Here is a 57,671-nt window from a genome sequence, read left to right on the forward strand (position 1 = left end):
GGAAGCGACGAGCACCGGCGCCCAGGACCAGGATACCGCCAACCGCGGCGGCCCGGAGCCGGCGGCGAGCTCGCCCGAGCCCGCGGCGGGGCCGCTTGAGCCGCTGCCGGAGGAATCCGCCACCATGCGCCGCCGGCGCCAGCCGCGTCGCGACGACGACGGCCTGACCGCGCCCGACCCCACCGACACCTCGCAGGTACCGGGCAAGACCGGTGGTCGCGGCAAGTCGGGCAAGCGCACCGCCAAAGCCGTCGAGGGCGAGACGAAGCCCAAGTCGAAAACGAAGAAATCGTCGACCGCGTCCCAGGCCGGCAAGACGCCGAGCCGCGGCGGCAAGAGCAAATCCAAAGATTGAGCGAAACGGGGCAAGACGCCCAAGGCATCAAGGACGAACGCAATGAACACGAGGGAAGGCGCGAAAGATAGCGAGCGAGCCGTGGCCACGGATGAGCAACCCGGTGTGATTCGCCGCTCCCGTATACGCGAAGGGTGGCCGTTTCCACTGGGCGCTACCTGGGATGGACTGGGCGTCAACTTTGCCCTGTTCTCGGCCCACGCCACCAAGGTCGAGCTATGCCTGTTCGATGAAAGCGGCACGCAGGAACTCGAGCACATCGAGCTGCCCGAGTACACCGACGAGGTGTGGCACGGTTATTTGCCGGACGCCCGCCCCGGTCAGCTCTATGCCTATCGTGTCCACGGCCCCTACGAGCCGCAAGCGGGCCATCGCTTCAACCCCAACAAGCTGCTGCTCGATCCCTATGCCAAACAGATCGTCGGCGAGCTTAGCTGGGACGAAGCCCTCTTCGGCTATACCATCGGCCACCCCGATGGCGATCTCAGCTTCGATGAACGCGACAGTGCGCCGTTCATGCCGCGCTGTCGCGTGATCGACCCCGCCTTCACCTGGGGCCGGGCGCGCAGCATCCAGCAGCCTTGGGACCGCACCGTGCTCTACGAGACCCACGTGCGCGGGTTCACCATGCGCCACCCCTCGGTTCCCGAGGCGCTGCGCGGCACCTTCTCCGGGCTGATGGTCAACGAGGTGGTGGACTACGTCCACTCGCTGGGCGTTTCGTCGGTAGAGCTGCTGCCGATCCACGCCTTCCTCGACGATCAGCGTCTACTGGAACAGGGACTGCGCAACTACTGGGGCTACAACACGCTGGGCTTCTTCGCCCCCCACTCGCGCTACCTCTCGGGCGATAACATCAACGAGTTCAAGCAGATGGTGGCCTGCTACCATGCCGCCGAACTCGAAGTGATCCTCGACGTGGTCTACAACCACACCGCGGAAGGCAATGAGCTCGGCCCCACCCTGTCGCTGAAGGGCATCGACAACGCCACTTACTACCGCCTGCTGCCCGATGAACCGCGCTACTACATCGACGACACCGGCACCGGCAACACGCTGAACCTGAGTCACCCCAGGGTGCTGCAGATGGTCACCGACTCGCTGCGCTACTGGGCCACCGAGATGCGCGTCGACGGCTTCCGCTTCGATCTGGCGACGATCCTCGGCCGCGAACCCCATGGCTTCGACGAGGGCGGCGGCTTCCTCGACTCCTGCCGCCAGGACCCGGTCCTGAGCCAGGTGAAGCTGATCGCCGAACCTTGGGACTGCGGTCCCGGCGGCTATCAGGTCGGCGGCTTTCCACCGGGCTGGGCGGAATGGAACGACCGTTTCCGCGACACCACGCGCGCCTTCTGGCGCGGCGATCAGGGCCAGTTGGCCGAATTCGCCTCGCGCCTGATGGGCTCGGCGGATCTGTTCGATCGCCGCGGCCGACGCCCCTTCGCCTCGGTGAATTTCGTCACCGCCCACGATGGCTTCACGCTGTACGACTTGGTGGCCTACAACGACAAGCACAACGATGCCAACGGCGAGAACAACCAGGACGGCCATGACCACAACCTGTCATGGAACCACGGTGAGGAAGGCCCCACCGACGACCCGGGCATCCAATCGCTGCGCCTGCGCCAGATCCGCAATTTCCTGGCGACCCTGCTGCTCTCGCAGGGCACGCCGATGCTGCTGGCTGGCGACGAGATGCTGCGCACCCAGCAAGGCAACAACAATGCCTACTGCCAGGACAACGAGATCAGTTGGCTCGACTGGAACCTCGAGGGTGACGCACACGCAATGATCGAGTACGTCCGGCATCTCATCACTCTGCGCCTGCACTATCCCATTCTGCGCCGCGGCCGTTTCCTGTCCGGCGAGTATAACGAGGAAATGGGACTGAGAGAGGTGACCTGGCTCGCCCCCGACGGCAGCGAGATGGACGTCGAGCGCTGGGAGGACCCCGAGGCGAGCAGTCTCGGGGTGCTGCTGGACGGGCGCGCACGCCCCTCGGGCATTCGGCGTGCCGGCGACGACCGCTCGCTGCTGATCCTGTTCAATGCCAGCCCCGATCCGAACGCGTTCCGCCTGCCCGAGGTGCCCCGCGGCATCGGCTGGGTGTGCCGGCTCGATACCGGCCGGCACCTCGACGACGAGTTCCAGCATTGCGACTTCGGAGAAGAATACGCGCTGGATGGGCGCTCGCTGGTCCTGTTCGAGCTGCTGCAGGAGACCGGTCCTGTGGATAGCGAGGCCTGAAATTCGTCAGAAGTTCATCTGCTGGTCGAGAGAGCTGCGACACAAGAGGAGCATGCGATGAGTTCAACTCCGTATACGGCGCCAGTCGGCAACCCAGCGCAGGAGCAGGAGCAGGAGCAGGAGCAGGAGCGGGATCGGAGCCAAGTCCTGGCGGCTGTTCATGCGCCTCGTATCGCTATCGAGTCGGTACAGCCGGCCCTGGACCATGGACGATTCGCGGCCAAGGCCATCGTCGACGAGCCGGTTTCCGTGACGGCGAGGATCTTCGCCGACGGCCACGACATACTGGCAGCCGCGGTGTGCTGGTATGACGCCGAAGGTCGTCAGCACCGCGAGCCCATGCATCCGACACAGCCGCCGGGCCTGGACATCTACGAAGGACGCTTCACGCCCCGGGATATCGGGCGGCATCGCTTTCTTGTCGAAGCCTGGTGGGATACGTACGCCACCTACCGCTACGAACTCTCCAAGAAACATCAGGCCGGCGTGCCGGTCAACCTCGAGCTCGAGGAGGGCAGACGGGAGGTCGTGCGGGCGATCGAGCGCAGCGAAGGCGAGCTCAGGGAGGCGCTCGAAGCCATCCACGAACGCTTCCAGCTGCTCGAGTCCGATGCCGAACGGGTCGCCCTGTTGCTGGATGGCGACACGGCGCAGCTGATGCACGAAGCGGACGCTCGACCGCACCTGACCCGCAGCGACGCTCTCTATCCGCTGGATGTGGAGCGGCTCAAGGCCCGTTTCTCGAGCTGGTACGAGCTGTTCCCCCGCTCGGAAACCGACGACCCCCTTCGCCACGGCACGTTCAACGACGTCCACCGGCGCCTGCCCATGATTCGCGACATGGGATTCGACGTGCTCTATTTCCCGCCCATTCATCCCATTGGGCGTACGCACCGCAAGGGGCCCAACAATACGCTCGAAGCGGGGCCGGACGACCCCGGCAGCCCCTATGCCATCGGCAGCGAGGAGGGAGGACATGAAGCGATTCATTCTGAACTGGGCACGCGAGAGGATTTTCGCGCTCTGGTACGCGCTGCAGCCGAACACGGCCTGGAGATCGCGCTGGATTTCGCCATTCAATGCTCACCGGACCACCCTTGGCTCAAGGAACATCCGGGCTGGTTCTCCTGGCGTCCCGACGGGTCTATCCGCTATGCGGAGAATCCGCCCAAGAAGTATCAGGACATCGTCAACGTCGATTTCTATGCCGAGGACGCGATTCCATCCCTCTGGATCGAGCTCCGCGACGTGGTGCAGGGCTGGGTCGACGAGGGCGTGAAGATCTTCCGCGTCGACAATCCCCACACCAAGCCGCTGCCCTTCTGGGAGTGGCTCATCGCCGATATTCGGGACCGCGACCCCTCGGTGATCTTTCTCTCCGAAGCCTTCACGCGACCGAACATGATGCTGCGCCTGGGCAAGCTGGGGTTTACCCAGAGCTACACCTACTTCACTTGGCGCAATACCAAGGCGGAGCTGACCGAGTACTTTACCCAGTTGAACGAGTCGCCGCTTCGCGAAGGATTCCGCCCCAATTTCTTCGTCAATACGCCGGACATTAATCCCTACTTCCTGCAGTCCTCGGGGCGTCCCGGTTTCCTCGCCCGGGCGGCGCTGGCCACCATGGGCTCAGGCGCCTGGGGCATGTACTCGGGTTTCGAGCTGTGCGAGGGCGAACCGGTGCCGGGCAAGGAGGAGTATTTCGATTCGGAGAAGTACGAGATCCGTCCGCGCGACTACACCGCGCCCGGCAACATCAATTACGAGATCGCCCAGCTCAACCGCATTCGCCGCGAGAATCCGGCGCTGCAGACCCACCTCGGGCTTGCCTTCTATCCGGTGCACAACGACCGATTGCTGTTCTTCGGCAAGCGTACCGAGACGCGGGATAACTTCATTCTCGTCGCCATCAACCTCGATCCGTTCGAGGCCCAGGAGGGCACCTTCGAGCTCCCTCTCTGGGAGTTCGGACTACCCGACGATGCGGCGCTACACGGGGAAGATCTCATGAGCGGACATCGCTGGACATGGCATGGCAAGTGGCAGTCGATGCGCCTCGATCCGGCGCATCTACCATACGCCATCTGGCGCATTCGCCCGGTCCGCTAGCCACTCGATGAATGCAGGGAGAGTACGCCAATGATGGATGCCAGCAGCGAGACCCATGCCGTCGAGACCATCGCGTTTCTCGACGACCCTCTCTGGTACAAGGACGCCGTGATCTACCAGGTTCACGTCAAGTCGTTCTTCGACGCCAACGACGACGGCATCGGCGACTTCGAAGGGCTGATCCAGAAGCTGGACTACATCGTCAGCCTGGGGGTGAACACGATCTGGGTACTGCCGTTCTACCCCTCGCCACGCCGCGACGACGGCTACGACATTGCCGAGTACACCGGCGTCAGCTCCGATTACGGCACCCTGTCGGATGCCCAGCGCTTCATCGAAGAAGCCCATCGGCGCGGCCTGCGCGTACTCACCGAACTGGTCATTAACCATACATCCGATCAGCATGAGTGGTTTCAGCGCGCCCGACGGGCGCCGCCGGGATCGCCGGAACGCGACTTCTACGTCTGGTCGGATACCGACCAGAAGTATCCGGGCACACGCATCATCTTCCTCGACACCGAGTCCTCGAACTGGACCTGGGATCCGGTGGCGGGCGCCTACTACTGGCATCGCTTCTATTCCCACCAGCCGGACCTCAATTTCGACAATCCCCAGGTGCTCGACGAGGTCCTCAAGGTAATGGAGTACTGGCTCGACATGGGGGTCGACGGGCTGCGCCTGGACGCCATCCCCTATCTCGTCGAGCGCGAGGGCACCAACAACGAGAACCTGCCCGAGACCCACGAGGTGCTCAAGAAGATCCGCGCGGTGATCGACGAGCGCTACCCCGACCGCATGCTGCTGGCCGAGGCCAACCAGTGGCCGGAGGATACCCGGCCCTACTTCGGCGACGGCGATGAGTGCCACATGGCGTTCCACTTCCCGCTGATGCCGCGCATGTACATGGCGCTGGCCCAGGAGGATCGCTTCCCGATCACCGATATCCTGCGGCAGACCCCAGAGATTCCCCCGGTCTCTCAGTGGGCGATCTTCCTGCGCAACCATGACGAGCTGACGCTGGAGATGGTGACCGACAAGGAGCGTGACTACCTCTGGAACCACTACGCCGCCGATCGTCGGGCGCGTATCAATCTGGGCATTCGCCGACGCCTGGCACCGCTGCTCGAGCGCGACCGCCGACGCATCGAGCTGCTCAACAGCCTGCTGCTGTCGATGCCGGGGACCCCGGTACTCTATTACGGCGACGAGATCGGCATGGGCGACAACATCTACCTGGGCGACCGGGACGGGGTCCGCACGCCCATGCAGTGGACGGTAGACCGCAACGGCGGCTTCTCCCGGGCCGACCCGGCCAGTCTGGTCCTGCCGCCGATCATGGACCCGCTCTACGGTTACCAGACCGTCAATGTCGAGGCCCAGGTACGCGACTCGCATTCGCTGCTCAACAACATGCGACGCATGCTGGCGGTGCGCACACAGCATCGCGCCTTCGGTCGCGGCACCATGCGTCTCTTGTATCCGGCCAACCGGCATGTGCTCGCCTACCTGCGCGAGATGACCTTGGACAACGGCGAGACGGAAACGCTGCTGTGCGTGGCCAACGTGGCGCGCACCGCCCAGGCGGTCGAACTCGACCTCTCCGCGTTCGCCGGCCAGGTGCCGGTGGAGATGGTGGGCGGCAGCGCCTTCCCGCCGATCGGACGGATGCCGTACCTGCTCACCCTGCCACCCTACGGTTTCTTCTGGTTCCTGCTGGCGCCGGAGACCGCCATGCCGGAGTGGCACGTGCCGGTACCCGAACCGATGCCTGAATATGTCACGCTGATCATCAAGAGGCGTCTCGAGGAGATCTTCCAGTCCACCTCGCGGCAGCTGCTGGAGCGCGAGACGCTGCCCAGCTATCTGCCCAAGCGACGCTGGTTCGCCGCCAAGCAGACGCGCATCGACCAGGTCCGCATGCTCTACCTGGCCCGCCTCGAGCACCAAGAACGCTCACTGCTGATCAGCGAACTGGAGGTGACGCACGCGCAGGGCAGCGAGCGCTATCAGCTGCCGCTGGCGTTTCTCGGTGAGGAAGAACAGACCAATGCCCTGCCTCAGCAGCTGGCCATCGCGCGGGTCCGGCGGTTTCACGAAGTCGGGCTGCTGACTGACGCCTTGACGCTGGATGCCTTCGCCCTGGCGGTGCTGGATGCCATGCGCCAGGGGGCCAGTCTCGCCTGCGATCTCGGCGAGATCCGCTTCCTGCCCACCTCGACCTTGGCCGAAGTGGCATTGCCGGAGCATCCCGACGTGGCGCAGCAGGCCGCGGAGCAGTCCAACAGCTCGGTAATCATCGGACATCAGCTCGTTCTCAAGGTGTTCCGCCGCCTGGAACCGGGTCTGCATCCCGAGGCGGAAATCGGCCGTTATCTTACCGAGCAGGGCTTCGAGCATATCGCACCGCTGCACGGCGAGGTGACCCGCTTCGATGAACACGGCACTCCCCAGACCCTCATGATTCTGCAGGGCTTCATCGACAACCAGGGCGATGCCTGGTCGTGGACCCGGAGCACCCTGGGCCGCGCGATTCGCGAGGCTGTCATCGACCGTGAACAAGGGCGCGACACTGGCCGCGAGGAAGCCGGCTACGGTGCCTTCGAGGAACTCGAGGAGTTCGCCGTGACTCTGGGAAGTCGGCTGGGCGAGCTGCACATGGCGCTGGCCGCGCCGAGCACCGATCCGGCCTTTGCTCCCGAGATCGCGGAGAAAGCGCATGTGGCGCACTGGAAACAACGCGTGCACGAACGCATCGAGGAGGCACTGGAACTGCTCGAACGTCGTGAGGCCACTGCCGGTGACGCCGAACGCCAGCTGGCCGACCATATCCTGGCCAAGCGTCACGCGCTGATGAATGCCATCGACGAAATGGCGGGACTGGCCGAAGGCAGCCTGATCACTCGTATTCACGGCGACCTGCACTTCGGCCAGGTGCTGGTGGCCCATGACGACGCCTATTTCATCGATTTCGAGGGCGAACCGGCCCGTCCACTCGAGGAGCGTCGCGCCAAGGACAGCCCGCTTCGGGATGTGGCGGGCATGCTGCGCTCCTTCGATTACGCCTACGCCAAGACGGAAGAAGTGCTACCGGGCAACGAAGGTGACGATACGCAGACCGACACCGGACACGAGGTGGCGGAGCAGTTCCTGCTACGAGGGCGCCAGGCATTCCTGAATGCTTATTGGCAGGCCACGCTCAACCTGCCGCATGAGTGGAAGCAACCGAGCGGGGCGGCGGCGGCGGTGGATCTGTTCGTGCTTGAAAAGACCGCTTACGAAATCGCCTACGAGGCCGCCAATCGTCCCACTTGGCTGGGTGTTCCGCTGCGTAGCCTGTCCGCCCTCGTCGATCAACTCAGCACGGGAGAACCCAATGAATGATATGACGGCCGGAACCACGCTGGATCGCGCTCTGTGGTTGTCGGAGGACGATGCCGAAGCGCTGGCACGCGGGACCCACCGCAACCCGTTCTCGGTGCTTGGAATCCATGAAACGGATGAGGGTAACGTTCTGCGCGTCTTCCTGCCCGGCGCCCTGGGCGTCGATGTCCTCGATCGTGAAGACGGAACCTTGCGCTGCAGCCTGACGGCCATTCAGATTCCCGGCCTCTTCGCCGCCCAACTGCCACATGCCGCCCCCTACACCCTGCGCATCCGCTGGCCTCGGGGCGAGCAGATCACCGAAGACCCCTATAGTTTCGGCCTGCTGCTGGGTGAAATGGACCTCTACCTGATCGGCGAGGGCAATCATCGCAACCTGGGGCACTGCCTGGGTGCCCAGCCCATGGAAGTGGATGGCGTGGAAGGTGTGCGCTTCGCCGTCTGGGCACCCAATGCCCGGCGGGTCTCGGTAGTGGGCAACTTCAACAGTTGGGACGGGCGCCGCCATGCCATGCGGCTGCGTCATCCCGCCGGGGTGTGGGAACTGTTCGTGCCGCGCCTCGGACCCGGCGAATCGTACAAGTACGAGATCCTCGATGCCCAGGGCGCCCTCGGCCTGCGTGCCGATCCCGTGGCGCTCGCCACCGAGACCCCGCCGAACACCGCCTCGGTGGTCGCCGATACCCGACCTTTCACCTGGCATGACGAGGAGTGGATCGCCCGGCGCGGCGAGAGGCACGAACCAAACCGGCCGATCAGCATCTATGAAGTGCATGCCGCATCCTGGCGCAAGCACGGTGGCGACCACGGCGAGCTCTACAGCTGGCGGGAGCTGGCCGAGCACCTGATTCCTTACGTAACGGAGATGGGCTTTACCCATGTCGAGCTGCTGCCGATCATGGAGCACCCGTTTGGCGGCTCCTGGGGATACCAGCCGCTGAGCCAGTTCGCGCCCAGCGGGCGCTTCGGCTCGCCCGCCGATTTTGCCCATTTCGTCGACGAGTGCCACCGCGCGGGGCTCGGTGTGATACTCGACTGGGTACCGGCCCACTTCCCCACCGATCCCCACGGCCTGGCGCGCTTCGACGGCACCGCTCTCTACGAGTACGAACATCCCTTCGAGGGCTTCCATCAGGATTGGGATACCTTCATCTACAACCTGGGGCGACGCGAGGTGCACGGCTTCATGCTGGCCTCGGCGTTGCACTGGCTGCGGCACTTTCATGTCGATGCCCTGCGCGTCGACGCCGTCGCCTCGATGCTCTACCGCAACTACTCGCGCAAGGAGGGCGAGTGGATCCCCAACAAGTACGGCGGCCATGAGAACCTGGAGGCGATCGACTTCCTGCGCCATCTCAACGAGGTCGTCGCCGAGGAGGTACCCGGGGCGGTGGTCATCGCCGAGGAGTCCACGGCCTGGCCCGGCGTTACCCAGCCGACCGCCGAGGGCGGGCTGGGATTCGCCTATAAATGGAACATGGGCTGGATGCACGACACCCTGGAGTACATTTCCAAGGATCCGGTGTATCGCTCCTATGCCCACCACGACATGACGTTTCCGATGGTCTACGCCTTTTCGGAACACTTTGTGCTACCGATTTCCCATGACGAGGTGGTGCACGGCAAGGGGTCACTGATCGGTAAGATGCCGGGAGACGAGTGGCAGAAGTTCGCCAATCTACGCGCCTACCTCTCCATCATGTGGTCCCAGCCCGGCAAGAAGCTGCTGTTCATGGGCTGCGAGATCGCCCAATGGCGCGAGTGGAGTCACGACCGGGAACTCGACTGGTCGCTGCTCAGCGAGCCCCGTCATGACGGCATTCGGCGGCTGCTCGCCGACCTCAACCGACTCTACGTCGATCAGCCCGCGCTGCACGAATGCGATAGCGAGCCGCGGGGCTTCACCTGGGTCGTGGGTAATGACAACACCAACAGCGTCTTTGCCTGGCTGCGGTGGAGCCTATCGGGCGAACCGCTGCTGGTGGTCGCCAACATGACACCGATTCCTCGCGAAGGCTACCGGCTGGGCGTGCCCCATACCGGTGAATGGGAAGAGATCTTCAACAGCGATGCCGAGTGCTACGGGGGATCGAACATGGGTAACATGGGCCGCGTCATGGCCGATGACACGCCTCTTCACGGACAGGGCGCAAGCCTGGAGCTGACGCTGCCACCCCTGGCGGCCATACTGCTGCGCCCTGTCGAAGCGACCTGAAACTCATTCGAAGCGAAGCGTTGACGCCAGCCGGGCCACGCCGCCACGCTGGCGTCAAGCAACATGAACGTGATCAGTGGTTTCGGCCTAGCCCAACCTCTCCGCCAGCTCTCCGAGCTCGGCCACGGTTAGATCGGGCTCGACGCCCCAGGGATCGAAGGGGGCATCCAGGCTGCGCCGCACCCAGGTGGCATGCAGGCCGGCGTGTCGCGCGCCGATCACGTCGAAAGGGTTGCTCGAGATCAGCCAGGTGTCGCCGGGCGCGACATCCAGACGATGGCGCAGATGCGCATAGACGGCCGGATCGGGCTTGAAGCGCTTCACCTCGTCGACGCTGATCACATCCTCGAACCGACCGCGAATCCCGGCCTGCCCGAGCAGGCCCTCGACCGCTTCCCGAGTGCCGTTGGAGAAGGCCACGCAGCGCATGCCGATGGCCTCCAGACGTTCCAGCGCGTCGGCCACTTCGGGGAATGCCGGCAGTCGGGAATAGACTGCCATCAAGTGTTGCTTGTCGACGTCCGAGAGCCGAGTCTGCAGAGCGCGGTCGGTGAATTCGAGTGCCTCTTGGGTGCATTGATCGAAAGGCACATAGGCGCCCATCAGGCCACGACGGAAACTGTACTCGAGCTGCCTGTCGCGCCACCGGCGCGAGAACTCCGGGGCCAGCGAGGCCTTGTCGGCCGTACCGAGCCGCTCCTCCAGTTCGGTGACCACGCCGTGGGTGTCGATCAGGGTGCCGTACACATCGAAGGCCAGAACCGTTGCCATCTGCAGTGCTCCTCGTTCGTTGACGTTAGGCAAGCATGGCGTCTGCCACGCCGCGCCTCAAGGCGATGCGTATCTCAGCCGCCCTGGGCGAGACGAGACAGCGCGAAGCTGGCGATGGCCGTATCCTGCACCCCCGTACCGGTCAGATCGCAAACGGTGATGGCCGCGTCCGAGACACGCAGGGTCTCGCCGCGCTCGATGACTCGGCCCAACTCGTGAACCTTGAACGGCGGCTCGCGATCCTGTCCGGCAAAGACCTTCAGCTCGCCGTTGTGCTCGCTCTGGGCGCGCGTATCGCAGACGAACGCATCGGCCCGGGTCAGCACCGACTCGTCCAGCTCGCGCTTGTCCGGACTGTCCGACCCCATGGCAGTGACATGAACGCCCTCCGGCAGGTCGCGGGCCTGCAGCAGCGGCTCACGCGACGGGGTGGCGGTGACGATGATATCGGCCTGCTCGCAGGCGGCGCGCACGCTATCGTGGAGGTGCACCTCCAGCCCCTGCCTGCGCATATCGTCGGCATATGCCTCGGCGCTCTCACGGCGCCGCGTCCAGACGTCGAGAATGTCGATATCACGCACCAGGCGCAGCGCCTCGACCTGGCGATGCGCCTGCTCGCCGGCACCGATCACCGCCACGCGGCGGCTGGTCCGGCGGGAGAGATGCTTGGCGGCGATGGCACCCGCCACGGCGGTGCGCACCATGGTCAAGTAGCCGTCATCGAACAGCACGGCTTCGACCCGCCCCGTCTCGGCGGAGAACAGCATCATCAGTCCGCTGAGGCTCGGCAGGCCGCGCTTGGGATTGTCGAAGGAGCCGGTACTGACCTTGATGGCAAAGCGCTCCCAGCCCTTGAGGTGGGCCGTCTTGACATCGACCTCGCTGTTGAACTCCTCCATCGACATTGACAGGATCGGCGGCTGTACGGCCTCGCCGCGGCCCAGTGCGGCGAAACCCGCCTCGACCTGACGCAGCGCTTCCTCGTCGATACCGACGGCTGCGGCTATCTCGTCACGCTGATAGAGCTTCATCTCGCTACCTCCCACTTGATACGAACGGGCTTTGCCGAAGGCAAGCGTAGCCAGCCTCCGAAAGCGCCTAGCGACCGATCATGGCCCGGGCCCGATCCAGCGTCTCCAGCGCCACACCGTTGCCGGAGAGAATCAGCGCCACCCGCTGGCCACGCACGTCGAGGCCGTGCTCGACCAGCGCGGCGAGACCCACCGCGGCGGCCCCCTCCACCAGCAGCTTCTCGTGCTCGAGAATGTCGACCATGGCATGGGCGATGGCCGTTTCCGATACCTGGACATGGTCGTCGAGCACCTCGCGCACCAGGGCGAAGGTGCAGCGGTTGTCGAGACCGATGCCGCCGCCGAGCGAGTCGGCCAGGCTCTCGACCTCTTCCACCTCGACGGGCCGGCCCACCTGCAGGCTCTCCCACATGGCTGCCCCGCGCGCAAGACTCACACCCGTGACGCGTGTCTCCGGGCGAATGGCCTTGACCGCCGCGCCGATGCCGCCGAGCAGCCCGCCGCCTGAGAGCCCGACGATGACCCGATCGAGATCCGGCATATCCTCCATCAGTTCCAGGCCAATGGTGCCCTGCCCGGCCGCGATAAGCGGATCGTCAAAGGGTGGAATCAGGGTCATGCCGCGCTCGCGCACCAGCCGCTCGACCTCGCCGAAGGCCTCGTCCTGGCTCCGGCCGATGCGCTTCACCTCGGCGCCCAGCACCTCGATGGCGGCGACCTTGTTGGACGGCACCAGGCGCGACAGGCAGATCGTCGCGGGCACGCCGAACCGGCCTGCGGCATAGGCCACCGCGCGGCCGTGATTGCCGGTGGAGGCCGTGGTCACCCCCGCTGCCAGGGCATCGCGGCCATGGCGCTCGATCAACGCAGCGATCATATTGGTGGCGCCGCGCAGCTTGAACGCGCCGGTGGGTTGAGACGTCTCGAGCTTGAGCCGGATATCGGCATCGAAACGCTCGGAGAGCGAACGTGAACGGATCAGCGGGGTGCGCTCCACCTGACCGCCGATGCGGTGGCGGGCCTGGTAGAGGGTGGCGAGGGAAACGCCATGCTGGGGTCGGGACATACGGAACTCGCTCGAAGGCTTTGTCCGAAGTGTGTCGACATACGTCTTGCAGAGTAGAAGAGATCGCAAGACAAGGACAATGAAGAGAAAGGCCGCGGGATCGTTTCCCGCGGCCTCGGACTCTGCTCAGCTCAGCTCAGCGACATGGAGGCCTTGACGGCACCCTCTCGGACCAGTTGGTCGGTCACCTTGTCGACCGCGCGCTTGGCCCGGGCGACGATCTCGTCAATCTCTTCGCGAGTGGCGATCAGCGGCGGCGCGAAGCCGAGGATGTCGCCCTGCGGCATGGCGCGAGCGATCAGGTTCTCGTCGAGCGCCGCCGCGGCGATGCGCGCGCCGACCTTGTGCGTGGCATCGAAGTGCTTGCGCTTGGCCGGGTCGACGGAGAACTCGAGCGCCGCCAGCATGCCCACGCCGCGCACGTTGCCGACGATGGGATGCTCGCCGAAGGCGGCCTGCATCCGCTGCTGCAGGTAGGCGCCGGTCTCGGCGGCGTTCCGGGTCAGCCCCTCGCGCTCGATGATCGCCAGGTTGGCCAGCGCCGCGGCGCAGCCCAGGGCGTGGCCGGAGTAGGTCCAGCCGTGACCGATGGGACCGTACTCGCCGGTGCCTTGCTCCAGTACCTGCCACACGCGGTCGCCGACGATCACACCGGAGAGCGGCTGGTAGGCACTGGTGAGCCCCTTGGCGACCGTGATCAGGTCGGGCTTGATGCCGTAGAAGTGGCTACCGAAGTCGGCGCCGATGCGGCCGAAGCCACACACCACTTCGTCGGCGATCAGCAGCACGTCGTACTTGGCCAGCACGCCCTGGATCGCTTCCCAGTAACCCTCGGGCGGCGGCACGATACCGCCAGTACCGAGTACCGGCTCGCCGATGAAGGCGGCCACGGTATCGGGGCCTTCGGCCAGGATCATTTCCTCGAGCTTATGCGCGCAATGCTGCGAGAACTCGCGCTCGGTCATGCCCTCCTGCTCGGCGGCACGGTGGTAGTAGTACGGCGCCTCGGTGTGCAGGATGCCGGCCAGCGGCAAGTCGAACTGATCGTGGAATGCCTTGAGGCCGGTCAGCGAGCCGGTGGCCAAGCCGGAGCCGTGGTAGCCGCGCTGGCGCGAGATCACCTTCTTCTTCTGCGGGCGACCGAGCACATTGTTGTAGTACCGCACGATCTTGAGCTGGGTCTCGTTGGCGTCGCTGCCGCCGAGGCCGTAGTAGACCTTGGACATGCCGGGGCCGGCGAGCTCGATGATCTTCTCGGACAGCGCAATCTGCGGCTCGTTGGAGTGGCCCACGTAGGTGTGGTAGTAGGAGAGCTCCAGCGCCTGCTGGTAGATCGCCTCGGCCACCTCGGTACGGCCGTAGCCGATATTGACGCAGTACAGGCCGGCGAAGCCGTCGATGAACTCGCGGCCGTCCTTGTCGACGATGTGGATGCCCTTGCCGCCGGTGATCACCCGACCCGGCGCGTCGCCGTGGGCGAAGTCGCGCAGGTGGGTGGAGGCGTGAAAGGTGACCTTGCGGTCGCGCTCGATCAGATCGCGGTGCTGCTGGCTCATTGTGCTCTCTCTTCTTCAAGGCCCCGCCGCGGCGGGGAGATGTTCAAATTCAATTATGATTAGCTTCCGGAAACTGATCCCAAGGCGCCCAGGCAGTAATACTTCGTCTCCAGATACTCATCGATACCGGTGATACCACCCTCGCGGCCTAACCCCGACTGCTTGACGCCGCCGAAGGGCACGGGCGGCCCGGTCATCTTCACCGAGTTGACGCTGACCATGCCGTACTCCAGCGCCCGCAGCAGCTTCCAGATGCGGCGAATATCGTGGGTATAGACATAGGCCGCCAGACCGTACTCGGTGTCGTTGGCCATGGCGATGACTTCATCGTCGTCGCGGTAGGCGGTCACGCCCGCCACCGGCGCGAAGTTCTCCTCGCGCCACACCTTCATCTGCGGCGTCACCCCAGTGAGCAGCACCGGCATGAAGAAGTTCTCGCCCGGCGCCTGGGTCTGGTCGCCGGCGACCAGCGTAGCCCCGCGAGAGATGGCGTCATCGACGATGGCCGCCGCCTTGTCTACCGCCTGGCGATGGATCAGCGGGCCCAGATCGATCTCGCTCTCCAGGCCGTTGCCCACGGTCAGCGCTGCCATGCGCTCGGCGAAGTGCTCGACGAACTCGTCGTGGATCGACTCGTGTACCAGGATACGGTTGGCCGCCAAGCAGTCCTGGCCCGCGGTTTGGAACTTGGCCGCCACTGCGGCGAGGGCCGCCTCCTTGGGATCCATGTCGGGGCCGACGATGAACGGCGCATTACCGCCCAGCTCCAGCGACACACGCTTCACGGTGCTCGCGCTCTGCTCCAGCAGCAGTCGGCCGACTCGGGTGGAACCGGTGAAGGATAGCGCCTTGACGCGCTCCTCGGCACATAGAATCTTCGATACCTCGGCCGGCTCGCCCAGCACCACGTTGAATACCCCGGCCGGGATGCCGGCGCGTTCGGCCAGCTCGGCCAGCGCCAGCGCCGAAAACGGCGTCTCGCCCGCAGGCTTGACCACCACGGTGCAACCGGCCGCCATGGCCGCGGCCGCCTTGCGCGTGATCATGGCCAACGGGAAGTTCCACGGCGTGATCAGCGCGGCGATACCCACTGGCTCCTTGAGCGTACCCAGTGCGGCATTGGGAATATGACTGGGAATGGTCTCGCCGAAGGTGCGCTTGCCCTCCTCGGCGAACCAGCGCACGAAGCTGGCACCGTACTCGACCTCGCCACGCGCGTCGGGCAGCGGCTTACCCTGCTCCAGCGTCATGATGGTGGCCAGGTCTTCGCGGTTGGCCTGCAGCAGATCGTACCAGGCGAGCAGGCGCTCGCAGCGCTCGTCGGCGCGCAGCGCACGCCAGTGGGCGAAGGCGGCATCGGCAGCATCCACGGCCTCGCGGATCTGATGGGCTTCGAGCCAGGGAATGTAACCGATGGCCTCGCCCGTGGCCGGGTCATAGACCGTCTCTTCCCGGCCGCCGTCGCCGTGGGTCCACTTGCCGTTCACGTAGGCGTGCTGACGGAACAGGCGCGGATCGTCGAGTTGCGCGGTCAGCGTGTTGGACAGTTTCATGGTCACCTCCCCTGACACCGGCCCGTTCTGACGAGACCGGCGATGGCAAAAACAGGCGAGCAGCCAGCGGCTGCTCAATGCCTACAGGGTAAAGGGGAAAGAGGATCAGGACTTTTCGTTAGCCGGCAAGGCGAATGCGCTTTTTTTCGTCATGACTGGGGATAATGCGTTTTTTTCTGTAGCCCCGCTGCTGCTTTATCGGTGAAGACCGCTCCGCGGTGGCGTTGGCCCCCCCGGGTTCAGGGGGAGAAGTCCTCCTTGGCGAAACCAAGAGCGGGGCTTTTCACCGTCTTGGTGACGATATAGGTGAAATAGCGCTCGATGCCGGCCTCCGAGGTGAGCCATTCGTCGATCAACCGCTGGTAGGCATCGACGGAGTCGGCCTCCACCTTCATCAGGTAATCGACTCCGCCGCCCACCGCCACGCACTCGGTAACCTCGGGCCTCTCGTGGACCAGCGCCTCGAAGCGGGCGAAGCTCTCGGCATTATGCTGCTTGAGCTCGATCTGGACCCATACCGGTGTGCGCTTTACCAGCGCGCTGGGATTGATCCGAGCGCTGTAGCCTTGGATGATGCCGGCCTTCTCCAGACGCCGCACGCGCTCCCAGCACGGGCTGACCGAGAGATTGATCGCCTCGGCCAGCTTCGACTTGGTGATGCGTCCATCGCGGGACAGGATCTCGAGAATCTTCAGGTCATAGCGATCGAGCTTCATTTTTCTCTCTTATTCGATGGCACGCCAATCGTGACTCGGCGGCTCGAGTCAGCCGAGCGAGTCGACGACTTCGGCGATGACGGCAATGGTATCGCCCATATGAACCTGGGCGGGGAAACGACGTGCTGCGAGCACCCCGCTGCGGCCGGCACGGTATTCCACCGGCGGGGTTCCGCTACGGGTCATGTCGTAGACCCGGGCGATCACCTCGCCCTTCTCCACCACGTCGCCGAGAGCCAGGGTCAGTTCGAGCAGGCCGCTGTGCTCGCTCTGCACGTAGCAGCTGGCATCGGGCATATCGAGATATACCTGGGGTTCGGTGGGCATTTCCACCTCGCCGTCGATCAGCCCGAAATGGATGAGAAAGTTATGCACGCCTCGTTCGGTGATGGCGAGGCTCTCGGGGGTCGAGGTGCCGCCGCCGCCAAGCTCGGTGGCCACGAACACCTTGCCCTGGCTCTCCACCACGGTATCGAACAACGCTGCGGCGTCGAGCTCGAACATCATCATGGCATAAGGGGCGCCGAAAGACTTGGCGCCCTCCAGCGCCTGGCGCTGCTGTTCGGGATTCTCGAGTACGTGCGAGGCGCCGAAGGGAATGATGTCGAGCGTGCGCCCACCGGAGTGCAGATCGAGCACCACGTCGCACATCGGCACCAGCACCCGGGTGAAATAGTCGGCGATCTTCTGGGTGACGTTGCCGTCGGGGTCGCCGGGAAAGCTGCGGTTGAGATTGCCGCCGTCCATCGGCGAGGTTCGCGTCCCGGCCATGGCCGCCGGCGTGTTCATCATCGGCACGATGATCACCCGGCCGTGCACCTCTTCCGCCCGTAAGCTACTGGTGAGCTTCATCAGGGCGGTGATGCCTTCGTACTCGTCGCCGTGATTGCCACCGGTCAGCAGCGCCGTGGGGCCATCGCCGTTCTTGACCACCGTGACCGGAATCATCACCGCTCCCCACGCCGAATCGTCGGTGGAGATCGGCAGCTTGAGGAAGCCGTGCTGGACCCCGTCGGCGTCGAAATCGACGGTGGCGCTAATCGGGCTGGGTCGCTTGCTCATGGTTGGCTCTCCTTATTTGACGAATAGCTGACGGGGGAAGTTGGCCAGCGCCTCGCAGCCGGTCTCGGTAATCAGAATGCTCTCGGTGATCTCGACGCCCCAGTCATCCAGCCACATGCCCGGCATGAAGTGAAAGGTCATGCCCGGTTCGAGAATGGTCTCGTCGGAAGGACGCAGGCTCATGGTGCGCTCGCCCCAGTCAGGCGGATAGCTGATGCCGATGGGATAGCCGCAGCGAGCGCCGCCGCGATCGAAGCCGTACTTGTCCATGGCGGCGCCCAGCGCCATGGCGATATCGGCGGTGCGATTGCCCGGCTTGGCCACGGCAAGCCCGTTCTCGATCCCCTCGAGCAGCGCCGATTCGGCCCGCACGAAATCCTGCGGCGGGCGCCCAAGGAAGACGGTGCGCGACAGCGGTGCGTGATAGCGCTTGAAGACACCGGCGATCTCGAAGAAGGTCCCCTCGCCCTCGCGAAACGGAGTGTCGTCCCAGGTCAGGTGCGGAGCCGCCGCATCCTTGCCGGTAGGCAGCATCGGCACGATGGCGGGGTAGTCCCCCCCGTACATGTTGCCATGCTCGTCGACACAGCCTTCGATACCGACGCGATAGATCTCCGAGACCAGCTTGCTCTTGGGCAGGCCCGGCTCGATCATTTCTAGGATGCGCGAATGCATACCCTCGACGATCTTGCCGGCGATGCGCATGTAGGCGATTTCCTGGGGCGACTTGATGGCGCGACACCAGTTGACCAGCGAGTTGGCGTCCATGAAGCGTGCATGGGGTAATTCTCGCAGCAGGCTCTGATAAGCCTTGGCCGAGAAATAGTAGTTGTCCATCTCCAGCCCCACGACACCCTGGTGCCAGCCGCGATCGGGCATGATCGACTGGGCCAGGTAGTCCATGGGATGCATGTCGGGATTCTGGACGTAATAATCGGGGTAATAGGTGATGTTGTCGGGGTCGATCCAGCAAGTGCGCAGCGCCCCGTTGGCATCCATGCGCCTTCCGTACCATACCGGCTCGCCCTCCAGGCCCACCAGCACACACTGGTGTACATAGAACGACCAGCCATCGTAGCCGGTCAGCCAGGCCATGTTGGACGGATCGCTGATGACCAGCACGTCAATGCCGCGACTGGCCATCTCGGCACGGACCTTCCAAAGTCGACTTGCATATTCTTCACGAGTGAAGGGCAGGGATACCTGTGTCATTAGGCCACTCGCCATCGCATCACCAATAACCGGCCGTCTCCTGTGGGAGAGGGCCGGGCCGGAAGCGGTCATCAAGGCGGGTGTGCGCCGAAGTCACCCGAAAAATTGTCATGATCCGAATCGCGCAAAAACATGACAATTTCCATTCAATGCCGCTAAGCTGATAGTAGCACCAGCCCTTGGCTGGCGGTCAAAGGCTTTATTGAATCATGACAATTGACCTAACTCCGTACCTGTCGGATACGGGCCCCAAATACCTGTCGATCGCCCGCGCCCTGTCCGAAGCAGTGCGCCAGGGCGAGCTGGTTCCCGGCACTCGGCTACCGCCTCACCGTCAATTGGCCGAGAGCCTTGGCGTCAGTGTGCAGACCGTGTCGCGCGCCTACGCCCAGGCCGAGAAGATGGGCCTGGTCCAGGCGCGGGTGGGTAGCGGTACCTGGATCAACGCACTCGACGACGCCCGCGAGTCGGCCTATCTGCGCGGCCAGGAAGTGCGCCACGAAGCACCGCTCATCGACCTGTCGATTGCTCACCCCGTATGTCCCCCCGGCCACCACCTGCGCTTTCGCCAGGCGCTGATGGAGCTGGCCGAGCAGGCCAGCCCCGAAGTGATCACCGCCTGCCGCCCCATCGCCGGATTGTTGCACCAGCGTGAGCGAGCCAGCGTCTGGCTGCAGACGCGCCTTCATGTCCCCGGCGAACTGGACGACCGGATTCTCTGCAACGGCGCCGCCCACGCTCTGATGCTGGCCATTTCCAGCGTCGTGCAGCATGGCGACCTGGTGCTGACCGAAGCCCTGACCGATCACGGCCTGATCGCCCTCTCGCGCACGCTGGGTTTTCAACTGCGTGGCGTGTCCATCGATGCCGAGGGCATCGTGCCCGAGGCGCTGGAGCTGGCTTGCCAGCGGTTCAAGCCGCGCGCGCTCTATCTCACCCCGACCCAGCTCAACCCCACCGGGGCGACCATGAGCGAGACACGCCGCGACGCCGTGGCCGAGGTACTGGCCCGCCATCGAGTGTGGCTGATCGAGGACGACGTCCATGCCTTGCTGGAGGCGCCGGGATTCACCCCGGTGACGAGCCGCATCCCGCAGTTGGGTTTTCACGTCACCAGCCTGACCAAGATCACGGTGCCGGGATTGCGTGCCGGCTACCTCACCGTGCCGCGCGGCCAGCTGCACCACGTGCTGCCGCGCATGCGCGCCACAACCTGGATGGCCACGCCGCTGGTCTTCGAGATCGCCGACCGCTGGCTCGCCGACGGCACCGTCGAGGCCATGGCCGCCGAGCAGCGCGACCTGCTCGGCCAGCGCCAGCGCCTCGCCGCTCGGCTGCTCGGCCACCATACGCTGGAATCGCGGCCCACCAGCCTGCATGTATGGGTAACCCTGCCCGACGCTTGGCGCGCCGAGGAGCTGCAGCAACAGGCCGAACAGGAGGGCCTTGCCATCACCACCGCGGTGCCTTTCATGGTGGAGCAGACCCCACCGCCACGGCGCATCCGGCTGAGCCTGGGGGCCGAGCAGGACATCGAGCGCCTGCAGGAAGGGCTCAAGCGCTTGGCCGTGCTGCTCGACGAAGCGCCGCCACCCATGATGCAGATCGTCTACTGAATCCACCGACCGAGCGAGGAACCGCCATGCGCATACTGCTGCACATCGATGACATCGAGACTTGGCGCGACGCCCTGGCCAAGCGATTGCCCGATGCCGATATCGTCACCGCCGACGACCCCGCCGAGCAGCGTCGCGACGTCGACTACCTGGCGGTGTGGAAGCCGCCGGAAACGCTGCTGCGCGAGCAGACCCGCGCCAAGGGCATCGTCAACCTGGGCGCCGGCGTCGACGCCCTGCTCAACAACCCCGCCCGCCCTGAGGGCGTGCCCATCGTCAAGCTGCGCGATGCGGGCATGGCCGAGCTGATCGGCGACTACGTGCGCTACGGCATCCTGCACTTCCAGCGTGACTTCGACCGCTATCGGCGACAGCAGGCACGCCGCGAATGGCGCGAACTCACGGTGGACGCCAAGCGCGACTGGCCGGTGGGCGTGCTCGGGCTCGGTGCCATCGGTGCCAAGGTGGCCGCCATGGTCGCCGCAGACGGCTTCCCGGTACACGGCTGGAGCCGTTCACCCAAAAACCTCGACGGTATCGCCTGTCATCACGGCGATGCGGGGTTGAACGAGCTGCTCGGCGAGGTACGCACCTTAGTGCTGCTCCTGCCGGGAACCGGTTCCACCCGTCATATCGTCAACGCCGAGACGCTGGCGGCACTGCCTGCCGGCGCAACGTTGATCAACCCCGGACGCGGCTCATTGATCGACGAGGAAGCCCTGCTCGTGGCGCTGGGCGAAGGAGAAGAGGAAGGTCGGCTGCGTGGCGCCCTGCTCGACGCCTTCCCCGACGAGCCGCTACCCGAAGACAGCCCGCTGTGGCGGCATCCGCGCATATGGATCACGCCGCATATGGCCGGCCCCACGCCACTCGAGGAGGCAGCGGACCAGGCAGCCGAGGCGATCCGTGCCTTCGAGGCCGGCGAGGCGATCGATACCGTCGACCCCGAGGCCGGCTACTGAAGAGAGAGCCTGGCGGATGCGCTCGGCCTCTCGACGCTACGGCTGGCCAACTTGGGCACTTCGCCAGACGACAATGCTCAGAGAGTGTGCCAGCGCCAGCATGAGCTTGCGCGACATGGGAGTTCGATGAAGGAAGTTTTTCATGACCAAGGCGTTCTGCCGAGCGGAAGAGTCGAAGTGCGTCAGCTGCAATTTCGTCGCCCTCGCCCCTGAGCTTGACCCTTGCGATTGCGTTTCGATGGTTCATTTGACTTAGGTCACCTAAGGGGCAGGTAGCCGGTAGCAACATGTCGCACTCAGGCGTGAAAAGAATGTGCAGCTCGGAACCCGGATCGCTTTCTCACGCTCTCATGCAAGGTCACCCTTTCCTGCAGACAGGTCCGACATGTTCCGAACCCTGGGATCCACCGCCCGCCGGGGACTGGCGGCGCTGTTGCTGGCCGCCATTTCCGGCCTGGCGCTGGCCGAACGCATTCCGGCGACACCGGAACTGACGCCCTTCAACGCCAGCTATCGACTCGAAGTGAAGGGTTGGCCCAACGCCACCATCGACCACCGCCTGAGCCGCGAGAATGGTCACTGGCAGAGCCGCATGCAGGCTGCCATCGCCGTGGCGCGCGGCAACGAACGCAGCCGTTTCATCGTCACGCCGGAGGGCATTCGTTCGGTGAACTACGCCAGCGGCTACTCGGTGCTGGGCGTCAGCGGTCGCTATCGGCTGGGCGGTGGCGACCTAACCCGCCACGTCGACCGTCAGGCCGCTCTGATCGAGCTCTCCCGGCGTGCTCTCGCGGGCGGCTGCGAGGATGCTGTCTGTCGGCTTACCTACCAGGATCATCGCGGTCGCGAAGAGGCTCTCGATTATCGTGTGCTGGCGCGTGAAACGCTGCGTCTCCCCTCGGGCGAGTTCGAAGCGCTCAAGGTCGAGGTGAAGGACCCCGAGAGCCCCGACAGCACTCTGCTTTTCCATTTTCACCCAGAGTTGCCCGGCCTGCTGCTGGCGGTGGATTACCAGAGCGACGGCGAACGCAGGAGTCGGCTCTTTCTTACCGCGCTGGATGCGCCCGGACGTTGAAATCGGCTTGCTGACCTTCTCCTCGGCACCGCGCGTAAAAGCCTGATAAAGTTGTCGGCTTTCGTCGTCATGCGGGTGGGAGAAGGGAATCTCGATGCTGTCCGGGCTGTTGATCGTTCTGCTCCCGCTGATGCTGGGCTACCTGGTGCCCCTGCGCCACGCCGGAGCCCTCGAGTGGGTCAATCGCGGCGTCAATGCCTCGGTCTACGTCATTCTGCTGCTGATGGGTATCGGGCTGGCGGGCCTCGACGACCTGCTCGTAGGACTGTCACGAATGGGTGGTCAGGCACTCCAACTGTTCGCGGTCATCAGCGCTTGCAACCTGACGGCGCTCTGGTGGCTGTCGCGCCGACTCGAACTGCGCATGCTCACGTCACCGGTGGTCGCGGGCGCACCGACCACCAAGCTCGCCGCTCTGCTCGGCTCCTTGTCACTGGTGGCCGTGGTCGGCGGCGGCGTGCTGCTCGGGCTCATCCTCGGGTGGTTGATCGGCGGCGGTGTCTACGTTCACGCCGAGCGACTCGCCGAGTGGGTGCTCTACGCCCTGCTGGCATTGATCGGCTGTCAGCTGCGCAATTCGGGCATGCCGCTGCGCCAGATACTGCTAAATCGTCACGGCCTGGCGATCGCTGCCGTCCTGGCGGCGAGTTCGCTGCTCGGCGGCCTGTTGGCGGCACCATTACTCGCGCTGCGCTGGAACGAGGGGTTGGCGTTGGCGTCCGGCTTCGGCTGGTATTCGCTCTCGGCGATCCTCGTCGGCGATCGTCTCGGCCCGCTGCTCGGCGGCGTGGCGTTCTTCAACGACCTGACCCGCGAACTCCTGGCCTTCGTCCTGATTCCGCTGACCATACGCCGCCACGCCCCGCTGGCCATCGGCTACGGCGGCGCCACCGCCATGGATTTCACCCTGCCGGTGATTCAGCAGCACGGCGGCGTTGCCTGCGTACCTATCGCCGTGGTCAGCGGTTTCCTGCTTTCGCTGCTGTCACCGCCATTGATTCTGTTCTTCCTGTCGCTATAGACGATTGAAAAGGCGCCGCGGGCCCGATACCACCAGCTCGCGACGCCAGCTTCGACTCACCTACCTTAGGCGGGTTCGACTATCGTCCTGACCAGCGCAGGCAGCGACCCACCAGCGTTCCGTTCCGCCTTGTGGGAAGGCAGGTATGCCTCATGCTGATGAGACTCATTGATACGGAACCACATAACTTCCTGAACAAGCTTCTCAGCCTGTATCCGAAGCGTTGCGGCCGCCCCCGCGGCCTCCTCCACCAGTGCCGCATTCTGCTGGGTCACGTGGTCCATCTGTCCTACCGCCGTATTGACCTGCTCGATACCGATGCTCTGCTCGCGCGAAGCCGACGATATCTCTTCCATCAGATCCGTCATGCGTGCGACCGCCTCCACCACCTCACGAATCGTGCCACCAGTGCGCTCGATCAGCCCAGCCCCATCATTCACTTTCTGGTTGGAGGCTTCGATCAAAGTACGAATCTCGCGGGAGGCATCGGCGCTACGACTGGCCAGGTTGCGTACCTCGCCTGCAACCACGGCGAATCCACGGCCTTGCTCGCCGGCGCGTGCCGCTTCCACCGACGCGTTGAGGGCGAGAATATTGGTCTGGAAAGCGATCGAGTCGATCACCTCGATGATGTCCTTCACGCGACTGGAGCTTTCGGCGATTCCCCGCATCGTGGTCACCACATCCGCCATCATGTCGCCTCCCTGGCGTGCCGTGCCACTCGCATCCAAGGCAAGTTTATTGGCCAGCTGCGCATTCTCTGCGTTTTGACGTACCGTCTGGGTGAGCTCCTCCATGCTGGAGGCCGTTTCCTCGATCGAGGCGGCCTGCTGCTCGGTACGCGCCGACAGGTCGTGGTTGCCGGTGGCGATCTGATCGACGCCGGTATTGATGCTGTCGGTACCGCGGTGGATATTTTCCAGCGATGAGGCCAAACGCTTGCGCATGCCTTCGATCCTGGCGAGCAGACTGCTCTCATCCCCGTCCTTGAGAGCCAAGGATTGGGTCAGATCGCCCCCGGCAATACGCTGCACGACTTCCTGAGCATGACGTGGATCACCCCCCAGGCTTTTGAGCACGTCCTTGATGATCCAGCCCATCGCCACGGTGAGAATACTGCCGATCAGCAGCAGTAACAGGCCCAGTTCGATCAGGCTATCCCAGAAGGCTGCGTTGATGTCATCCATGTAAACGCCAGCGGCCAGATTCCACTCCCAGCCCGGAACCCGCTGCACATAGCTGAGCTTGGGAACCTGGCCGCCCCCGGCCTGCCCACGCTCGGACATGTAGTTCACGAACCCGCCTTCGCGTGGGTTGCTGTCGGCCGTCGCTTTCAGTTCCTGATAAAGGTAGAGCCCATTTTTGTCCCGGAAATCCGCCATGCTATCGCCCAGTTCCCGCCGCGGATGCGCGACGATTCCGATGTCGCTGTCGAAGGCGAAGATATACCCATCCTCGCCAAAACTCAGACTATCCAGGCTATCGATCGCGCGGGACTGAGCCTCCTCGACGCTCAATTCGCCACGCTCGGCGCGCTCGGCAAAATGCACGACGAGATCGCGGGCACTACCAACGAAATATTCAAGGCTGGTAATCCGCTCCTGTAGCAGGCCTGCACGCTTGTCATACGCCGTCCAGCCAACCAATAACAGCATGCCAATCCACATGAGAGCCAAGGTGGCCCATAATTTTCTGCTCGTTGTCCAATGACGCATCACGTCTCCTAATTGGTAATGGGCTGTAAAACGCGATCCCTTTTTGCTCTTGTTGGCGCACTGGAACTCCTTATCGGCCCTATTGGATTCGACTTAAGTAGAACTTTTCGTGACGCAGTACTGCACTTGCCTCCCGCCTGCCGCAGGATGCCTCGGGCCCTGCCCGGGGAGACTGCCTCACCCGCGGCATACGTCCCGAGCATCTGCGTCTGACCGAAGCGCGGAGCGGCGAGGGCTTCGAGATCGTTAACGTCGAGTACCTGGGCAACGAGGTCTACGTCTACCTCGAACCCAAGGAGGGCGACACCCTGCTGATCCAGCGCAGCGAGGCGCCCACGCGCTGGTCGATCGGCCAGCGCGTGGCCCTCGTTCCCGACCCGGAGCACATCCACCTGTTCGACGAAAGCGATCGGGCCTTGGGGCTCAAGGCCACGCGGGCCGCGGCCTGACGGGACATCGAGCATTTCCGTGCACGGGACTGTCCCGGCTCCGGCCGGGGCGGTATCCTTGGAGGCGCACTCATTGGCAGGTAAATCACGTGTCGCCACCGGCCCGCCGTATGACACTCAAGGATCTGGCACGCGAGCTCGGGGTCTCCACCGCCACCATTTCCAACGCCTTCAATCGGCCCGACCAGCTCTCGCCCAAGCTGCGCGAACGCATCCTCGCCGAAGCCAGGCGAATGGGCTATCGCGGTCCGGACGCCAAGGCACGCAGCCTGCGTACCGGGCGCTCGCGCATCATCTCGGTGATCCTCGCCGAAAGCTTGACCTACAGCCTCAACGACGCCGTCTCCAGCGAATTCCTTTCGGGCGTGGCCGAGGTGCTCGATACCCAGGACCATACGCTGCTGCTGCTTTCGGCCCGCCAGGCCAGGAGCCATCTGATCGGCTCCGCCAGCATGGCCGACGGCTTCATCGTCTACGGCCTGATGCCGACCTCGGATGTGTTCGACTCGCTGCCGGTGAATGCCGCGCTGGTCGCAGTCGACTTCAACGTGGCGGGCCATCCTTCGGTACACGTCGACAACGAGCCGGCCAGCTTCGCCATCGCCGACCGGGCGCTCAGGGCGAAACCGCGCCGGCGACCGGCCATCCTCAACCTGCGTCTCACCGTCGAGACTTGCAACGGACGCGTTACTCCCGAGCACACCTTGCTGCCGGCCGACCGCACCATCACCCGCGCGCGCCTGGCCGGCTTCCATCGCGCCCTGGCCCAGCATGGGTTTTCTCCTGAGCGCGTCCCCATGTGGAACGTGGAGGAGAACACCTTCGAGGTGTGCGCCCCGGTGATCTCGGCGGTCCTCGACCTGCCCGACGACGAGCGCCCCGACCTGCTGCTGTGCATGTCGGACCGCATCGCCCTGACCGCGCTTACGCTGGCCGAACAGCGCGGGCTGCGCATCCCCGAGGATCTGTGCCTGACGGGGTTCGATGGCATCGCCGAGGGGCAGTACCGGGCGCCTCGGCTGACCACGGTGCGCCAGGAGAGCGGCGACAAGGGGCGCCTCGCCGCGCGCATGATCCTCGGCCTGGAGCCCCCCCACTCGCGGCTGCTCGATACCGAATTGATCCATGGCGATACCTGCTCCTGATCCCGCCGACACGTCGCTTGCACACTGCTTGCACGCTTCCTGACCATTGAATGCATCGCGCTGAGGGAAACTGGCAGGGCCATCCTGCCGTCACGAGTCGCCCATGCCCGCCTCCACCCCGCTAACGTTGCCCTCCTCCCCGCGCCGCGCCCGGCGCCAGCGGGGTCGTATCGGCTTCGGCACCCTGCTCGCCCTGCTGTTGATGGCTGGAGCGGCCGCCGTCGCCTGGTGGCTGCTCGCACAGCCGCCCCGCATCGAGCGTCGTGCGCCCGCCGAGCTCTCTCCGCCACTGGTGGTCGACGTGGTCGAGGCCCAGCGCCAGGCGGCCGCTCCGGAACTGCACGGCTTCGGCCGGGTCGTCGCCGAGCGTGAAGCCAACCTGGCCAGCCGTGTGGCCGGCGAGCTGATCGCCTTCACCCCCGAGGCCATGCCCGGCCGCGTGGTGGCAGCCGGCACGCCATTGGCTCGACTGGACGACAGCGACCTGCGCCTGAACCTGCGCGAAGCCGAGGCGGCACTGGCACAGGCCGAGGCGGCGCTGGCCATGGAGCGCGGCGAGCAGCAGCGGGCCGAGACCGAGTACCGCAGCTTCGGCCGCGAGCTGCCCGCCGAGCGGCGCTCCTTGGTGCTGCGCGAGCCGCAGCTGCGCAACGCCGAGGCCGAGGTGGCACGCATCCGCGCCGCGCGGGACCGTGCCCGGCTGGAGCTCGAGCGCGCCACGCTCGTCGCGCCGTGGCGCGGCATGGTCCAGGCCCGCCTGCTGGGGGCCGGAAGCGCGGTCGCAGGCGGCACCGAGATTTTGCATCTGGTGGATGTGTCGCGCTTCTGGATACGCGTATCACTATCCGGCGAGACATTGGCCTGGCTCGACGCCGCCGAGGAAGGTCGCGCCGGCAGCGCCGTGACCCTGACCACCCGCACCTGGCCCGACGGTCAGACGCGCAGCGGCGAGGTGATCGCCAAGCTGCCGGTACTGGAGGAGGAAGGCCTGCAGGCCCAGTTGCTGGTGGCGGTCGAGGATCCCCTCGGCCTGGAGAACGACCTGCCCGCCCTGCGCCTGGGCGATGTGGTGCGTCTGACGTTCGCCGCGCGGCCCCGCGAGGGGCTGTTCGTCCTGCCCGCCGCCGCGCTGCGCCCAGGCGACGAACTCTGGCTGCTCGACGACGAGGAGCGTCTGCGCCGACGCCCGGTCGAGGTCGTGCACCAGGGCGAGACACGTGTGCTGCTCGGCGCCGGACTCGAGGAGGGCGAGCGAGTGGTGACCTCGCCGTTGGGCCAGTCGCGCGAGGGCATGCGCCTGCGTCCGCGCATCGCCGATAGCGAGCGACCGGCCGGCGAACGCCAGGAGGCCCGCTCATGACGCGCCGCGGCCCCATCGCCTGGATGGTGCATCACGGTGTCGCGCCCAATCTGCTCATGCTGCTGCTGATCGTCGGCGGACTGATGGCTTCCACCGCGATCAAGAAGGAGGTCTTTCCCGACTTCGAACTGGAGATTGTCCATGTTGCGATCGGCTACCCCGGCGCCACCCCCGAGGAGGTGGAGCGCAGCCTGCTGCTGCCCATGGAGGCGGCGTTGGCCGACGTCGACGGCATCGATGAGCTCACCGCCACCGCCAACGAGGGCGCCGGGCGCGTCTCGGTGACCTTGATCGACGGCGTCGACGTGATGCGCGCCTATCAGGAGATCCAGCAGTCCATCAACGCGATCACGCAACTGCCCGCCGCCGCCGATCCACCGCGCTTCAGCCTCGCCGGCCGCGCGCGCAGCGTCATGAGCCTGCAGCTTCACGGCTGGGTCGACGAGCGCCTGCTGCACGACATCGCCGAGGAACTGCGTGCCGAACTTCAGGCCTCTCCAGGGATCTCCCAGGTGGAGCTGGCCGGCAATCGCGAACGGGAAATCCAGGTGCTGCTCGATGAGGAGGCCATGTACCGCCACGGGCTCGATCATCGCGGGCTGGCCGGGCGCATCGCCGACGAGGCGCTCGACCTGGCCGGAGGCCGCCTGGCCACCGGCGAGGGCGAATGGTTGATCCGCTACCAGGGCCGTCGCGACGAGGCCCGCGAGTTCGCCGACCTGCCGCTGGTCGGCACCGCCGACGGCGGACAGCTGCGCCTGGGCGACATCGCTCGGGTAGTGGACGGCTTCGCCGAGACCGACAGCGAGGTGCTCTACAACGGCGCCCCCGGACTCAGCCTGGAGGTCTACCAAACCGGCAACCAGACGCCGATCGGAATCTCGGATGCCGTCCACGCCCAGCTCGAGCGGCTGCGGGCGCAACTGCCCGAGGGTGTCGCCCTGGACGTGTCGCAGGACAGCTCTGAAATCTACCGTGACCGTCTCGACCTGCTGCTCAAGAATGCCTGGCTGGGCCTGGCACTGGTGCTGGTGCTGATGGCGCTTTTCCTCGAGGCGCGCCTGGCCTTCTGGGTCACGCTGGGCATCCCCACCGCCTTCCTCGGCGCCTTGCTGTTCCTGCCCTGGCTCGGTGTCTCCCTCAATATGATGTCGATGTTCGCCTTCATCGTCGCTCTCGGCATCGTCGTCGACGATGCCATCATGGTCGGCGAGAACATCCACAGCTACCGCGAGCAGGGGCATTCGCTGCGCGAGGCCGCGGTGCGTGGCGCCCGCGAGATGGCGGCACCCATCTCCTTCGCCATTCTCTCCAACGTGGTGGCCTTCCTGCCGCTGCTGTTCCTGCCGGGCTTTCTCGGCATGATCTTCGCGGTCATCCCGCTGGTGGTGGTTACGGTATTTCTAGTGTCGTGGCTGGAGGCGCTGTTCATCCTGCCGGCGCATTTGGCCCACCGCGCCGGCGGCCGCGAAGCCTCGCCCTGGCTCGGGCCGCTGGACCGTCTGCGGCGGGCGCTGCAGGGCGGGCTCACCCACTTCACCCAGCAGCGCTTCGCCCCCTTTCTCGAACGCACCCTCGACCAGCGCCTGCTCACCGTCAGCCTGGCCGTCGCCGTGCTCGTCGTGGCCATTGCCTGGGGCATGAGCGGACGCCTCGGCTTCTCGCTGATGCCGCGGGTGGAATCCGACCGGGTCCAGGCCAGCGTGACCCTGCCGGTGGGCAGCCCCAGCGCCGAGGATCGCCGCATTCGCGACCGACTGCTGGCAAGTGCCCAGGCCCTGGCCGCGCGCAACGACGGTCCACGCTTCACGGCGACCCGCGCCCAGATCGATGGCGACCGCCTCAGCGTGCGCCTGACCCTCGCCCGCGAGAGCCTAGATGCCTGGCCGCCTTCGCGGGTGGCGCGCGCCTGGCGCGAGCAAGCCGGCGATATCGTCGGCGTCCAGGCGGTACGCTTCGAGTCGGACGTGGGCGGGCCCGGCGCCGGCGCCGGGCTCACCCTGCGCCTGTCGCACCCCGACAGCCGGGCACTGGAAACCGCTGCCGTGCGGCTGGCCGACGAACTGGCCGGGTTCGACGGGCTCACCGACATCGACAGCGGCCTGGGCGACGGCAAGCCGCAACTCGAGCTGCGCCTGTCGCCGGAGGGGCGCACGCTAGGCCTGACCGGCGCCGACCTCGCCGCTCAGTTACGCGGCCCGCTGCAGGGCGCTACCGCCCTCGAACAGTTCGTCGGGCGCCACGAGATCAGCGTGGTGGTGCGCCTGCCGAGCGATGAGCGGGACAGCCTGGGCCAACTGCGACAGCTGCCGATCCGCACCCCCGGCGGCCTGGAGGTTCCGCTGCAACGGGTCGCCGAGATCCATCTGGGCCGCGCCGCGACCACCCTTGAGCGGATCAACGGAAGGCGACAGATCAGCGTCACCGCCGACACCGACAGTGATGCCCAGATCAATCAGGTCGTGGCGACCCTGCAGGCGGACCTGTTCCCTGCTCTGCGGGCCGCCTGGCCGGGGCTGGAGCTGACCCTGGGCGGACGCCAGCAGGAGACTTCCGACAGCATCTCGGCCCTGACCCGGGCCACCTGGCTGACCCTGATTGCGCTCTACGCGCTGCTGGCGATTCCCTTCCGCAGCTATCTACAGCCGCTGCTGGTGATGGCGGCGATTCCGTTCGGCATCATCGGCGCCATGGCCGGCCATGCGATCATGGGCTACGGCCTGTCGGTGATCAGTCTGATGGGCATGCTGGCCCTCTCGGGCGTGGTGATCAACGATGCCTTGGTGCTGATCGACTACGCCAACCGACGTCGCCGCGAAGGGCTTGGGGCACGCGAGGCGATTGTCGCCGCAGCGACGCGCCGTCTGCGGCCGATCATGATGACCACCCTGACCACCTTCCTCGGACTCGCCCCGATGATCTTCGAGACCTCCCGCCAGGCGCGTTTCATGATTCCGCTGGCCATTTCGCTGGGCTTCGGCCTGCTGTTCGCCACCCTGATCCTGCTGGTCTTGGTACCCTGCCTCTATCTGATGCTGGAGGGCCTGCGCGAGCGCTTGCGGCCCGCGCAACCGGCATCCTTCTCTTCCCGGGAGCCGATTCGATGAGGTTACGTCTGCACCGTCTGCGCTTCTCGCACCTGGGGCTCAAGCTGTTCGTGATCATTCTGTCGGTCAACGTGGCGATCGCCGGGCTGGTGTTCCTGGCGGTATCGCGCAGTCTCGATCGCGGCTTTCTGGAGTACCTCGAGACCACCCAGGCCAACCGCGCCGAGACCCTGGCCGAGGGCCTCGGCCAGGAGTGGGCGCGCCGCGGCGGCTGGCAGTGGCTGCGCAACTCGCCGCCGGCCTGGGAGCGCCTGGTGCGCCAGCAGCTGTGGCCCGGCGAGCGGCCGCCCCACGGCATCGAGCGTCGCCTGGGCGATGCGCGCGACTTCGTGCTGCACGACGCCGAAGGACTGCCGGTGATCGGCCTGCCACCCGACGATCACGAGAGGGCCGCCGAGCTGCACTGGCTGCCCATCGAGCATCAGGGCCAGCGCGTCGGCACCCTGGGCTACCGCCCTCCCGAGCAGTTGATGGCGCGCATGGATCGCATCTTTCTCGCTCGCCAGCAGCGCAACCTGGGCATCATCGTCGCCTCCTTGGGGCTGGCGTCGCTGCTGCTTGCCGGGGGTCTGGCCTGGTGGCTGGGGCGACGCACGCGCAGCATGGCACTGGCCACCCGCCGCTTGATCGAGGGCGACTACAGCGCCCGCCTGCCGGAGCGCGGTCGCGACGAACTTTCGCGCCTGGCCCGCGATTTCAACAGCCTGGCCGCCACGCTGGAGGCCAGCCGCGAGGCTCGCAACCGCTGGGTATCGGACATCGCTCACGAACTGCGCACGCCGCTCGCCGTCCTGCGTGGAGAGATCGAGGCCATGCAGGACGGCATTCGGCCGCTCGACGAGGACAACCTGCGCTCGCTGTCTCAGGAGGTGAGCCAGCTCGAGCGGCTGGTGGCCGACCTGCGCCTGCTGTCGCAGAGCGACGCTGGGGCCCTGGAGATCCAGCTCGCCCCGCTCGATCTGGCCGTGAGCCTTGCCGCCCGCCTCGAGGAGGCGAACGGCTGGCTCGACGACTGCGGCATGTCGCTCTCCACCTCGATCCAGGGGCCGGCCTGGATCCGTGGCGATGCCCGCCGCCTGCGGCAGCTCTGGACCAACCTGCTCGACAACAGCTGCGCCTACACCACCTCTCCGGGACGATTGGACGTCAGCCTGGTCCAGCGGGGAGGTCGCGTGCGAGTGACATGGCAGGACAGCGCGCCGGGCGTGCCCGAGGCGGCGCTTGGCCGGCTCACCGAGCGGCTCTACCGCGTCGAGGGCTCGCGCAGCCGCGCCAGCGGCGGCAGCGGGCTGGGTCTCTCCATCGCCAGCGCGCTGGTCAAGTGCCACGGCGGTACCATGCAAGCCTCGCCCTCGCCGTTGGGTGGGTTATGCTGGACGCTCGAATTTCCGGTCCTCGAGGCCGATGGACGCGAATGAGGAAGGCGACCATGCAAGACTCCGATGCCCCGCGCGATGCCCTGCTGATCGTCGAGGACGAACCCAAGATCGCCCGACTGGTGGCCGACTACCTGGAAGGCAGCGGCTTCGCCACGCATCACATCGACCACGGCGACCGGGTACTGCCATGGCTGCTGGAGCGCACCGAGGCCGAGACGCTACCGGCACTGGTGCTGCTCGACCTGATGCTGCCGGGGACCGACGGCCTGACGCTATGCCGCGAGATTCGCCAGCGCTGGCCGGCCATCGCCATCATCATGCTTACCGCCCGGGTCGAGGAGGTCGACCGCCTGCTGGGCCTGGAACTCGGGGCCGACGATTATATCTGCAAGCCCTTCAGCCCGCGCGAGGTCGTCGCCCGGGTCAAGGCCGTGCTGCGCCGCAGCCAAGCACTGCATGACCCCGCCTCGGCCGTCACCGGCAGCCAGCTCACCCTCGACGACGAGGGTTGGCGAGCGCTCGCCGACGGCCAGGACCTGGGACTCACGGCGGTGGAATACCAGCTGCTCAAGGTGATGATGCAGGCGCCCGGGCGCATCTTCTCGCGCGACCAGCTGATGGATCGCATGTATCGCGACCACCGCATCGTCTCCGAGCGCACCGTCGACAGCCACGTCAAGAAGCTGCGGCGCAAGATCGCCGACGCCTGGCCCGAGCGCGAGATCATCCGCTCGGTTTACGGGGTCGGCTACAAGTACCAACCCGAGGAGTGACCTTGCTTCTTTCACGTTTGATGCAAGTTGATTGCACAGGAGCGTACGACACTGCAAGCATCAACCCAACGCCAAGGAGTGATTCCATGCGTCGTAACGTTACCCGCAACCTGTTGATGCCGGCCCTGCTTGCCGTGGCCATCGCCCCACTGTCGCTGGCCGCCGCCGAGCGCGACGGCGAGTGGAAAGAGCAGCGACAGGAACGCTTCGAGGAGCGCCGTCAGGCCCTGTTCGAACGAGCCGATCTCGACGAGGAGACCCGCAGCGCCTTGGTACAGGCCCACGACGAGCACAGGCAAGCCCTACGCGAGCTGCACGAGCAGCACCGCGAGCGCATGGACGAGATTCTCGACGAGGAGCAGCGAGATGCCCTGCATCAGGCCAAGCAGGAGATGCGCGACGAATACCATGATCAGCACCGCGATCAGCGGCGAGAGGCCATGCAGGAGCGTCTGACCGCGCTGGTCGACAGCTGGGAGCTCTCCGACGAGGAGCGTGAGCGGCTGACCGAACTTCGCGAATCGCTGTATGCCGACATGCAGACACTGCGCGACCAGGAGTTCGACTCCCGCGAGGCGAGGCGCGAAGCCCGGCAGTCGCTGCGCGACGAGCACCGCGAGGCGCTCGCCGAGGTACTTACCGAAGAGCAGATCGAAGCCCTTCAGGCCTTCGTGCAGCCCCGCCATCCCAAGGGCCACGATGGGCACCACGGAACTCGTCACCACGGCTGAACGCTTCGCTACGCCTCACACGACATCGGGCCCGACATGCGTCGGGCCCGATGCGTTTCGGCGTGGCGCCTCTCGTCGCTTAGTTGTAGAGCACCCCCGGCAGCCAGAACACGATACCCGGCACCAGATAGAGGATGAACATGGCCACGAACACCAGCAGCAGGAACGGCGCGATGCCGATGAAGATGTCGCCCAGCTGTATCCCCTTGGGGGCGATGCCTTTGAGGTAGAAGGCGGACATCGCCATGGGCGGCGTCAGGAACGAGGTCTGGATGTTCAGCGCCACCAGCACACCGAAGAACAGCGGATCGATGCCGAACATGTGCAATAGCGGCAGGAAGATCGGCACGAAGATGATGATGATCTCGGTCCACTCCAGCGGCCAGCCGAGCAGGAAGATCATCAGCTGCGCCAGCAGCAGGAACTGCAGGGGCGTCAGCGACAGCCCGCTTATCCAGTGCTCGATCAGCGTATGCCCGTCGAGCAGCGAGAACACGGACGAGAAGATCCACGAGCCGACGAATAGCCAGCACACCATGGCGCTGGTACGCGCGGTGAGAAATACCGCCTCCTTGAGTCTCACCCAGGTCATCTGTCGGTAGGCCGTCGCCAGCACTATGGCGCCCAGCGCGCCGATACCCGCCGCTTCGTGCGGCGTGGCCAGGCCGAACAGGATGGCGCCCAGCACCGCCATGATCAGCACGAACAGTGGTACGAACGAGGTCAAGAGCCCCCAGTAGACTTCCTTCAGCGGCACGTCGAGCTTTTCGGCGGAGAGCTTGGGCGCCACCTTGGGATTGATCATCGCCCGGCCCATCACATAGAGGATATAAAGCCCCGCCAGCAGCAATCCCGGGATCAGCGCCGCAGCGTACAGCCGTACCACCGAGACGCCGGCCATCGCGCCGTAGAGGATCAGCATGATGCTGGGCGGAATCAAGATGCCGAGACACCCCCCCGCGCAGATCACCCCGCTCGACAGGCGCTTGTCGTAGCCCGCGTTGAGCATCGCCGGCAGCGCCAGCAGCCCCATCAGCGTGACCACCGCCCCGACGATGCCGGTGGCCGTGGCGAACAGCGCGCAGGTGATCAGGCTGGCCACCGCCAGCGAGGCGGGCATGCCGCGCGCGGCCAACTGCAGGCTGCCGAACAGCCGGTCGAGGATATTGGCCCGTTCGACCATATAGCCCATGAACAGGAACAGCGGCACGGCGATCAGCACGTCGTTGGACATGACGCCGTAGGCGCGCTGAACCAGCAACGGAAAGATGATGTCGCCGATGGCGAAATAGCCGAAGCCGATACCCATGGCAATCAGTGTGAAGGCGATGGGGAAGCCGAGCATGATCAGGATGACCAGCATGCCCAGCATCATGATGCCGATTTCCGGTTCGCTCATGGCTGCTTGTCTCCTGACTCATGCTGGGCGGATTTGATCTCGGCCTCTTTGTTGACCGGGATGGCGATCTCCTCGACGTCGCCCAGACGCGGTGGCCACTTGCCATGCTTGAGACAGAGGAAGCAGCGGCCCACTTCGGCAATGCCCTGAATGGCCAGGAAACTGGCACAGGCGGGAATGACGAACTTGTAGGGCCAGATCGGCGGGCCTCCCGGCGTGAAGGAGCTATGCTCGTTCTGGCGGAAGGAAGCGCCGAAGAAATCCCAGCCGCTCCACACCAATGCCAGGATGCCGGGATAGAAGAACAGCAGGTACAGCGCCAGCTCGACTCCCGCCTGCCAGCGCGGCGAGAAATAGCGCGACACTACGTCGGCGCGCACATGAGCGTTGTGCGCCAGGGCATAGGCGCCACTCATCATGAACAGAGTGCCGTAGAGCATGTAGCTGGTGTCGTAGGCCCAGGTCGTCGGAGCACCCATGGCGTAGCGCATGAAGACCTCGTAACTCACCACGAAGGTCAGGACCAGGATCGCCCAGGCGAAGGCCTTGCCCACCCACGTGCTGAGATGGTCGATGAAAAAGATGAAACGCATGGTCACCTCTCACCACCCCTGCCCACCCCACCGGGCGGTGCAGAGCGAAACACGAACCCCCGACACGTCCTGTGCCGGGGCGGCACGGTTTGTCCGGGCCCCGCCGGGGCCCGGTGGCTTACAGGATGGTGGAAGAGTCGGTGGGTTCCCGGCCGAAGAAGTGCCGATAGGCCGGCGCCTTGGGTGTCGTGCCCTCGAGGTGCCAGCCGACCACCCTCTCGCAGTACTCGCGCTGGTGGTCGATGACCTTCTTGAAGAATTCGTCCTGGGACTCGTTCTCGATCACCGTATTCCATGCGTCGAGCTGGGCCTGAAGCACCGAATCGGGCGTGATGTAGGTCTCGACCCCCTGCTCCTCGCGCATGGCCTGGAGGTCCTTCGGATAGCGCTCCATGGCCTTCCAGTACATTTCCGACGAGGCGGCCTTGGCGGCGTATTGCAGGATCGCCTGGAACTCCTCCGGCAGGCTGTCATGCTTGTTCTTGTTGAAGATGACCTCGAACGCCTCGCAATCCTGGTGGTAGCTGCGCAGCATCCAGGTCTTGCTGACGTCGGGGAAGCCGAGCAGGCGATCCGAGGAAGGGTTGTTGAACTCGGCGCCGTCGAGCAGACCGCGATCCATGGCCGGCACGATGTCGCCGCCGCCCATGATGGTCACCGCGGCGCCGAATTCACGCATCACGTCGGCAGCCAAGCCCACGGTACGGTACTTGAGCCCGCGCAGGTCTTCGGCGCTGCTGATGGGTTCCTTGAACCAGCCCAGCGCCTGGGTCGGCATGGGCCCGGTCTGGTAGCCCACCAGCGGCAGCTCGAGGCGCTCCAGCAGCTCGTTGTAGAGCTCCATGCCGCCGCTGTTCCAGAACCAGGCGAGGAACTGGTGCGCATCCCAGCCGAAGGGTGGCGGCGTACCGAACAGCGAGAAGGCCTTGTGCTTGCCATACCAGTAGGCCGTGACCCCGTGGCCGCCATCGAGCGCGCCGGAGATCACCGCGTCCTGCAACTGCAGCGCGCCCACTACGGCACCGGCCGGCAGCAGGTTCAGGCGCAACCGACCGCCCGACATCTCGTTGACGATGCGTACGTAATCGGAGGCGAACTCGTGGAAGATGTCCTGGTTGGGCCAGGTGCTCTGAAAGCGCAGCGTGGTGGTCTGGGCCACGGCGATGCTGGGAAAGCCCACCGCGGCCGCGGCGCCCGCACCCACGGCTGCCGCCGAACCGGTGAGAAAGCGGCGGCGGGAAGTGCTGGTGGGCTGGCTGTCGGTGGCGGTCTGGCCGTCGACCGGGGCCGCCGGTGTCTTGTCTTGAGCCATCAGATACTCCGGAAGTTTTATCGTTGTACTTGCCTCCTGCGGACCGCCTTGATCGGTCGCAGTCGTCCCGAACGCCTCCATGCCCGCGCAGTCACAGCATGCGCATTCCTGACTTGCCGTCGGTTAGATCAGGTATAGCTTGCATAACGACGGCTGCAAGCCCGACTCGCCACGCTGCGTAAACGCTCGGGGCCATTCTGTTAACGCAGGGTTGAAGCCCTGGGGGAAAGTGCGTATTTTATTTGAACGTTCATTCAAAAAAAGAGCGCACTTCCCGCCAGGAAGTCGTCGGCCCGTCCCCGGCACGTTTCATGCGCTGGCGAGTACGGCATGAGCGATAGCTCCGCCAGGAAGCGTCGGGCTGTAGTCACTGGGCAATATCAGGCGTGCTTTCGATTGTGCGGAACAATCCACAGCGCGTCTCGGCAGGGAATCGGCGGGAAGGGTCATTCACCCTGAAAGGAGTTCGCCTGCATGGCGCATAACCTACCCCTTACCGAGCGACGCGACCGGCTCAACCCCGTGGTGTTCCACGGCTCAGTGGCCGGCATCCTCGTCTTCCTCGTCCTCACCATGACCTTCACCGAAGAGGCCGGCACCTTCTTCGACGCCGGCCTGGCCTGGGTCAGCGAAACGTTCGGCTGGTACTACATGCTGGCCGTGATGGCCTACCTGGTGTTCGTCGTCGCTATCGGCCTGTCGCGCTTCGGCAGCATCCGCCTCGGTCCCGACCACTCGCGGCCGGAGTTTTCGACACTATCATGGGCTTCGATGCTGTTTGCCGCCGGGATCGGTATCGACCTGCTGTTCTTCAGCGTGGCCGAGCCGGTGGCCCATTACCTGGCGCCGCCGGACCTGACGCCCGAAAGTCAGGAGGCGATGCGCAACGCCGTGGTCCAGACCTTCATGCATTGGGGGCTCTCCGGCTGGGGGCTCTACGTGCTGATGGGCATGTCGCTGGCCTACTTCAGCTACCGCCATCGCCTGCCGCTGGCCATCCGCAGCGCGCTCTATCCGCTGCTGGGCAAGCGCATCCACGGCCCCATCGGCAATGCCGTGGACATCACTGCGGTAATTTCTACGGTGTTCGGCATCGCTACCAGCCTCGGCATCGGCGTGATGCAGCTCAACTACGGGCTCAACTACATGTTCAACGTGCCCGAGAGCCTTTCGGTGCAGGTGATCCTGATCGTGCTGGTGGTGGTGCTCGCCACCATCTCGGTGGTCAGCGGTGTGGAGAAGGGCATACGCCGGCTGTCGGAGTTCAACATGCTGCTGGCGCTGGCGCTGCTGCTGTTCGTGCTGTTCCAGGGCCAGACCCTGAAGCTGCTCGACATGGTGGTCAACAATGCCGGCGACTATCTCTCCGGCTTTGTGGCCAAGAGTTTCGATACCTACGCCTTCGCCGGCGATGCAGCCAACGAATGGAAGATGTGGTGGACCATCTTCTTCTGGGGCTGGTGGATCGCCTGGACGCCGTTCGTCGGCCTGTTCCTGGCCCGCATTTCGCGCGGGCGCACCATTCGCCAGTTCGTTGCCGGCGCCCTGTTCATCCCGCTGGCCTTCATGATGGTGTGGATGTCGGTATTCGGTAACAGCGGCATCGAGCTGGTCGCTAACCAAGGCGTCGCCGAGCTCGGCGAGCAGGCGCTGAACACGCCTCAGACCACCATGTACACGCTGCTCGAGTACTATCCCTGGGTTGGGGTTACCGCAGCCGTGGTGACTATTCTCGGCATCGTGTTCTTCATCACTTCGGCGGATTCCGGCGCCCTGGTGCTGGCGAACTTCACATCGATCCTGTCCGACGTGAACCACGATGCTCCGATCAAGCTGCGCATCTTCTGGTCGGCGGTGATCGGCCTGATCACCGTGGCCTTGCTGATGGCCGGCGGCCTGGCGGCGCTGCAGAGCGCGGTAGTCATTACCGCCCTGCCCTTCTCGGTGGTGATATTTGCCATCATGGTCGGCATGTACAAGGCGCTGCAGCTCGAGGGCGACAAGGCCGAAGCCCGCCGTCGCATCGCCGGCACCGCGCCGGGCGGGGACTGGCGCGAGCGTCTCGACCGCGCCCTGGATACCTCCAACCGCGCGGGTGCCGCAGCGACCATCGAGCACGCCATCCGCCCGGCGCTGACCCAGTTCGCCCAGGAGCTGGAGAGCCGCGGCCAGGACGCCAACGTCAGCGAAGAGATGCTCGAGGGCGAGTCGCTGCCGCGCCTGACACTGCAGGTCGACCTCGAAAACGCGTCGAGCTTCGTCTATCAGGTGTGTCCGCATCGCATGCGCACGCCGAGCTTCCTGCCGGTGGATGACGACTACTACGTGCGTCTCGACGTCTACCTGGCCGAAGGCGGCCAGGAGAAGGACCTCAACGGCTTCACCCGCGGCCAGGTGATCGCCGACGTGCTCTCGGAGTACGAGCGCCACCTGCACTTCCTGGCCTTGGCCGGCCAAGGCCGCAATGTGCAGGCCATGCCGGGGGCGGTGGGCGAACCACCGGCGGATGCCAGTCCGGCCTGATTCACCTCGTCGATCCGTTCCACGGCGGCACCCTCGGGTGCCGCCGTTTTTTTCGCACTGTCGCTACCACAGGCGCGGCTGATGCGTAACGACCGACAATACGGATGCCGAAGGAGACCTGCTACCTTTCAGAATGACGCAGGGAAGGCACCATCCGCCAAGGGGTCACGCATGTCCCGGTTCTTCAGCGATCACCTCCGCCAGGTACGAGTCGCCGCCATCCCGATAACGAGCACGTCCCTTCCAAGGTACCGCATCCAGGAGGGACGACCTCGTCATGGAGGATGACGAAGACTCGCGGACCCGTCGGGCCATCGATGCACAGCGCCTAGAGCTGCTCGAACGGCTTCAGGCCTGGCTGGAATGGCCCATGCTCGTGCTGGCCTTCCTGTGGCTGGTGCTGTTCGTGGTGGAGACGCTTTGGGGGCTCGGCCCGCTGTTGGAACTGCTGGGCTATGTGATCTGGGGAGTCTTCGTGCTCGAGAGCGTGCTGGGCTTCGTACTCGCGCCGAGCAAAATCGTCTACCTGCGGCGCAACTGGCTCAAGGTGATCTCGCTACTGGCGCCCGCCCTTCGCACGCTGCGCATCGTCGGCCTGGTTCGCCTGTCGCGCGCCTCGCGGCTCGCCGGCATGTCGCGCGGCCTGCGCCTGTTGCGCCTGCTCAGCTCCCTCAATCGCGGCATGCGTGCGCTGGGCAAGAGCATGGGACGGCGAGGCCTCGGTTACGTCATACTACTGACGCTGATCATTACCTTGGTCGGGGCGGCGGGCATGTACGGCTTCGAGCGCGACAGCCTGGACAGCTATGGCGAAGCCGTGTGGTGGACGGTCATGATCCTGGTCACGCTGGGCTCGGACTACTGGCCTCGCACGGTGGAAGGCCGCACCTTGTGCCTCTTGCTCGCCCTCTACGGCTTCGGCGTCTTCGGCTACGTGACGGCCACACTGGCCACCTTCTTTATCGGCCGCGATGCCGAGGCACCCGACACGGAAACCGTCGGTCGCGCCGACATCCGGGCGCTGCGCGAGGAGGTCGCCGCTCTACGCGAGGAACTGCGCCGGCGCGATGAGTGAAGCGCATGGAACACAGAGCAGTGCGAGCCACTCCACCCGGCTGTGCCGACAGCCTGACGGGGCATACTACTCCCCCTGCAGCGTGGTGATGAGTCGCCGCGCACCGCCACGATCGCGATGCTCGCCGAGCCAGATACCCTGCCAGGTGCCCAGCGCCAAGCGCCCGTCGCGCACCGCCAGGGTGAGCTGGGTGCCGAGCAGGCTAGCGCAAACGTGGGCGGGCATGTCGTCCGGCCCCTCCAGGGTATGGCGGAAATAGGGCAAGTCGCCCGGGATGCGCTCGCGCAGGAAGGCGTCGAGGTCGTGACGCACATCCGGATCGGCGTTCTCGTTGAGGGTCAGAGAGGCCGAGGTATGCAGCAGCTGCAGGTGCAGCAGCCCCACCCTGACTTCACGCAATTCGGTCAGGGCCGAAGTCACTTCATCGGTAATCAGATGAAAACCGCGCGAGCGCGGTTCGAGGCGTAGTTCCTGCTGGTGCCACATGGTGTGCCTCCTCGATGTTCAATCCTTGCGTACGAACTGAGCCAGATGCGTAGGCTGGCCGAGATCGGAATGCCATTCTCCGAGGCCTGAGAGCGATGCCCGATAGCCGTTGCGATACGCGATACCCTGAGCCCAGTCGCGAAAGCGGTCCCGCGTCCATTCGAAGCGGTGGTCGTGATCGCGAAACTCTCCCCGAGCCAGCCCGAACAGAGGATTGTAGTCGTGGTTGGGGGTCGTCAGCACGAGCAGCCCGGGGCGCAGCTCGCCGAAGACGACTCGCTCCACCCGTGAGAGGAGCGAAGGCGGCACGTGCTCGATAGTCTCGACCATCGCAGCGGCATCGAAACCGACGCATGTCGGATGGGATTCCGCATAAGAGCCACACAGCAGAGTGAGTCGTCCGCGCCGTGCCAACGGCAGCCGCTCCAGACGCATCTTCGCCTGGTTCAGCAGTTCCCCCGACAACTCCAGCCCTACGATCCGCTCGAACTGGGGCTCGCGCACCAGGTACTGCAACAGCCCCCCCGAGCCACAGCCGAGATCCAGGACACAGCGTGCACCGCTTCCCTTGAGCAGGGACGCCACGTGCTGCAGTCGCTCCTGGTGAAGGTCGAGATCCTCCCACTCCATCGTCGATCAGCGATTAAGCCGGTTATGAATGGCAGTGGCAGCAATCGATGCCTGACCGGTGGCCACCGTGATCTGACTCAATTGGTTGGTCATGTCGCCCGCGGCATAGAGTCCTTCGATTCCAGTCTGCATATGGGGATTCACCACCAGATACCCCTGCGGATTTCTCAACGCTCCCAGATTCGTGCCTAGCTCGCTGCGTACCTGAGTTCCCAAGGCGCAATATACCGCATCGAAACAGTGCTCGGTGCCGTCATCCATGCGCACGAAAATACCTTTGCCTGCATCGCCGTACATGGCGGTCACCTTTGTCTGTACCAGTACGATATTCTCGCGCGCCAGGCGCTCCGTCGACGCGGTATCCAGGTAAGCGCCACCTTCGATATCGATCAGGGTCAGATCGGCACTGAATCGCTTGATGAACGCCGCCTCCCCAACGCCATGTTCGTCACGGGCGATGATGCCGATGCGCTCTCGCGTGTATTCGAATCCATCGCAGATGGGGCAGTAGCGGATCAAGCCGCCTTTCTTTACTGCCTCGAAGCCTTCCATCTGGGGTTCGATATCGACAACGCCAGTCGCCAGCAGTACCGTCCGTGACCGCAAGACTTCCGTTTCGGTCATGACGTTGAACAAGCCATCTTCGGTGCGCTCCAGACGCTCTACCCGCCCGGGCGTCACCCATCCCCCGTTTGCCTCAAGTTGCGCCCGGAGCCGCTCCAATAGCTCATGACCGCTGATACCGTCGCCGAAGCCGGGGTAGTTGAAAGTTCGCGGGATAAGCGCGGCACGGCTTTTCCCCTCATCGATGATGCGGATATCCCGCAGGAAACGCCGTAGATAGATACCGGCAGCCAACCCGGCGGGGCCGGCACCGACGATCACGCAGTCGATCGTGGCAACCTCTTCCATTTTTTCTCTCCCTGAATGCGACGCAGCCAAAGTCCTTTTTGTGCAGCCTGTTGCCATCTCAGTGTCGGCCCGATTCCCGGCATCGTCCATACAGGTCGTCTCCAGACAGTCCAGCAGAACGCCAACGCCACGAGGCAGGCATAAAAAAAGCGCGACAGGGTCGCACCAAGCTCACCACCAGGGGTGACGAGAGAGCCACTTCAGTCGGCCATGGAGCGTCGACGCTCACGAATCAGGGAGGGTCGCGCAGCCCGGCCACAGCCGGGCTGCGCGAATGCTCAGAAGAAACCGAGCGGGTTGACGTCGTAGCTGACCAGCAGGTTCTTGGTCTGCTGGTAGTGCTCGAGTGCCACTTTGTGGGTTTCGCGACCGACGCCGGACTTCTTGTAGCCACCAAAGGCGGCATGCGCCGGGTACTGGTGGTAGCAGTTGGTCCACACACGGCCAGCCTGGATGCCGCGCCCCATGCGGAAGGCGACGTTGATGTCGCGGCTCCACACGCCGGCGCCGAGGCCGAATTCGGTGTCGTTGGCGATGGCCAGCGCCTCTTCCTCGTCCTTGAAGGTAGTCACCGCCACCACCGGGCCGAAGATCTCCTCCTGGAACACGCGCATCTTGTTGTTGCCTTTCAGCAGCGTCGGCTGGATGTAGTACCCCTTGTCGTAGGCCGGGTCGAAGCTCTCCTTGTTGCCGCCGGTGAGGAACTCGGCGCCCTCCTCGCGGGCGATGTCCATGTAGGACATGATCTTGTCGAACTGCTCCTGGGAGGCCTGAGCGCCGACCTGGACGTCGGTATCCAGCGGGTTGCCGCGCTTGATCGCCTGCACCCGCTCCATGACCTTGGCCATGAAGGCGTCGTAGATGCTCTCCTGGATCAGCGCCCGCGACGGGCAGGTGCACACCTCGCCCTGGTTGAAGAAGGCCAGCACCAGGCCTTCCGCCGCCTTCTCGATGAATGCCGGCTCGGCGTCCATGATGTCGGCGAAGTAGATGTTGGGCGACTTGCCACCGAGCTCCACGGTGGAGGGAATGATGTTCTCAGCGGCGCACTTGAGGATGTGCGACCCCACCGGGGTCGAGCCGGTAAAGGCGATCTTGGCGATGCGCTTGCTGGTCGCCAGCGCCTGGCCGGCCTCGGCGCCGTAGCCGTTGACCACATTGACCACACCCGGCGGCAGCAGGTCGCCGACCAGCTTCATCAGTTTGAGGATCGAGGCCGGGGTCTGCTCGGCGGGCTTGAGCACCACGCAGTTGCCGGCAGCCAGCGCCGGGGCCAGCTTCCATACCGCCATCAGCAGAGGGAAGTTCCACGGGATGATCTGCCCCACCACGCCCAGCGGCTCATGAAAGTGATAGGAGACGGTATTGGCGTCGATATCTGCGGCAGTGCCCTCCTGAGCGCGGATGCAACCGGCGAAGTAGCGGAAGTGGTCGACGGCCAGCGGGATGTCGGCGTTGATGGTTTCGCGCACCGCCTTGCCGTTGTCCCAGGTTTCGGCCACGGCCAGCATCTCCAGGTTCTGCTCGATGCGGTCGGCGATCTTGAGCAGGATGTTGCTGCGCTCGGCGGCGGAGGTGCGCCCCCAGGCGGGTGCGGCGGCATGGGCGGCATCGAGCGCTTTCTCGATATCCTCGGCGGTCGAGCGGGGGATCTCACAGAAGACTTCCCCGTTGACTGGGCTGACGTTGTCGAAGTACTGCCCCTGCACCGGCGGCACGAATTCGCCGCCGATGTAGTTGCCGTAGCGCTTGTCGAAGGAGACGACGGAATCGGGGCTGCCCGGGTTGGCGTAGATCATGGCTTGCTCTCCTGACGGTAGGGACGACTCTGAGGGGTTCGGCGGACGTCTCGCTGCGTCGTTGACCGGACCTGACGTTGAGCCTAGTGGAATCTTGGAATCGAGCCATACTGCGATGGCGTCATGACGGCTGGGCCTTTGGTAGTAGCTCGCGAGGTGCCTGACATGGCTGGGCATTCGCTCACCGAGCGGCACCGAAAAACGTTCCGCCAGGGAACACGGCCATGGCAAAGACTTGCGCGATAAACGCTGCCCAGCGCGTCGACGTTGTCAGTTGTGCAGCCAGACCCGCGCGGCCGGAAGCAGCTCAACGCGATAGAAGCGATGGATCTCGTCGAAGGAGAGAGTGGCGATCGCCTCCACGACACGTTGGGGTTCTTGCTCGGCAAGCTCGCTCCGGGTCAGCCGGGCCCACCAGCACGCCCTTTGCGCGGCGGGATCGCGCTGCGCGCACGTCAGGCTCTGCAGCAGCCCTTCTCGATAGCGGGCGAAGTCTTCGGCCGACAGCCCTTGGGTATCGGCACCGAAGGCGTCAACGAATTCGCGTAGCTCCCGGCGCAGCGCGGGCACCGAGAGCGAAGGCGACTGAACGAGCAGGATCAGCCCCGGCCGTTCGTGGAGCGGATGATAGCGGGCCAGCACCACGTAGCCGAGCTGACGTTCGACGCGCAGGCGCTGGTAGAGCCGATCGTGCAGCAGCAGCGCCAGCAGCCGGTGACACGCCTGTTGCCGCGGCGAGGCATCCGCCGCCGGAACGTAGAGCGCCACCGCGCTGTCCGGCTGGGAGGCAAGCAGCCGCTGGCGATATTCGCGGCCGGCCTGCAGAAAGGTGATCGGGGCGGCGGGCGAAACGACTGTGCACGAGCTTTCGCCGGGGAAGCACGCGGCCAGGGCGGCATCGATACGCCGCGCGCGCGCGCGCCCAAGCGGACCCGCCAGCAGGCAGTCGATGCCCGCCGCCTGCAGGAGCTCGGCGCGCAGGGCCTCGAGCCGAGCGGACGACGCCAGCGCCAGTTCGGCCAGCAGCGTCTCTTCGCTGCTGCCATGCCCGAGATACGCCTCCGGCAGTTGCAGCAGGCGGCGAAACGCCGGTGCTTCCCGCTGCCGAGCCCAGCGTGCTCGCAGCGCTTCGCGCGCCTGTTCGAAGCGGGGCGGTTCGATGCCGGCACCGGCGAGACGCTCCAGCGACCGCGATAGCAAACGTTCCAGCGGCTGCGGCGACCCTTCGAGCCGCAGCATGATGCCTCGGGCATGGCGATTCATGGCCAGCGTCAAACCGGCCTCCCGGGCCTGCTGCAGCTCGCCGCTCATCTCCTCCTCCAGCCAGGCGAGCAGCAGCTCGGCGTGCACGCTATCCGTCAGGTCCGGCGCGCGCGGCATCGCCAGGCTCAGCCAGACGGCAGCGTCGCCCATTGAGGGCGCATGCGGGCGAAACCCGACCCGCCATCTTTTCGTCTGGCGCAGACTCTCGAACTCGGCATCCTCGCTGTCGCCCTTCCCGCTCTCTTCCACCTTCGCCGTTTCCCCGAGCTCGGGCTCCGTTTCCGGTCCAGCGGCCAGGAAAGAATTGGGTGGCGGTAAGGTGAAAGCCGTCGCCTCGTGCTGCGCCTCGACGAGTCCGCTTCCAGGCGCATCGAGGCGATAGCGCATCGGGAACCAGGGCGAGACGCGATCGCCCCGAACCGAGGGGGCGGCGAACAGTGTCAACGAATTGTGAGGAGCCAAGTGGGTCAGGCAACTCGTCAGGGCAAGCGGCGTGATCGTCTCCTTCCGGTAGGGGCCAAGCAGCGCCTCCTCGAGGGGATAGCGATGGAGCCGGTCGGCCAGCGCCTTGGCGAATTCGAGGCTGGAAGCCATCGCCGCGCGCCGGAAACGCCGCTGCTCCATGAGCCGCTGCTCTCGATAGCGCCACTCGGCGATGCCTTCGATCCCGATTCGGCGCAGATAGGCGAAGAGCGCCGCAGCCACGGCTTGCGCATGGTATCCGCCATCGACAGTAAGACCGAACCGGATCTGATAGAGGCCCTGCGGCGCGGTGTCGAGCAGCATCGAGGCGTCGATATCATTCAGCCAGCCACGCTCACGCAGCCAGGCGTAGAGGCCGCCGGCACCGCGATACGTCAGCAGACGCGACAGTACCTCCCATGCCGCCGGCGCTTCATCCTCCGCCGGAGCGGGCACCGGAAAGCACAGGCGCAGCTCATGCCCTTCGCGCCGCTCCAACGCCAGGCGCAGCGGCAGCCTGGCAGGGGGCAGCAGGGCCGGCCAGACGGGCGGCGTACAAGCCGGCCTGCCAGGCACGTCCGCGAAGCGGTGCCGCACCAGTTGCTCGAGAGTGTCGACGGGCAGGTTCGCGACCACCGCCAGTCGCAGGTTGGCAGCGCCGTAGTAACGATGGTGGAACGCCACCAGGGCTTGGCGCAATGCCTCCGGGTCGCCGGCCAGGGTATCGCGGTTGCCGGCGAAGAAACGACTGGCAGGATGCTGCGGATCGAGTACCTGCTTGATCACCCCCAGCACGCCCTGCTCCTCGTCCTCCCGCCGGGCGTGGTATTCCGCGTCGATGACCTTGCGTTCCCGCGCGATGGCCGCCGCGTCCAGGCGCGGGGCCACGAAGAACCGGGCCAGCCGGTCCAGCGCCCCGTCCAGTTGTCCCGGCGGGATCTCGAAGAAGTAGCGGGTCTGGTCGATCTGCGTCGTGGCGTTGTAACGTCCGCCGTGGCCTTGGACATAGGTCGCGAAGTCATCCTCGGCGGGATAGCGGTCGGAGCCCAGGAACAGCATGTGCTCGAGCAGGTGCGCCAACCCGGCGAGATCGGTCGGCTCGTGGGCGCTACCCGCGCCGACGCTCACCGCGGCGGCCGCCAGTTCGGCGTCGGCATCGGCGACGAGCAGCACGGAGAGGCCGTTGGCCAGCTCCAGCGAGCGAGCCTCGCATACCTCCTCACCGCTGGCCAAGCAATGACTCATTGACGGCAGAACACCTGCGACTCGTGCATGTTGCGCGGGGTCAGCTGTTCGACACGGCGCAGATCGGCGCTCGCCGCCTCGCGGGCAGCTTCGATCAGGCCATGATGCGGCGAGTATTCGCACACCGGATCGGCGGCGGCGGGATCCCCGGTCAGCAGGTAGGCCTGACAGCGACATCCACCGAAATCGCGCCCTCGTTCATCGCAATCTCGACAGGGTGAGCGCATCCAGGCGTCGCCGCGATAGCGGTTGAAGGGCTCGCTGTCGTACCAGATCTCTTGCAAACGCCGCTCGCGCACGTTGGGGAAGGTCATCGGCAGCATTCGCGCACTGTGGCACGGCAATACCGCGCCGTCCGGGGCCACGGTCATGAAGATCGCGCCCCAGCCGCCCATGCACGCCTTGGGCCGCTCGGCGTAGTAGTCGGGCACCACGAACAGCAGGCGCATGTCGCGCCCCTTCGCCGCCAGCCGTTCGCGCCAGCGTGCGGTGGTAGCCTCGGCCACCTCGAGTTGCTCGCGGCTCGGCAGCAGGCCCTCGCGATTGAGCTGGGCCCAGCCGTACATCTGGCAGTTGGCGAGCTCCACCGCGTCGGCCCCCAGCGCATCGCACAGGGCAATGATGGCGTCGAGCTCCTCGATGTTGTGGCGATGCAGCACCACGTTGAGCACCATCGGGTAACCTGCGGCCTTGACCGCGCGTGCCATGGCGAGCTTCTTGGCGTGCGCCTTGGGCGAGCCGGCCACCGCGGCGGCCACGTCGGCGTCGCCTGCCTGCAGGCTGATCTGGATATGATCGAGCCCGGCTTCGCGCAGCGCCATGATGCGCGCCTCGTCGAGGCCCAATGCGGAGGTGATCAGGTTAGTATAGAAACCGAGCCCTCGCGCTTCGGCAACCAGCGTTTCGAGATCGCGCCGCACCAGCGGCTCGCCGCCCGAAAAGCCAAGCTGCACCGCGCCCATGGCGCGGGCCTGGCGCATGGTGTCGATCCACTCCTCGGTGGTCAGCTCGTCGCGGTAGGCGGCGAAGTCGAGCGGATTCGAGCAGTAGGCGCACTGCAGCGGGCAGCGATAGGTCAACTCGGCGAGCAGCCACAGCGGCGCGCCGATGCCGCGCGTTTCGGCGGACTGGGCGTGGGCAAGGTCAGTCATGGTGAATCCAGCCCTGTTGCGAGGCGTCGGCGAGAAAATCGCGCACGTCCTGGGCGAGTTCACCGCTCGGGGCCTCGGGGTAGCGTCGAGTGAGCTCATCGATCAACGCACCGACGTCGCGCTCGCCGTCGAGCAGCGACAGGATCGCGCCGGCACTGTCGTTGAGCTGCACCATTCCCTCAGGATAGAGCAATACATGGCGCCCCTGGGCTTCTTCCCATTGCAGCCGCCATCCGGGACGCAGGCGGTAGACGGTACGGGCATCGACGGGGGCGTTCATGACAGCCCCCGGTGGTAGACACGCCGGTCGGTGACGCTGTGGTAAGGAGGGCGGTCGAGCTGATACGCCAGCGTCATGGCATCGAGCATCGTCCACAGCACGTCGAGCTTGAACTGCAGGATCTCCAGCGCGCGCTGCTGGGCCGCGGCGGTGGTGCAAATATCAAGTGCCAGCGCCAGGCCGTGCTCGACATCGCGGCGCGCCTCGGTCAATCGCTTGCGAAAATAGCCGTAGCCCGTCGCATCGATCCAGGGGTAGTGCTGGGGCCAGGTATCGAGGCGGCTCTGGTGGGCACGTGGCGCGAACAGCTCGGTGAGCGACGAGATCGCCGCCTCCCGCCAGTCGGCTCGGCGCACGAAGTTCAGGTAGGCATCCACCGCAAAACGCACTCCGGGCAGCACGTGCTTCTGGGACCAGAGCTCCTCGCGGGTGAGGCCCACCGCCTCGCCAAGCGCCAGCCAGGCCTCGATACCGCCGGGGTCGTCACCGTAGCCGTCGTGATCGAGCAGGCGCTGGGTCCAGCGCCGCCGGGTCTCCGCGTCGGGGCAGTTGGCCAGCAGCGCGGCATCCTTCTGCGGAATCATCACCTGATAGTAGAAGCGGTTGGCCACCCAACCGCGAATCTGTGCCGGCGTGGCGCGCCCTTCGGCCATGTCGACCTGGTACGGGTGATGGATATGGTAATAGTCGCCCTTGGCCATCAGTGCGGCATGAAAGGCTTCACGATCCAGCGCTTGAGGATCGGGTGACGCCCCCGTGGACGTCAAGGGTGATGCAAGCGATGGCATGGCGGCGTCTCCGGCGGAGGTGAAAGACGGAATCATCGCGTTCAAGGCTCGATGCGCATCCCGTCGAAAGCGACCTCGATGCGATGCTTCTCGAGCTCGGCCCGCTCGGGCGAGCCCTCGTCGAGAATCGGATTGGTATTGTTGATATGGATGAGCACACGGCGGATCGCGGCAGGCAGTGCGTCGAGCTCCTCGATCAACCCACCCTTTCCGGCGAGCGCCAGGTGGCCCATCTCGCGGCCCGTCCTGTCGGTGATGCCCAGTCGGGCCATCTCGTCATCGTGCCACAGGGTGCCGTCGATCAGCACGCAATCTGCGCGAGCGAGCCAGGCGCGTAGGGCGTTGTCCGGCCGTCCCAGCCCCGGGGCGTAGAACAGCGAGCCGCCCTTGACCGTATCCTCGATGAACAGGCCGATATTGTCGCCAGGCGTGGTCGCGCCGCGGCGAGGCGAGTAGGGTGGCGCATTGCTCTCCAGCGCCACCGCGGTCATGCGCAGCCCGGGACAGCTCGGCACCTCGAAGACCGCCTGGCGATGGTCGCCATCGATGGCGATCGGCCGCCAGTTCAGGCCGCCCTGCCAGTGCTCAAGCATGGGAAACAGCGGAAAGCCTCCGCTCAGGTCCGCGTGCACGTTGGGTGTGCACCAGACATCCAGCGGGCAGCCCTCGCGCAGCGACAGCAGTCCAGTGACGTGGTCGATCTGGGCATCGATCAGCAGTACCTCGGCGATACCGGTATCGCGAATGCCGCGTCTGGGCTGTAGTTCCGGATTGGCAGCGATCTGGGCGCGAATGTCGGGCGAGGCGTTGCACAATAGCCAGCGTTCGCCATCGCTGCTGATGGCGATCGACGACTGCGTGCGTGACGTGAGACCCGAAACGCCCTGCCGCACTCGACGGCAATTGGGGCAGTGGCAGTTCCACTGGGGGAAGCCGCCCCCGGCCGCGGCGCCGAGGATGATGACCTGCATGCCTGGCCCTCTTGGTTGTCTTGACTGGTGCAGCGGGGCCGACGCGACCCCGCCGTCACGGTCAGCGGTTGGCGATATAGAGAGTCACTTCGAAACCGAGGCGAATATTCTGGTAGGTCGGCTTGGTCCACATGTTGCGCGCTCCTGTGAATCGATTGTTCGGCGTCTGCCACTCACAGTTAAGCACTCGTGCGGCGATATCGGTGCACTACTTTGGAAGGAGATGCCTCGTCTTTTTGTACCCACCGCAGCAATATGCCGCGCGAAACCTTCGCCGTCGCCGCACCGGGCCTAGGCCAGCCTGTCGACCCACTCGCCCAGCGCCTCAAGAGTGGGTAGCACGGCGGCGTCCAGGGCCGCGAGTTCGGCGCCGACCTCGGCTCGACGCCCCTCGCGTGCCAGCACCTCGAGCCGCCCGGCCCGCTCCGTCAGCTCGTAGGCGCCCACACTGCCCGACTCGCCCTTGAGGCGATGCGCCAACGCGGCCAGTGCCGACAGGTCGCCCCGCTCCATGGCTGCCTGAAGTCGGTGGCCATAGTCGCGCAGCTGATCGCGGTGCACCGCCACCAGCCTGGCCAGCGCCGACGGCCCCAGCGAGTCGCACAGCTCGGCGAGCATGACCTCGTCGAGGAGCGCCGACTCGCGGCGGCCGGCGGTGGCCGGGGCCGCCCCGCGGTCGTCGTCTTCGGGTAGCGCGCGACGCAGCGCCGCGGCGAGCTCCAGTCGGCTCAGCGGTTTGGTCAGGTAGTCGGTCATGCCCGCGTTCAGGCAGCGCTCGCGCTCCGCTCCCGGCCCTCCCGCCGTCATCGCCACGACCGGCACTCTACTCCGCCAATCCTCCACCATGCGCAGCCGGCGGGTGGTTTCCAGGCCGTCCATGCCGGGCATCTGCACGTCCATGAACAGGGCATCGAATGTCTCATGTCCGGTCAACTCCAGCGCACGCCGGCCGCTGCCGACGACCGTCACGTGACAGCCGAAACGCTCCAGCATCGCCACCGCCACCTGCTGGTTGACGGGGTTGTCCTCCACCAGCAGGACCTTGCCGCCCCTCGGTGGCGCCAGGATCGGCAGCGGCACCGAAGGCTCCGGCTCATGGTCGGCTGCGACCGGCTCGAGCGGCAGCTCGATCCAGAAGCGACTGCCCGCACCGGGACGGCTGTCGACCCCGATCGCACCGCCCATCGCTCCGGTCAGACGCCGGCTGATGGCCAGTCCCAGGCCGGTGCCGCCATAACGACGCGCGGTGGAGGCATCGGCCTGCCGGAAGGGCTCGAATAGCCGCTCCTGTTGCTCTTCGGGAATGCCCGGGCCGGTATCGATCACCGCCAGGCCAAGCCACCCTCGGGCGGTCAGTGCGGCTTCGATTCGCACTTCGCCCTGCTCGGTGAACTTGATCGCATTGGAAAGCAGGTTGAGCAGCACCTGACGTAAGCGCGCGGGATCGCCCATGATCTGCTCCGGCAGTACCGGTGAAATGTCGGCATTCAGCTCGAGGCCCTTGGCCTGCGCCCGCGGAGCGAAGAGTCGGCAGGCGTCCTCGATCAGAGCCGTCAGGTGAAGCGGTTGGCGCTCGAGTTCGAGCTTGCCCGACTCAATCTTGGAGAAATCGAGAATATCGTTGATCAGCTCCAGCAGACGTGCGGCACTGATGTGCAGAGTATGGGCATACTCTCGCGACTGCGCGTCCAGCGGCTGGTCCATCAACAGATCGCTCATGCCGATGACGCCGTTGAGCGGAGTGCGTATCTCGTGGCTCACGGTAGCGAGGAATTCGGACTTGGATCGACTGGCCGATTCGGCCCGCTGTGCCGTCGCCTGCAGCTCGCGGCTCAGCGATTCCAGTGAGCGTCGCGCCTCGGCATTGTCGCGCGCCTCGCGCACAAGGAAGATCACCACCAGCAGCCCCGCCAGACTCATGGCCAGGATCAGTGCCAGCAGCAGCGCATAGAGCGTCTGCAGGATTTCACGGTCGCGCGTGGCCGAGTCGGCGATGTGAGCCTTGATCTCGACGATCAGTTGCTCGGTCAATCCCGCTACTCGTTCCAGGCGATCCGAGAGTACCAAGCGTTCGCCGACCTCGAGCTGGTCGATCTCGTCGAGCAGGATATCGATGTCGTCCAGCTGCTGGATCAATCCCGTCACCAGGCGATCGGCGAGGGGAATCTGCGCCAGCAGTTCGGTGATATCGCCGCGGCGCAGCAGGTTGACCCGGCTGTAGATCAATTCGAAGCGAAGCCGCACCGCGTCGAGCGATCTCGCATTGCCCGTCTGCTGCGCCAGGTCGCTGCGCAGCTGGACGATGTCACGATCGAGCTTGTAGACATGCCAGGCGGCATCCCCGCCTACGCTCTGGTGCAGTCCCTCCTGCCGCCATGCCACCAACCCGACCACGAACAGCGCCGCGGCGAAGAACAGCAGCACGGCCGCCGCTCCCAACCTGAACCTGAGCGGATAGCGCAGCACGCCTCATCGCTCCGCGCGAGGGCGGCGGCGACCGACAAGCGGATCAAGGCGCATGGATGCTTCCCACGTGCCACACCGAACGATGGCGAATGGTCTCGTTGAGCAGCTCAGGGTGAGCGTCGAAGGGATAGAGCACGAATACCGGGCCGAGGTCACGCACCGCAATCGGTTCCCCATCCCGCTGTATCGCCAGAATCACGTCATAACGCTCCAGGTCGGAGACGGGAACCTCGGCCTCGTACTCATTGATGGCGGAGACTCGAACCTGCTCGCTCTCGACGCCGGCGGCCTCGAGGACAGCTCGGAACAGCGGCCCCTCGAAACGCCCCACGCCTTCCGTCCAGGGCGTGCTCGTCTCTATGACTCGGGTGGGAAGCGACATCATCTGCTCGCGATCCAGATGCAGTTCCTGGCCCACGTTGGGATTGGCCACGTTGCCGGTCACCCGGAGCAGCACCTCGCCCTCGGGCGGCGGCAGCGATGCGGCTGGAGACGACAGCGAGGCGGTGCCAATCACGACGGAAAGGAGCACAACAGAAGTACGACGAAGCCACATTCGAAGCATCTTGGCCATCCACGAGAACAGGAATGCGCCAAGAGTACGCGAAAAGGGGCGAAAGGTCAGGCGGGCGAGACGCGAAGTCGCGGCAGGGCACATACCCTGCCGCAACGGGCATCAAGACACCTTGTCTACCGGTTCGCAGCGCACCAGATCCTCATAGGCATGCCAGCTGGCATGGCCGAGTATTGGCAGAATCACGGCAAGGCCGATATAGAAGGTCAAGATGCCGACGACGACGCAAGCGGTCAGGATGACGGCCCACAGCAGCATGGGGCGGAAATTCCGAGCCACCGCGCGTACGCTGGCCTCGATGCCTTCCATGAAGGTGAGGTCCTGATCCATCAGGGTCGGTATGGCGACGACACTGATGGCGAAAGCGCCGAACGCCAGCACCGCACCCGCCACGGTGCCCACGGCAATCATGCCGAGACCCTGCGACGTGGTCAGCAGCATGGCATACAGCTCGACCGGCCCCGGCGCATCGAAGCCGAAGAACAAGGCGAACAACAGGGTTGCCAGGCGAATCCAGGCAAGGAAGAAGATCATCAGCATCACGCCCATCATCGCCAGTTGGCCGGCGTGCGAGCGCCAAGAGCTGAAAGCGTCGCCCAGATGCGGTACGCACTTATTACCCAGCGCACGGCTGATACCGTAGGAGCCCACAGCCACCAGCGGTCCCAGGAACATGAAACCGGCCAGCAACGGCAGCAGCCAGTGCCACAAATCGAATACGATGGCACCCGCAGTGATCGCAAGGCTGAGGCCTACCCAGAACATGCCATAGGCGAGGCTCACCGCAGTGGCGTGGCGAAAATCATCGACCCCGGCGGCAAGCCAGGCCCTGGGGCGGGACATATCGATTGTTTTGATGTGGATTCTGACGGAGGGAGCGGAGTGCCCGGCGGTTCTTGTTGCATTCATTGTCTTACCCCGTTTGGTCGCCATGGGAAGGACGATAGAGGCGTCGTTTCCGGCCGGGAGGTCCGGACGACGTCTTGTTGTCTTCATCCATCCTTAATGTAGTTGACGGGGCACAAGAGCGCTGGACAATGTTCTCAACGCAGCCGCGATCTTTTTCACTGTCTCTCTCTTACTGCAAGCCTCCTTCCTGGCAAGTCTTTTAAAGCGACACGCCCCGGCCAGAGCCGGGGCGTGTCAAAGAAGCGTCAAGTCTAAGACGCTAGCGCACGATCATCACCGACACCTTGGAGTGATGAACGACGTGCTCGGCGTTGGGGCCCAACACGTAGTCGGCGAACTTGCGCTTGTTGTGGGAGGCCATCACGATCAGGTCGACCTCGAGTTTCTTGGCCGCCTTGATGATCGCCTCCCAGGGCGAGCCGTCGACGATTACCGACTGGACCTTGACGTCCTCGGGGACATGCTCGGCGATGAAACGATGCTGCGCTTCGGACAGCGCCGCATGCGCCTTCTTCGAGAAGTCGCGCGGGAAGTAGGAGCCCACCATCGGCATGTGGTAATCCGGCAATACCGTCACCACATGCAGGGAAGCGTCGAAGGTCCGACACAGAGTCACCGCCGTGGGCAGCGCCCTGACCCAGGAGCTCTCCTCGTTGAGGTCCACCGACAACAAGATCTTGTCGTACATCTCTCCCTCCTCAGGCCGCGCTGGCCGTCGACGGCTGCTTCAGGCGGCGGCGTCGCTGCATCAGCACGACCAGGCCGAACACCAGGAAGCCCGGAACCCACATCCACTCTTTCGCCCAACGATCCACCGGCGCCAGCACCTCGACGATTTCCTGATCGAAATCGAAACCGAGATCCGCCGCCGTGCCGCCGAACTCGACGAAATCGACGGTGGTCCGGCCGTCTTCCGTCCACAGCTCCATGCCGAGTCGCTCCATGCGCTCCTCGGGCGTGTCGCCACGCGGCACCGGCACCAGGACGTAGGTGGTCAGAGGCGCACCGAACTTGTCCTCACCGGAGATCTGAACGCGCAACTGGCTGCCGTGATCCACGTCGGCCAGCGCCTGGGCGAACTGCTCCGGCGGCACCGACTCGTAGGGGTCGTGGATCCGATCCATCCAGAAGCCGGGGCGGAACAGGGTGAAGGCCACCAGCAACAGCAGTATCGACTCGTACCAGCGGTTGCGCACCAGAAAGTAGCCCTGGGTGCCGGCGGCGAAGATCAGCATGGCGATGGTGGCGATGATGAAGACCACCACGCCCTGCAGCCAGCCGACCTCGATCAGCAGCAGATCGGTGTTGAAGATGAAGAGAAACGGCAGCGCTGCCGTGCGCAGGCTGTAGTAGAACGCCTGGAAGCCGGTGCGCAGCGGATCGCCGCCGGATACCGCCGCCGCGGCGAACGACGCCAGCCCCACCGGTGGCGTCACGTCGGCCATGATGCCGAAATAGAACACGAACAGGTGCACCGCGATCAGCGGTACGATCAGGCCGTTCTGCTGCCCCAGCAACACGATCACCGGCGCCATCAGCGCCGAGACCACGATGTAGTTGGCGGTGGTCGGCAGCCCCATGCCCAGGATCAAGCTGAGCAGCGCGGTGAACAGCAGGATCAGCATCAGGTTGCCCATGGCCAGGACCTCGACCACGTCGGCCAGCACCAGCCCCACACCGGTCTGGGACACCGCCCCCACCACGATGCCCGCGGTGGCGGTGGCGATGCCGATGCCGATCATGTTGCGCGCCCCGGTCACCAGCCCGTTCCACAGATCGAGACAACCCTCCTTGAGGTCGGCCGCCAATCGCCCGCGTCCGCGAAAGATCGCGATGATGGGTCGCTGGGTGAGCATGATGAAGATCATGAATACCGTGGCCCAGAAGGCCGACAGCCCTGGCGACAGGCGCTCGACCATCAGGCACCAGACCAGCACCACCACGGGCAGGATATAGTGCAGCCCCACCATCACCGTGGGCCGTGTCTGAGGCAGCGTGACCACCTGGGAGGTGGGATCGTCGAGTTCGAGCTCCGGATAGTAGGAGCCGAGCTTGAGCAGCCCCACGTAGACGATGGCCAGCGCCACGGCCACGACCCAGGGCGTGGCGTCGCCCAGCAACGGCTTGAGCCAGCCCAGGCCATAGTAGACGGCGAACGAGAGCGCCATCAGCAGCAGCAGACCGGTCAAAAAGCCGATCGCCTTGTTCAGCAGCGGTCGCGGAGGG

General features: G+C 65.3%; 45 protein-coding genes (2 of these 45 cut by a window edge). 18 read left to right on the top strand and 27 right to left on the bottom strand.

Translation table 11 applies throughout. From position 1 onward, the window contains the following. The 5 genes in view from CYJ07_RS03410 to glgB are tightly spaced (at most 57 nt apart) and all read left to right on the top strand, a layout consistent with a single transcriptional unit that may run on beyond the window. A protein-coding gene (locus CYJ07_RS03410) for a DUF2934 domain-containing protein (RefSeq protein WP_104202267.1) crosses the window boundary here: on the top strand, nt 1–355 show its end. The gene continues 398 nt to the left of window position 1, outside the view; the window shows 355 of its 753 coding nt (coding positions 399–753); its start codon lies beyond the left edge, outside the window; it ends in the stop codon at nt 353–355. A gap of 42 nt (nt 356–397) precedes the next feature. Continuing rightward, the gene (glgX, locus tag CYJ07_RS03415; protein ID WP_104202268.1) at nt 398–2,602 is read left to right on the top strand and encodes a glycogen debranching protein GlgX; all 2,205 of its coding nucleotides are present in this window, start codon (nt 398–400) and stop codon (nt 2,600–2,602) included. Between the two features lie 57 nt (nt 2,603–2,659). Beyond that, complete coding sequence (locus CYJ07_RS03420; protein WP_104202269.1) at nt 2,660–4,711, top strand: alpha-1,4-glucan--maltose-1-phosphate maltosyltransferase; 2,052 nt, start codon at nt 2,660–2,662, stop codon at nt 4,709–4,711. 30 nt (nt 4,712–4,741) lie between these two features. Continuing rightward, nucleotides 4,742–8,092 (top strand): maltose alpha-D-glucosyltransferase, encoded by a 3,351-nt coding sequence (gene treS / locus CYJ07_RS03425; protein ID WP_104202270.1) that lies wholly within the window; start codon nt 4,742–4,744, stop codon nt 8,090–8,092. Beyond that, nucleotides 8,085–10,307, top strand: coding sequence for a 1,4-alpha-glucan branching protein GlgB (gene glgB, locus CYJ07_RS03430; RefSeq protein WP_104202271.1), 2,223 nt, complete (start codon nt 8,085–8,087; stop codon nt 10,305–10,307). Before treS ends, glgB begins: the two co-directional genes overlap by 8 nt. Before the next feature lie 87 nt (nt 10,308–10,394). Here glgB and CYJ07_RS03435 read toward each other — a convergent pair whose 3' ends face one another. From CYJ07_RS03435 to doeA, 8 genes are all read right to left on the bottom strand, one after another. Continuing rightward, the gene (locus CYJ07_RS03435) at nt 10,395–11,078 is read right to left on the bottom strand and encodes a haloacid dehalogenase type II (protein WP_104202272.1); all 684 of its coding nucleotides are present in this window, start codon (nt 11,076–11,078) and stop codon (nt 10,395–10,397) included. A gap of 74 nt (nt 11,079–11,152) precedes the next feature. Then, nucleotides 11,153–12,109 (bottom strand): cyclodeaminase, encoded by a 957-nt coding sequence (locus CYJ07_RS03440; RefSeq protein ID WP_104202273.1) that lies wholly within the window; start codon nt 12,107–12,109, stop codon nt 11,153–11,155. A gap of 67 nt (nt 12,110–12,176) precedes the next feature. Continuing rightward, a complete protein-coding gene (gene eutB / locus CYJ07_RS03445) occupies nt 12,177–13,175 on the bottom strand; it encodes a hydroxyectoine utilization dehydratase EutB (protein WP_104202274.1) in 999 nt (332 codons plus the stop codon). A gap of 131 nt (nt 13,176–13,306) precedes the next feature. Then, on the bottom strand, nt 13,307–14,731 hold the full coding sequence (locus CYJ07_RS03450) for an aminotransferase (protein ID WP_104202275.1): 1,425 nt from the start codon (nt 14,729–14,731) through the stop codon (nt 13,307–13,309). Nucleotides 14,732–14,790: 59 nt separating this feature from the next. Further along, nucleotides 14,791–16,284, bottom strand: a complete 1,494-nt coding sequence (locus CYJ07_RS03455; protein WP_104202276.1) for an NAD-dependent succinate-semialdehyde dehydrogenase — start codon at nt 16,282–16,284, stop codon at nt 14,791–14,793. Between the two features lie 239 nt (nt 16,285–16,523). Beyond that, nucleotides 16,524–17,000 (bottom strand): Lrp/AsnC family transcriptional regulator, encoded by a 477-nt coding sequence (locus tag CYJ07_RS03460; protein WP_104202277.1) that lies wholly within the window; start codon nt 16,998–17,000, stop codon nt 16,524–16,526. 48 nt (nt 17,001–17,048) lie between these two features. Then, nucleotides 17,049–18,062: a N(2)-acetyl-L-2,4-diaminobutanoate deacetylase DoeB gene (gene doeB / locus CYJ07_RS03465; protein ID WP_104202278.1), complete on the bottom strand. Its 1,014-nt coding sequence runs from the start codon at nt 18,060–18,062 to the stop codon at nt 17,049–17,051. Between the two features lie 12 nt (nt 18,063–18,074). Next, entirely contained in the window at nt 18,075–19,274 is a 1,200-nt protein-coding gene (gene doeA, locus CYJ07_RS03470; RefSeq protein WP_104202279.1) for an ectoine hydrolase DoeA, read from the bottom strand. Between the two features lie 209 nt (nt 19,275–19,483). On the opposite strand from doeA, the gene ehuR reads away from it, so the two are divergent. From ehuR to CYJ07_RS03490, 4 genes are all read left to right on the top strand, one after another. Continuing rightward, complete coding sequence (gene ehuR / locus CYJ07_RS03475; protein ID WP_104202280.1) at nt 19,484–20,890, top strand: MocR-like ectoine utilization transcription factor EhuR; 1,407 nt, start codon at nt 19,484–19,486, stop codon at nt 20,888–20,890. A gap of 26 nt (nt 20,891–20,916) precedes the next feature. Then, on the top strand, nt 20,917–21,852 hold the full coding sequence (locus CYJ07_RS03480) for a 2-hydroxyacid dehydrogenase (protein WP_104202281.1): 936 nt from the start codon (nt 20,917–20,919) through the stop codon (nt 21,850–21,852). 385 nt (nt 21,853–22,237) lie between these two features. Beyond that, nucleotides 22,238–22,927 (top strand): hypothetical protein, encoded by a 690-nt coding sequence (locus tag CYJ07_RS03485; protein ID WP_104202282.1) that lies wholly within the window; start codon nt 22,238–22,240, stop codon nt 22,925–22,927. Between the two features lie 94 nt (nt 22,928–23,021). After that, nucleotides 23,022–23,948, top strand: coding sequence for a LysO family transporter (locus tag CYJ07_RS03490; protein ID WP_104202283.1), 927 nt, complete (start codon nt 23,022–23,024; stop codon nt 23,946–23,948). 65 nt (nt 23,949–24,013) lie between these two features. Here CYJ07_RS03490 and CYJ07_RS03495 read toward each other — a convergent pair whose 3' ends face one another. Next, the gene (locus CYJ07_RS03495) at nt 24,014–25,663 is read right to left on the bottom strand and encodes a methyl-accepting chemotaxis protein (RefSeq protein WP_104202284.1); all 1,650 of its coding nucleotides are present in this window, start codon (nt 25,661–25,663) and stop codon (nt 24,014–24,016) included. A 188-nt stretch (nt 25,664–25,851) separates the two neighbouring features. Here CYJ07_RS03495 and CYJ07_RS03500 point away from each other — a divergent pair, with 188 nt between their 5' ends. The 7 genes from CYJ07_RS03500 to CYJ07_RS20415 all read left to right on the top strand — a co-directional run bounded on the left by CYJ07_RS03500 (nt 25,852) and on the right by CYJ07_RS20415 (nt 34,607). Next, nucleotides 25,852–26,112 carry a TOBE domain-containing protein gene (locus tag CYJ07_RS03500; protein ID WP_269320534.1) on the top strand — a complete coding sequence of 87 codons (261 nt, stop codon included), beginning with the start codon at nt 25,852–25,854 and terminating at the stop codon, nt 26,110–26,112. Between the two features lie 110 nt (nt 26,113–26,222). Then, nucleotides 26,223–27,257 carry a LacI family DNA-binding transcriptional regulator gene (locus CYJ07_RS03505; protein WP_104202286.1) on the top strand — a complete coding sequence of 345 codons (1,035 nt, stop codon included), beginning with the start codon at nt 26,223–26,225 and terminating at the stop codon, nt 27,255–27,257. Between the two features lie 103 nt (nt 27,258–27,360). After that, nucleotides 27,361–28,617, top strand: coding sequence for an efflux RND transporter periplasmic adaptor subunit (locus tag CYJ07_RS03510; protein ID WP_104202287.1), 1,257 nt, complete (start codon nt 27,361–27,363; stop codon nt 28,615–28,617). Continuing rightward, on the top strand, nt 28,614–31,724 hold the full coding sequence (locus CYJ07_RS03515) for an efflux RND transporter permease subunit (RefSeq protein WP_104202288.1): 3,111 nt from the start codon (nt 28,614–28,616) through the stop codon (nt 31,722–31,724). Before CYJ07_RS03510 ends, CYJ07_RS03515 begins: the two co-directional genes overlap by 4 nt. After that, nucleotides 31,721–33,142, top strand: coding sequence for an ATP-binding protein (locus CYJ07_RS03520; RefSeq protein WP_104202289.1), 1,422 nt, complete (start codon nt 31,721–31,723; stop codon nt 33,140–33,142). Before CYJ07_RS03515 ends, CYJ07_RS03520 begins: the two co-directional genes overlap by 4 nt. Before the next feature lie 11 nt (nt 33,143–33,153). After that, the gene (locus tag CYJ07_RS03525) at nt 33,154–33,876 is read left to right on the top strand and encodes a response regulator (protein WP_104202290.1); all 723 of its coding nucleotides are present in this window, start codon (nt 33,154–33,156) and stop codon (nt 33,874–33,876) included. An 86-nt stretch (nt 33,877–33,962) separates the two neighbouring features. Then, a complete protein-coding gene (locus CYJ07_RS20415) occupies nt 33,963–34,607 on the top strand; it encodes a hypothetical protein (RefSeq protein ID WP_197038244.1) in 645 nt (214 codons plus the stop codon). Between the two features lie 79 nt (nt 34,608–34,686). Here the strand turns inward: CYJ07_RS20415 and CYJ07_RS03535 are convergent, their stop codons facing one another. The 3 genes from CYJ07_RS03535 to CYJ07_RS03545 all read right to left on the bottom strand — a co-directional run bounded on the left by CYJ07_RS03535 (nt 34,687) and on the right by CYJ07_RS03545 (nt 37,911). Continuing rightward, on the bottom strand, nt 34,687–36,006 hold the full coding sequence (locus tag CYJ07_RS03535) for a TRAP transporter large permease (RefSeq protein WP_104202291.1): 1,320 nt from the start codon (nt 36,004–36,006) through the stop codon (nt 34,687–34,689). Then, a complete protein-coding gene (locus CYJ07_RS03540) occupies nt 36,003–36,599 on the bottom strand; it encodes a TRAP transporter small permease subunit (protein WP_104202292.1) in 597 nt (198 codons plus the stop codon). The genes CYJ07_RS03535 and CYJ07_RS03540 overlap by 4 nt, the downstream gene beginning before the upstream one ends. Before the next feature lie 118 nt (nt 36,600–36,717). After that, a complete protein-coding gene (locus CYJ07_RS03545; protein ID WP_104202293.1) occupies nt 36,718–37,911 on the bottom strand; it encodes a TRAP transporter substrate-binding protein in 1,194 nt (397 codons plus the stop codon). 474 nt (nt 37,912–38,385) lie between these two features. On the opposite strand from CYJ07_RS03545, the gene betT reads away from it, so the two are divergent. Further along, the gene (gene betT / locus CYJ07_RS03550; RefSeq protein WP_104202294.1) at nt 38,386–40,434 is read left to right on the top strand and encodes a choline BCCT transporter BetT; all 2,049 of its coding nucleotides are present in this window, start codon (nt 38,386–38,388) and stop codon (nt 40,432–40,434) included. Between the two features lie 277 nt (nt 40,435–40,711). After that, on the top strand, nt 40,712–41,509 hold the full coding sequence (locus CYJ07_RS03555) for a potassium channel family protein (protein WP_104202295.1): 798 nt from the start codon (nt 40,712–40,714) through the stop codon (nt 41,507–41,509). Between the two features lie 66 nt (nt 41,510–41,575). On the opposite strand, the gene CYJ07_RS03560 is transcribed toward CYJ07_RS03555, so the two are convergent. From CYJ07_RS03560 to CYJ07_RS03630, 15 genes are all read right to left on the bottom strand, one after another. Next, the gene (locus CYJ07_RS03560; RefSeq protein ID WP_104202296.1) at nt 41,576–41,995 is read right to left on the bottom strand and encodes a secondary thiamine-phosphate synthase enzyme YjbQ; all 420 of its coding nucleotides are present in this window, start codon (nt 41,993–41,995) and stop codon (nt 41,576–41,578) included. An 18-nt stretch (nt 41,996–42,013) separates the two neighbouring features. Then, complete coding sequence (locus CYJ07_RS03565; RefSeq protein WP_104202297.1) at nt 42,014–42,625, bottom strand: methyltransferase domain-containing protein; 612 nt, start codon at nt 42,623–42,625, stop codon at nt 42,014–42,016. Between the two features lie 6 nt (nt 42,626–42,631). Beyond that, nucleotides 42,632–43,627 carry an NAD(P)/FAD-dependent oxidoreductase gene (locus CYJ07_RS03570; RefSeq protein ID WP_104202298.1) on the bottom strand — a complete coding sequence of 332 codons (996 nt, stop codon included), beginning with the start codon at nt 43,625–43,627 and terminating at the stop codon, nt 42,632–42,634. A 188-nt stretch (nt 43,628–43,815) separates the two neighbouring features. After that, complete coding sequence (gene exaC, locus CYJ07_RS03575) at nt 43,816–45,336, bottom strand: acetaldehyde dehydrogenase ExaC (protein WP_104202299.1); 1,521 nt, start codon at nt 45,334–45,336, stop codon at nt 43,816–43,818. A gap of 270 nt (nt 45,337–45,606) precedes the next feature. Further along, nucleotides 45,607–48,306: an insulinase family protein gene (locus CYJ07_RS03580; protein ID WP_104202300.1), complete on the bottom strand. Its 2,700-nt coding sequence runs from the start codon at nt 48,304–48,306 to the stop codon at nt 45,607–45,609. Next, nucleotides 48,303–49,457: a pyrroloquinoline quinone biosynthesis protein PqqE gene (gene pqqE, locus CYJ07_RS03585; RefSeq protein ID WP_104202301.1), complete on the bottom strand. Its 1,155-nt coding sequence runs from the start codon at nt 49,455–49,457 to the stop codon at nt 48,303–48,305. The genes CYJ07_RS03580 and pqqE overlap by 4 nt, the downstream gene beginning before the upstream one ends. After that, on the bottom strand, nt 49,450–49,737 hold the full coding sequence (gene pqqD / locus CYJ07_RS03590; protein WP_104202302.1) for a pyrroloquinoline quinone biosynthesis peptide chaperone PqqD: 288 nt from the start codon (nt 49,735–49,737) through the stop codon (nt 49,450–49,452). Before pqqD ends, pqqE begins: the two co-directional genes overlap by 8 nt. Then, nucleotides 49,734–50,525 carry a pyrroloquinoline-quinone synthase PqqC gene (pqqC, locus tag CYJ07_RS03595; protein ID WP_104202348.1) on the bottom strand — a complete coding sequence of 264 codons (792 nt, stop codon included), beginning with the start codon at nt 50,523–50,525 and terminating at the stop codon, nt 49,734–49,736. Before pqqC ends, pqqD begins: the two co-directional genes overlap by 4 nt. A gap of 41 nt (nt 50,526–50,566) precedes the next feature. Beyond that, nucleotides 50,567–51,496: a pyrroloquinoline quinone biosynthesis protein PqqB gene (pqqB, locus tag CYJ07_RS03600; RefSeq protein WP_104202303.1), complete on the bottom strand. Its 930-nt coding sequence runs from the start codon at nt 51,494–51,496 to the stop codon at nt 50,567–50,569. Between the two features lie 61 nt (nt 51,497–51,557). Beyond that, a complete protein-coding gene (pqqA, locus tag CYJ07_RS20885; protein WP_104202349.1) occupies nt 51,558–51,629 on the bottom strand; it encodes a pyrroloquinoline quinone precursor peptide PqqA in 72 nt (23 codons plus the stop codon). 158 nt (nt 51,630–51,787) lie between these two features. Further along, a complete protein-coding gene (locus CYJ07_RS03610; RefSeq protein ID WP_104202304.1) occupies nt 51,788–53,962 on the bottom strand; it encodes an ATP-binding protein in 2,175 nt (724 codons plus the stop codon). Between the two features lie 43 nt (nt 53,963–54,005). Next, nucleotides 54,006–54,494, bottom strand: coding sequence for a putative pterin-binding protein (locus CYJ07_RS03615; RefSeq protein ID WP_231489521.1), 489 nt, complete (start codon nt 54,492–54,494; stop codon nt 54,006–54,008). Nucleotides 54,495–54,638: 144 nt separating this feature from the next. Further along, on the bottom strand, nt 54,639–55,445 hold the full coding sequence (locus CYJ07_RS03620) for a DUF2189 domain-containing protein (protein ID WP_104202305.1): 807 nt from the start codon (nt 55,443–55,445) through the stop codon (nt 54,639–54,641). A 259-nt stretch (nt 55,446–55,704) separates the two neighbouring features. Then, the gene (locus tag CYJ07_RS03625; protein WP_104202306.1) at nt 55,705–56,133 is read right to left on the bottom strand and encodes a universal stress protein; all 429 of its coding nucleotides are present in this window, start codon (nt 56,131–56,133) and stop codon (nt 55,705–55,707) included. Between the two features lie 10 nt (nt 56,134–56,143). Beyond that, nucleotides 56,144–57,671, bottom strand: partial view of a TRAP transporter permease gene (locus tag CYJ07_RS03630; RefSeq protein WP_104202307.1) — the 3' portion only. 1,070 nt of this gene lie beyond the right edge of the window; only the last 1,528 of its 2,598 coding nucleotides appear in the window; the start codon falls outside the window, past its right edge; the stop codon is at nt 56,144–56,146.

Source organism: Billgrantia saliphila (genome assembly GCF_002930105.1).
Lineage (GTDB): Bacteria > Pseudomonadota > Gammaproteobacteria > Pseudomonadales > Halomonadaceae > Halomonas > Halomonas saliphila.

Coding starts and splice junctions, on each gene's coding strand:
- glgX (WP_104202268.1), top strand. CDS start 398: ATGAACACGAGGGAAGGCGCGAAAGATAGCGAGCGAGCCGTGGCCACG.
- CYJ07_RS03420 (WP_104202269.1), top strand. CDS start 2,660: ATGAGTTCAACTCCGTATACGGCGCCAGTCGGCAACCCAGCGCAGGAG.
- treS (WP_104202270.1), top strand. CDS start 4,742: ATGATGGATGCCAGCAGCGAGACCCATGCCGTCGAGACCATCGCGTTT.
- glgB (WP_104202271.1), top strand. CDS start 8,085: ATGAATGATATGACGGCCGGAACCACGCTGGATCGCGCTCTGTGGTTG.
- CYJ07_RS03435 (WP_104202272.1), bottom strand. CDS start 11,078: ATGGCAACGGTTCTGGCCTTCGATGTGTACGGCACCCTGATCGACACC.
- CYJ07_RS03440 (WP_104202273.1), bottom strand. CDS start 12,109: ATGAAGCTCTATCAGCGTGACGAGATAGCCGCAGCCGTCGGTATCGAC.
- eutB (WP_104202274.1), bottom strand. CDS start 13,175: ATGTCCCGACCCCAGCATGGCGTTTCCCTCGCCACCCTCTACCAGGCC.
- CYJ07_RS03450 (WP_104202275.1), bottom strand. CDS start 14,731: ATGAGCCAGCAGCACCGCGATCTGATCGAGCGCGACCGCAAGGTCACC.
- CYJ07_RS03455 (WP_104202276.1), bottom strand. CDS start 16,284: ATGAAACTGTCCAACACGCTGACCGCGCAACTCGACGATCCGCGCCTG.
- CYJ07_RS03460 (WP_104202277.1), bottom strand. CDS start 17,000: ATGAAGCTCGATCGCTATGACCTGAAGATTCTCGAGATCCTGTCCCGC.
- doeB (WP_104202278.1), bottom strand. CDS start 18,062: ATGAGCAAGCGACCCAGCCCGATTAGCGCCACCGTCGATTTCGACGCC.
- doeA (WP_104202279.1), bottom strand. CDS start 19,274: ATGACACAGGTATCCCTGCCCTTCACTCGTGAAGAATATGCAAGTCGA.
- ehuR (WP_104202280.1), top strand. CDS start 19,484: ATGACAATTGACCTAACTCCGTACCTGTCGGATACGGGCCCCAAATAC.
- CYJ07_RS03480 (WP_104202281.1), top strand. CDS start 20,917: ATGCGCATACTGCTGCACATCGATGACATCGAGACTTGGCGCGACGCC.
- CYJ07_RS03485 (WP_104202282.1), top strand. CDS start 22,238: ATGTTCCGAACCCTGGGATCCACCGCCCGCCGGGGACTGGCGGCGCTG.
- CYJ07_RS03490 (WP_104202283.1), top strand. CDS start 23,022: ATGCTGTCCGGGCTGTTGATCGTTCTGCTCCCGCTGATGCTGGGCTAC.
- CYJ07_RS03495 (WP_104202284.1), bottom strand. CDS start 25,663: ATGCGTCATTGGACAACGAGCAGAAAATTATGGGCCACCTTGGCTCTC.
- CYJ07_RS03505 (WP_104202286.1), top strand. CDS start 26,223: ATGACACTCAAGGATCTGGCACGCGAGCTCGGGGTCTCCACCGCCACC.
- CYJ07_RS03510 (WP_104202287.1), top strand. CDS start 27,361: ATGCCCGCCTCCACCCCGCTAACGTTGCCCTCCTCCCCGCGCCGCGCC.
- CYJ07_RS03515 (WP_104202288.1), top strand. CDS start 28,614: ATGACGCGCCGCGGCCCCATCGCCTGGATGGTGCATCACGGTGTCGCG.
- CYJ07_RS03520 (WP_104202289.1), top strand. CDS start 31,721: ATGAGGTTACGTCTGCACCGTCTGCGCTTCTCGCACCTGGGGCTCAAG.
- CYJ07_RS03525 (WP_104202290.1), top strand. CDS start 33,154: ATGCAAGACTCCGATGCCCCGCGCGATGCCCTGCTGATCGTCGAGGAC.
- CYJ07_RS20415 (WP_197038244.1), top strand. CDS start 33,963: ATGCGTCGTAACGTTACCCGCAACCTGTTGATGCCGGCCCTGCTTGCC.
- CYJ07_RS03535 (WP_104202291.1), bottom strand. CDS start 36,006: ATGAGCGAACCGGAAATCGGCATCATGATGCTGGGCATGCTGGTCATC.
- CYJ07_RS03540 (WP_104202292.1), bottom strand. CDS start 36,599: ATGCGTTTCATCTTTTTCATCGACCATCTCAGCACGTGGGTGGGCAAG.
- CYJ07_RS03545 (WP_104202293.1), bottom strand. CDS start 37,911: ATGGCTCAAGACAAGACACCGGCGGCCCCGGTCGACGGCCAGACCGCC.
- betT (WP_104202294.1), top strand. CDS start 38,386: ATGGCGCATAACCTACCCCTTACCGAGCGACGCGACCGGCTCAACCCC.
- CYJ07_RS03555 (WP_104202295.1), top strand. CDS start 40,712: ATGGAGGATGACGAAGACTCGCGGACCCGTCGGGCCATCGATGCACAG.
- CYJ07_RS03560 (WP_104202296.1), bottom strand. CDS start 41,995: ATGTGGCACCAGCAGGAACTACGCCTCGAACCGCGCTCGCGCGGTTTT.
- CYJ07_RS03565 (WP_104202297.1), bottom strand. CDS start 42,625: ATGGAGTGGGAGGATCTCGACCTTCACCAGGAGCGACTGCAGCACGTG.
- CYJ07_RS03570 (WP_104202298.1), bottom strand. CDS start 43,627: ATGGACGATGCCGGGAATCGGGCCGACACTGAGATGGCAACAGGCTGC.
- exaC (WP_104202299.1), bottom strand. CDS start 45,336: ATGATCTACGCCAACCCGGGCAGCCCCGATTCCGTCGTCTCCTTCGAC.
- CYJ07_RS03580 (WP_104202300.1), bottom strand. CDS start 48,306: ATGAGTCATTGCTTGGCCAGCGGTGAGGAGGTATGCGAGGCTCGCTCG.
- pqqE (WP_104202301.1), bottom strand. CDS start 49,457: ATGACTGACCTTGCCCACGCCCAGTCCGCCGAAACGCGCGGCATCGGC.
- pqqD (WP_104202302.1), bottom strand. CDS start 49,737: ATGAACGCCCCCGTCGATGCCCGTACCGTCTACCGCCTGCGTCCCGGA.
- pqqC (WP_104202348.1), bottom strand. CDS start 50,525: ATGCCATCGCTTGCATCACCCTTGACGTCCACGGGGGCGTCACCCGAT.
- pqqB (WP_104202303.1), bottom strand. CDS start 51,496: ATGCAGGTCATCATCCTCGGCGCCGCGGCCGGGGGCGGCTTCCCCCAG.
- CYJ07_RS03620 (WP_104202305.1), bottom strand. CDS start 55,445: ATGAATGCAACAAGAACCGCCGGGCACTCCGCTCCCTCCGTCAGAATC.
- CYJ07_RS03625 (WP_104202306.1), bottom strand. CDS start 56,133: ATGTACGACAAGATCTTGTTGTCGGTGGACCTCAACGAGGAGAGCTCC.